This is a genomic window from Magnetospirillum molischianum DSM 120 (genome assembly GCF_000294655.1).
GTDB lineage: Bacteria > Pseudomonadota > Alphaproteobacteria > Rhodospirillales > Magnetospirillaceae > Phaeospirillum > Phaeospirillum molischianum.
Genome location: NZ_CAHP01000001.1, coordinates 115344 through 173014 on the forward strand (window position 1 = coordinate 115344; position 57671 = coordinate 173014).

A 57671-nucleotide genomic window follows, 5' to 3' on the forward strand; every position below is an offset into this window, starting at 1 on the left:
AGAATGCATGATTGTTCATACGGTAGCGGCGTGGTTTCTGTCAACGCTGAGTCACATTTGTGACTTATTAAATCTTGGCCTGGTTGTTGTGGTGTTCGTCGGGTCATTATCCGCTGGGATAAGCTTCAGCTTGCCATGGCAGGCTGTCGTTTCCGCCAGGGGCCTATTGGCACGAAACCGAGTCGGCGCATCTTGATCAAGTGATTCGGTCAATCTTTTCATCCATACTATCTTTATACCCTTAAATGCATGGATCAATACTATCAATAATAGTGCGTATTATCCGGCTCTTTTTTTATACTAACGGGATTGTAGTGTTCGGTCCCATACGGTTCCGCGCGGCGAAGGTCGCGGCGGAGTAACGCGTATCGGAAAGGTGGCCGAAATGCCGAGACTCTCAACCCAGGAAAACCGACGCTATAAACGGTACGACTCCCAGCAGAAGGGAATCATGACGACCCGGAACGGCGTCAATGCTCTGTGCATTATCCGTAATTTTGGTCGGGGCGGAACTCATCTGGCGATGATCGGGTCGAAAAACCCGGACGAGGGGGGCCGGATTGGGCTGAAAGCGCAAAACCAGACCTATGACTGCACCATCGTCGGGATGGATTCTATCGGTATTCACTGCAAATTCATCGAACCGATCAATGAGGAGAATTTGCGGGTTTTCGTCCCCGAAGCCCCGCTAATAGGGCAGGAGCAGGGCATTTGGCTGGATCGCACGATCGCGCGTGAAAGGATTGCTCCCCCGTCGCCCGCGCCGATAGTCTTGCCCCCAAGCGATCCACCGCCCGACCGGCTGGCAGCCAGTTTGCCGGCCAACCTGATCGGCTCGTCGCTTTTCGGCCGCATCTATGCGGAAGGATGGTCGGTTGGTCGCGATCAACTCGATCCCGTCATCGGGCCTCTGGAGGCGACAATGGTGGCGCTGAATCCGTATCGCCTGCCGCCGGAAAGCGATTGCTGGAATGCCGGATTTCGCGACGGCCTTCTTATCCCGCTCTGGCTCATGAGGCAGTGATTTATAGGCCTTTGGCTATAGCATCATAAGGCGAAATTGAATAATTATATTTGAATTTTGAGGCGAAGATCGTCTCATCAGGCCAGGACTCCTATGCTATCGTATAAGCATTCTTGGATCCGGTGTCGGTCGCGAAAATGGAAGCCGTTCCAATGTTTTCGACAGAATTCGTTACAAACTATATTCATCGATATGGAGCGCGTTTGGGGCTTGCCGTGTTGGCATGGATTGGGTTGTGGGCCTTGTCCTATGTGCTTGGTTATGATCGTCATGCCAGCCTGTGGTTTCCTCCTTCCGCGCTTGACGTCGCCCTGTTCCTTGCCTTCGGCTGGGCGGCGATTCCCATGGTGTGGATTGGCGCGGGTGCTCCCGCGATTCTGAGCAGCCTGATGTTGGACAATTCCATCGGCTGGAATCCAATCTGTCTGGCGGTCGTCTATGGGGCGATTCATGTCGTTAGCTATGGCGGGTTCGCCTGGGTTCTGAACCGCAGCCGCTTGCCTCGGGATAAAATCGATCATGTCGGTGTCGGCTTCCTTTGGGCACCGCTCTTTTGTGGCATCGCGGCGATTGGCGGTGTGCTGAATCTCGCGGCCTTTACCAACGTCACTTTGGCGCAGGCGCTGGAACTGGCGCCGGGATGGTGGATTGGCGACTTGATCGCCGTCAGCACGCTGACCCTTCCCTTTCTCTGCATTATTCATCGCGGACGCTTTGGAACTCCGTTCCAGGCCGAAACGCTGAATTGGCTCGTTCTGACGACAGTTCTTTTCTGTACGTCGTCCTACTTGGTCTATCTCTCCGCCGGGCGCATTCCCGTGTCGCTGGAAGCCTATCTTCAATTGCTTCCGTTGCTGTGGGCGACGCACCGGCTCTCTCCGATCTCGATCTCGATCCTGGTGTCCTGGTCGGAACTTCTGTTCGTCGTGCGGGCGATGCTCTTTGGCGTCGGAGAAGGGGCCTTCGAATATCAGGGGGCGATGCTCGCTATCGGCGCGATTACGTATGTCGGCACGGCTATCCCGACCTTGCTGGCCGAGCGGTCTCATTTTCAGCGTCTGGCCTCCACGGATGGCTTGACCGGCTTAATGAACCGGACAAGCTTTTGTGCGTTGGCGGAGTCGGAATTGGCGAGAACGCGCCGTCGCGGCGGGATTTTATCCGTTGCCATGATCGATCTCGATCATTTCAAGCGGATCAACGACACGATGGGGCATTCAATCGGCGATCAGGCGCTCAAGAAGGTCTCCGATTGCCTGTCAACCGTGGTGCGAACCGGCGATCTGGTCGCCCGCTGGGGTGGCGAGGAATTCGTCGTCTGCTTCCCCGATACCGCTCTGGGGAGCGCAATGGAGATTTCAGAACGGTTGGGTGGGGCGATCACGACCCTTTCTGTTGGCAACGGTACCGTCCGCGCGATGCTGTCGGCCAGCATCGGCGTTGCCGAAATCGGTGACGGCGAAAGCCTGTCGGATGCGATCAATCGGGCCGACAGCGCCCTTTATATGGCCAAGAACGCCGGGCGTAACCGAGTGTTGAGCGCCGATTTACCGTCCTTGAGCACGGTCGTGGCATAACCGAATCTCGGTGGTATTATCGGGTCCGGGTATCGACGGGAGGACGGTCGTGACGCGGATTGCATCGGTTGTGCTGTTTGCCATTCTGGCCGCCTGCGCCCCCCGGCCCGAGGCCGAGCCGGTCGTCGTCGAACTAGTCTTCGGGCTTTCGACCGGACGCGGCGGCGATGTTGCCGCCGGGAATTGGGAATCGTTCCTCAACGACGTGCTGGTGCGCAAAAGTCCGGGTTTCACCGTGATGGACTGTCAGGGCGGCTGGATGAGCGACGGCGCGGTGGTTCGTGAGCGTTGCAAATACGTGATCGTGATGACGGATCGGGCCGGGCTGCCAGCCCTGGCCGAAGCCGTGAACGCGTATCGCCGCCGTTTCGATCAGGATAGCGTCCTGTGGATGGAGCGGCCGTGTCCTCCCGATCAATGCCGCTTCGAGACTGGTCCCGTCCTGCCGTGAGCGTCGATCCGGCCCGCGCCGACCTTGATGCGATCTTCCGGGCGGCGCTGACGCGGGTCGATCCCTATCGAATGATCGTCGATCATCTTCGGTTGGACGGGAGCCGTCTGGTGGCATCGTTCGAAGGTGCGTGCCACGAAGAGGATCTGGACGGCTACGACCGCGTGCTGGTTCTGGGGGCGGGTAAGGCTGCGGCCCGGATGGCTCGGGCGGTCGAACAGGTGCTGTGCGACCGCATCGTGGGTGGGTTGGTGGTGGTCAAATACGGCCACGCCGAGAGGTTGGACCGGATCGAGATCGTCGAGGCCGGGCATCCGACTCCCGATGCCAACGGCGTTGCCGCGTCCCGGCGGATCGCCGCCTTGGCCGAAGCCGCCGACGCTCGCACTCTGGTTTTGATCCTGATTTCGGGCGGAGGTTCGGCGCTGCTGTGTTCCCCTGCGACAGGCAGTGGAATTCCGGTGACCTTGGCCGACAAGCAGGCCGTTACAGCGGCTCTGTTGGCCTCAGGGGCCGATATCGGGGCGATCAATTGTGTGCGCAAGCATCTCTCGGCGCTGAAAGGCGGGCGGTTGTTGCGTCTGCTGGCTCCGGCGCGCAGTCTCGCCCTGATCCTGTCGGATGTCGTCGGCGACCGGCTCGACGTTATCGCCTCGGGTCTGACCTCTCCCGATCCCACCACGTTCGCCGAGGCCCTGGAGACCCTTGTATCCTATAAATTGCGCGACAAGGTTCCCGCCCCGGTGCTGCGCTTTCTGGAACAGGGGGCGGATGGCCATCTCGCCGAGACGGTGAAGCCGCACGATCCGATCCTGCCCCTGACGACCAATTGCCTGATCGGCACCAATCTTGCCGCGCTCCGTGCCGCGTGCACCCAGGCTGAAGCATTGGGGTACCGTCCGGTTCCGCTGACCAGTACCCTGACCGGCGAGGCGCGTGAAGTGGCGAAGGCTCTGTATGCGATTGCCCGTGACGTGCGCGATCACGGTCTTCTCGCCGCCCGACCGGCCTTTCTTGTCGCCGGTGGGGAAACCACCGTGACCGTGACCGGCTCTGGCAAAGGTGGCCGCAACCAGGAACTGGCGCTGGCGTTTCTGGTTGAAATGGCCCGTGATCCGCTTCGGGGACAGGGACTCCATCTTCTATCGGCGGCGACCGATGGTGGCGATGGTCCCACCGATGCCGCCGGAGCCTTTGCCTCGACCGCGAGTCTCGACCGTGCCCGCGCGGCGGGACTGTCGCTCGACGCCGCTCTGTGCGACAACGATTCTTACGCTTTTTTCAATGCCATCGACGGTCTGTTGCGGACGGGGCCGACCCTGACCAATGTCTGCGATTTGCAGATGGTCCTGATCAGGTGATCCAGGGCACGGCGTCGCTGGTATCGCCCGGAGCCGTTCTCCATTGCAGTTCGGTGAGGACGACCACGCGTTGGCCGTTCAGTTCCTCATAAATATCGACGATGCCGAGCGACTGCATTCGCGCTAACAGCCCCAGGGCGCGGCGCGGCGAGTGAGTGCCACACGCCTGAGCGATCATCGAGTCGGTCGGGCAGGGTAGATCCTGGATCGCGGCGCTGGCCAAGTGCAGGAACAACCCCTGGAACGCTTCGTCCAGGCGGTTGGCGATCGTGACCGCCTGCGGCCAATCCGGCAGTTCGGCGACGGCCGGGGTGATTCCGGCCTGGGCCAGCACCAGCCGTCGCCGGAAATGAACGATGTCGAGCACCCGCCCGGACAAGCGGCGCTTGCGGCAGCGTGACAGGAAATCCTCGTACAACTTGGCGACGGATCGTCCGGTCGCGCCGGGTTCGCTGAACAGAGCGTTGAGAACGGCATCAATCCCGTCCTTCGCACTGACCTCGGGACGGTCGTTCTCCGCTGCCGCGCGGGGGGGAGGAGAAGAAAGCGGGGGAGACACCGCTTCCACCTCAGGCATCGCGTCGGTTTCTGACTCGGGTTCCGTGTCCGACATCGGTTGGGGTGCTGGCCGCTCGGTCATCGTCGCCAACAATGCCTCGATCCCCATCGTTTTCTCGGGGACATAACGAGGAATCTGGGGGGCGTTGGCCTGGAACAGCAATCCCCGCGCCTCTTCCTGCGACCGTTCAGGCAACGGCAGCAACTTGGCCCCGCTGGCGTTGCTGTGCGTCCGCACCTCGCCGATGCTGATCGAGATCGGCCGTCGCGACAAAGCCGGGCCAAGGCCGACAAAGCGGCCGCATTCGAGGTCGCGGAACATCTCGGCCTGACGGCGGTCGATCCCCAGAAGATCGGCGGCGCGCTGCATGTCGATGTCGAGGAAGGTTCGGCCCATCAGAAAGTTGCTGGCTTCGGCGGCAACATTCTTCGCCAGTTTGGCGAGGCGCTGGGTGGCGATGATTCCGGCCAGTCCGCGCTTGCGTCCCCGGCACATCAGGTTGGTCATCGCTTCCAGGGAACTTTTGCGTGATTCGTCCGAGACTTCGCCCGCCACAGCCGGGGCGAACAATTGCGCTTCGTCAACCACGACCAGGGCCGGGGTCCAAAATTGTCGGTCGATATCGAAGAGGCCGTTCAGGAATGCTCCGGCATAGCGCATCTGCCGTTCCGTATCGAGATGTTCGAGCGTGACCACCACCGAGACCCGTGATTGCCGGGTGCGACGGGCGATCTGGCGCATCCCGTTTTCGCTTTGGGCTGCGGCGTCGATGACGATGTGATTGAAGGCATGGGCCAGACTGGCGAAATCGCCTTCGGGATCGACGACGACCTGTTGGACCGCCTGGGCGCTCTGCTCGATCAGACGGCGCAGCAGGTGAGACTTACCCGAGCCGGAATTGCCCTGCACCAGCAGACGGGTCGACAACAGCTCTTCGATCGACATGAAGGCCGGAGCGCCGGAAGTCGTTGTGCCAAGGACAATATTCACGTCAAAAGGCTCTGCTGTGGTTTGGGGGGAGGGGGCGATCGACATATGGACACGAAACGCGGCAGTCTGGATCTCAGGCTGCCGCACGATGGGGAACCCTGTCGAAGCGCGGGGAAGGAGTCTTACGCTAACCCCGTCCCTTTCTTCAATCGGGTTTCGTCGGGGCGATAGCCTCGTCATGAGCAGGGCGTTGATCCGACTGCGGGTGACGATGGAAACCCTTATCCTGCATCGGGCATGCTCTGGGCAGAGCGGGAGGCGAAAGTCGCTCGCGATTGAAAACCGCTCCTTGACGTGCGATGTGTGGACCCGGATGGGACGATCGAGAGTGCCTGGACGCGCAGGATAACTTGGCCTTAGCTGGCGTTCTCCCGAAGTGAACCAATCGGAGCGGGACCGTGTCTCTTTTCGGCCATCTCGACGATACGGCCTTTTTGATTTTCAGTCGCGGTAACCGGCACCTTTATGCTGAGGCCGTGCTGGTGGTCTATCGCCAGTTTTTCAGTGGAAGCCGCATCATCGTTCCCTTGCGTGACGATGTGGTCGAGACGCTGGCGCGTTTGGTGCGGCAGCGGCCCGAGCTGTGGCAAGACCCGGAAGAGATCGAGGACGTTCCGGTCGGGCGTGGACGCAAGCCCTTGCCGTTGCCGACCGACGAGATCGGACGCAAGGCCCAGCACGTCTACGGCCGTTTGCTCCGCTGTGGCTGGATCGAGGAAGAACCCCACGGTTTCAACGCGGTGGTGGAAATGCCATCGGCGGCGATGGCGCTGGCCGACCAGTTCGATGCCATCGAACGCGGGCTGCCCCAATTGTTCGGCGGCGTGGTGGTCGATGTGAAATCCAGCATCGAAGCCATCGCGTTGAACCCATCCGCCAACGCGCTGGGCCTGCCCGAAGCCGCCGCTAACGCTGTCCGCTTCACCCGTCGGCTGCGTGCGATCCTTTCGTCGCTGCGGGCGGTGCAGCGGGCGATCATGGCCAGCCCGGATATCAAATCGCGTCTGGATACTTTTTTCGAAGATTTTATCGGTCGTATCCTGATCGCCGATTACAAAGCGACTTTTTCCTATGCCCAACATCCGCTGCGGTTCCGCGCCGACGTGGCGCGAATGGCGCGTGCCTACGCCACCAATGTCGCGCTGGTCGAGGATATTGCCCAGGCTTATGTGAAGAACGGCGTCAGTCCTGATGTGGCCTCGGCGCGGCGCGAGGTGTTCGGTCAGCTCGACACGATCGCCGAGATTTTCGAGGGGATGACCAGCTTCGTCAGCCGGATCGAGGATTTTCGGACCCGTCTGGAGCGACGGTTGCGCAACACTATCCGCTACATGGACCGCAGCGACGACAGCATCACCACCAGGCTGGCGACGACGATGCGCCGTGTCGATGGATTGCGGACGAGGGGAGAGCCGCATGGTCTTGAGCTTGAAATCCCGACGCTTCTTGCCGTCCGTCCCCGGCTGTTCTCGCCCGATGGCTTCGCCGAGCCGAGGGAGTCGAAAGCGCCGATCAAACCGCGCCCGGTCCAGCGCGGCGAGGCCGATCCGGTCGAGGATTTTCGCGATTTGCTGGTCGAGGCGTTTGAAGGGATGCTGGAGCCGGACGAAGCGACGGTCGCCGCTTTCCTCGATCGCAGCATCGCGTCTGACCGGCCCAATGAGGGGCGGTGGCTGTGTCCCGACGATCTGGCCGGTTTTGCCGCATTCGACGCTCTGGTCGAGCGGCTGAACGAGCCGGGCGGCGGCGAGATCGATGGGCGTTATCGTATCGCGCCGGCCGAAGGCCGCCATGCCAGCGCGTGGATCGACGCCCCCAACTTCACCATTACCCCCGCCGAGGAGTCGTAAATGCCGGCAATTCTGGCAGAACTGACCACGTTCGAGGAGAAGGTCGCAGCCTCGAAAGGTCAGGCCGCCGCCGAACGCGCGGTGGGCACGCTGCGCCGGGCGTTGAACGTCCTGCTCGACCGCCAGTTTATTTATAACGGCGACCGTGGCATGGCCCCCCTGTACGAGGCGTTGTTGCGCCCCGATGTCCGTCAGATCGTCGAAGGCGTACTCGACGCTCTTGGCTATGCGCTGGTGGTCGAGACCACCGACCAGTGGATCGGGGTGGTGCCCAGCGAAGGCGGCGAACTGCACGGTGCCCGGCTGCGCATCGACGAGACGATCATCCTGCTGCTGCTGGGGCTGGTCTGGCAGGAGGGCATGAATACCGGCCTGTCCGAGGACCGCGCCACCGTGCCGACGACCTCGGAAGAGGTGTTCGCCCGGCACGCCGCCATTCTTGGGCGGGAGCGGATTCCCAGGGCGCGGTTCCAGGATATCCTGCTGGATCTGCGCCGCCGCGCTCTGATCGAGATTGGCGAGGAAGACCCGGAAACCCGCGACATGATTTTGCGGATCCGCTCGACCATCCGCCTCGTCTCAGGCGAGGCGCAGGTGCAGATGATCGAGCGTTTCGCCCAGGAGACCGACCGCAGGCTGGACGGGCTGGATCGTGAGGCGGCCCGCCGGGAGGCTGGGCTGGAGGAGATGCCCGAGGACGAGGCCCTCGACGAAGACGGGGAAGTCTGACCGATGTACGAACTGGTAAATGTCGCTCTGATCGACTGGTTTTTGCTCGGGCGGCAGGATATTCCGCTACGCGGCGCCGTCGGGGTCTATGGCGAGAACCGTTCGGGTAAATCGACTCTGCTGGATGCGATCCAGACCGCGATGTTGTCGAACGACAAGAACGCGCTGCAACTGAACGCCGCCGCCAATCCCGAGAAGAAGCGCAAGAACCGGCGTAGCGTCCACGGCTATTGCCTTGGCCGTCTGGGCGGTGCGGGCGAGCCGCCGCTGCGTGACGCCGCCCGTTCGCATATCGCCCTGGCCTATCGCGATTCGATCGACGGCCGTTACGTCTCGACCGGGCTGATTTTCGAGGCGCGCCAGTCCGAGACCAGGGAGGAAACCACCGCCCGCTGGCTTGTCACCGGGATCAAGGTGGACAGCGCCGATCTTGTCCTGTCCGGCCCGGATGGCGACGTCGCCCGTACTTGGCCCGAGCTTGAGGCGCATCTGGAGGCGCGCTGTGCCGCCGAGGGTGGCGAGGTGCGGGTCTATATGAGTCCCAGCGAGCATATCGGCGATATGCTGCACTGGTGTTCACAATCCGGCCAGCATGGCGGCATCGATCAGTTCCGCCGCGCCTTTGCCAATGCGGTCAGCTTCGAGACGATCGACGACGAAAGCCAGTTCGTCCGCACCTATGTTCTTGACCGCGACGCCATTTCGATCCGCGGCCTGCGCGAATCGATGCGGAACTACCGTGAAATCGCCGAGACGATCCGCCGTCTGCTGCAACAGGTCGAGGATCTCGACGCGATTCTTGCCGCCGCCCACCGCCATACCGCCCTGGTGGAAGAGAAATACCATCGGGCCTGGATGATGCGGCGAGCCAAGGTTCTGCTTGCCCTGCGTGACGTGCGCAAGCATCGAAAAGCGCTGCGGAGCGCCCAGAATGACGTCGCCCGCCTGAAGCGGATCATTGAGGATTGCGAGCGGCAGAGCATCGAGCTGCGCGACGAAAAGCAGGGGCTGGAGCGGTCGGTGCGCTCCAGCGAAGTTGCCGGGGAACTGGCCCGCGTCGAACTCGATCTCGAACAGAAAAAGGGTCAATTGGCCGAGGTCATGGCTCCGGTCCGGCACTGGGAACTGGCGGTGACTCGCGCCGCCTCGATCCCCGGCCAGACCGGACCCGCCCTCGACATTCTGCGCGAGCGTGCGCCTGCGCTGCTGACCGCGCTCAACACACTGCAACGACTGTCTGGCGCGGACAAACTTCCGGTCTGGCCGGTCGATCCCGATGCCCTGGCCCGTATCATCGATCAGATGCCGGATCTGGACGGTCTCTGCCGCACCCTGGGCGATCTCGCCGACGACCGGCTTCGTGGGCTGGGAACTCAGGAAATTGAGGATCTGCACCGCCGCCTTGAGGCGATCGAAAAGACCGGATCAGCGATCTCTTCTGAAACCGGCGCGTTTCTATTCGACCTGGAGGCCGAGGGGTTCTCGCCGAAGCTCGTTTGCGCCGAGATCGAAATGCTTGATCCCGACTGGCGCGATGCCGCCGAAACGATCCTGGGTCGCGACCGCGAGGCGGTAGTCCTGCCGCCCGATCAGGCTCGCCGCGCCATCGCTCTGTTGCGGGAGAGGCGCCACACCGGGCGCTATCACGGGTGCCGGGTCGTCAATACCACCCGGATCGAGACCGGACGGTCGCCTCCGGGCAGCCTCGCCTCGGTCCTGCGCGCCAGGAATCCCCTGGTTGCCGCGTTCATCGTCCATCGCCTCGGGAATGTCCGTCTGGTCGAGACCGAAGCGGAGTTGCAGGAGGGTGGTCGGGCCGTCACCAAGGATTGCGCCTATTGCGATGGGCTGGTGACCGAAATCCGTCAGGTGGGCGAGCGTAAAATCGGTGCCGACGCCACCGGCGCGCTGCGGCGCGATCTTGAAAGCCGTCTGCGGGTGCTGCTGTCGGAGCAGAGCGAAACCAAGGATCTGGTTCACGGCCTGCGGTCGCTGGCGGAACGTCTGACGCCGCTGGCGGCGGCGCGTACCCATGGGGTGGGGCTGGTCGATGCGGTTTTCGCCTATCGCGACAAGTTGCGGCAGATCGAGGGGCTGCGGGGGCAGATCAAGCGGTTGCAGGACTATGTTCATCCTGAAATCAGCCGCCGTGTCGCCGAGATCGACAGCGACCTTGCGGCGCTGGCGCTTGAATTGTCCGGCGATCCCGACGGAGCCGATCCCGATTCCCGCAAAGGCGCGAAGCGTCTGCTCGACGACGCGCTTCGGGCCGAAGGGACGGCGACGACCGGCTGCAATTCCGGTCTGCCCGATCTGATCGTCGCGCTGAATTTCTATCGCGAGGAAAGAGCCAGGGGGATTTTTGCCCAGGCAATGCCGCTTTGGATCGCGGAACGCGCTCGTTCCCGTGGTGCGCTTCCCCCGATTGTCCGGTCCTGCGATGAGCGCCTGACCGTTCTGGCGGAGGAGATTCCCCGCGCCAACAAGGCGGTGTTCGCCCAGATTTTCGAATTCCGGCGGACCAGTCAGCGCGATCTCGGTTTCACCATCGATTCATCGATTGGTGAGGAGATCGTGCCCTGGGCATCCCGGTTGCGCAACGATATCGCGGACAAGGATCTCGCCCAGCACCGCCGCCGTGCCGACGAGGCGGTCGATGAGGCACAGAAGCTGCTGAAGGGCAATTTCGTCAATATGCTGCGCGATCGCTTCGAGCGGGTGACGAACGCGATTTCAATGCTGAATAACGTGTTGCGCCAGCATGCTTTCCATAACGAGCGCTACCGCTTCGAGGTCGAGCCGGATGCCGATTTTGTCGGGCTGATCGATCTTGTCGTCGCGGCGACGCAAGACGAGATGATTCTGCTGCCGCTATTCGGTGGGGCCGAAATCGAGAAATCTCTGCACGCCGAAAGCCTGAAGATGGTCGAGGCGATCCTGATGGAAGACGATCTCGACTATTCCCGCTACGAGGATTACCGCAACTACTTCCGCTTTAATCTGGTGATGACCGACATCGAAACCGGCAAGGCGACCACCTTCGCCCATCGGCTGGGTGTCGGCTCCGGGGCCGAGAAGCAAGTTCCATTCTATGTCGCCATCGGGGCCGCGCTGGCCAGCGCCTATCACAACGGCCTCTATGCCGCGTCGAAGCCGGGCGGTCTGGGGCTGGCGCTGTTCGACGAGGCTTTCATGAAGATGGACCCTAAGAACCAGCGCGAAGTGCTGCATTTCTATCGCGAGATCGGGCTTCAGCCGGTGCTCGCCGGACCGAAGGGGGGCAAGCTGTTCATGCAGAAATTCATGGATACGCTGGTTAAGGTCGCCCGGCCCAGCTATCGGCGGATGGCGATTACCGTTACCCACCCCGGCACTGCCCTGAAAGAGGCGCTGATGACCGAAGATCCCAGCGAGTGGTCGCGTGAGACGCTTGAGCGGCTCTATTCGACGCTCCGGCCCTGACGATGGCCAAGGTCTATGTCGTCACCGCCGATCAGGCGTTTGATCACTTCTTGTCTGCGTATGAGAGGAAGCCAGATCGTACCAGAGACGTTCATGTCTATCCCGATTACCATGGGATGGGGGTGGATCGCGCTGGCGAAAGATTTAATGTTCGCATGGTCGAAGCCTCCAATTTTAATAGAATAACCGAGACTGGCGAGAAAGTTCCCGCAGTCGAACTGACGTGGGAGCCATTCCCGGCAAAACGCTATATCGCCAGGGTGACGTTGCGGGATGCTAAAGCCCTCTACGACCATCTCAAGCGTCAGCCGCCGGAACAGCCCGCTCTCTCGCCCGCCGTGCAAGCCGTCCTCGCCGAGGCCGCCCCCGTCAGCGACGGGGAACGGGCGGGATGGATCGAGATCGCGCGGGCGATCGAGGGCGACTGGCCTCCATCGAAGCTTCCAGCCCTGGTGGCCGAACTGAAGCGTATCCGGTCCGAACCGACCGACCGGCCCGCCTTCATTGCTTCAGCCGCCGGTCCCCTGGCCTCGTCGAAATTGCTGGATCGGTTGCCTCGGGCGGCTCTGCGGCGGATCGGCCTTTCGCTCGAGGACTATCCCGCGTCGCCGGTCGTGCTGCTGACGGCGGGGGTAGCCGTGCCGGAGGCGGTTGTGTTGGTCGAGAACCCGCGCGCGTTCGAGCGTGCGTTCGTGGCCACTCGCGATCTTCCGGTGGCTTGGATATCGACACACGGTCTCGTCGCCATGTCCGTCGTTCGCGCCCTTCAGGGCGTCTGGTATGGCGCGCCGGTCGATGGGACGCCGCCCCCTCTCGATGCCTTGCTTGGCGCTGAGCGACTGTTCTATTGGGGCGACCTTGACGCGGCCGGGCTGATGATCTTTGCCGAGGCGCGCAAGCGTCTGCCGCAGATGAGCCTCAGTGCGCTCTATCGGCCGATGCTGGCCCTGCTGTCCGAGGGGGGAGGGCCCCCCTACGCGGCAGTGACGGACAAGGCCGGTCAGCGCCCTTGGACCTCCGACGATCCCGAGCTTCAGGCATTGCTCGACGCCTGCGCCTCCTCCTGCATCGATCAGGAATGGGTGTCGCCTCAGTCGATTCGGGATCTCTGCACGCAAGGGTTTTGCTAGGCCCTAAGCAAAAGGCCCGGTCATGCAACCGGGCCTTTGTCGTCATCGGATGCGGCGAAGGCTCAGGCGATCTTGCGGACCCAAATGTTTTCGTCGGCGATCTCGCCGCGCTGGATGCCGACCAGCTTTGCCTTGAGGGCTTCCGTCACGGGGCCGCTGCTACCGTCGCCGATGGTGAAGTCGCCACCAGTGCTCTTGATTTCGCCAATCGGCGAAATCACCGCCGCCGTACCGCAGGCGAACGCTTCGCGCAGTTTTCCGCTTGCCGCGTCGGCCCGCCACTGATCGATGCCATAGCGCTCTTCGCGCACTTCGCGGCCTTCGCTGCGGGCGAGGGAGATCAGCGACGCCCGCGTGATACCGGGCAGGATGGTGCCGCTCAGGGGCGGGGTGACCAGCGACCCGTCTTCGAAGACGAAGAAGATATTCATGCCGCCCAGTTCCTCGACCCAGCGATGGTCTTTGGAATCGAGGAAGACAACCTGATCGCAGCCATTCCGGCTTGCCTCGGCCTGGGCAATCAGGCTGGCGGCGTAATTGCCACCGCACTTCACTGCGCCGGTGCCGCCCGCCGCCGAGCGGGTGTAGTGCTCGGACAGCCAAACGCTGATCGCCTTCTTGCCGCCCTTGAAATAAGCGCCGACGGCGCTGGCGATGACGACGAAGAGATATTCGGAAGAGGGGCGGACGCCAAGAAAAGCTTCATTCGCGAACATGAAGGGGCGTAGGTACAGGCTGCCTTCACCGCCCGGAATCCAATCGGCGTCCACCTTCACCAACTGCTCGATCGCCTGAAGGAATGTCGAAACGGGTAGGACCGGCATCGCCAGACGCTCGGCCGATGCTTGGAATCGAAACGCGTTCTGCTCCGGTCGGAAGAGGGAGATGCCGCCATCCTTGGTGCGGTAGGCCTTGAGTCCCTCGAAAATCTCCTGAGCGTAATGCAGGACGGCGTTGGCCGGGTCGAGCGTCAGCGCCTCGCGAGGGCGCACCTGGGCATCGTGCCACCCGCGCCCCTCGGTCCACCGGATGGTCACCATGTGATCGGTAAATACACGGCCAAAACCGGGATTTTTGAGCATGGCGGTTCGCACGTCGACGGCAACCGGCTCAGGATGGGGGTGATGGAGAAAGGGAAGATCCTGTTCAGCGTTCATCGATACCGTTCCTTGTCTTCTCGCCGGCCTCATGTCGGGTCAACGCATACAGATTGCAGGGATTCGCGACATCTTCAGTGATCGCGGTGGTTCCCGTGTGTAATTTTATGACCGCCCAAGCGCTATTTTCCGAAAGAGTGTTCCGGGGACGCGTTGGAAAAGGTGGGCAGGGTCACACTGGTTGTGCAGGCTACGCGGCCCTGGCTCGCGGTTCAAGGTCTGGCGTGTGTTCTGGCCTCCGAAGGCGAAAAACCGCGTCTGGCGCAGGCTGTCTTGGCCGCATATCGTTCTCAACACAAGCTTGGCTCCATGCTATATGAGTATGCTGCCGCTATCTGGGAGAGCCATCCGATAATGGAAATTCCTGCCCGCTATTGCGCCGAGCGAGTCGATCCCGCTGATTTTCCCGGCTGGCTCGGCTGGTCTCTGGAGTTCTTCAGCGGCCCAGCCCTGCAAAATCCACATGTCGATGTGACGTTCCAGTTGGATGTCACTCAGGCTTGGGCGCGTTACCAGAGGTTGTCGCGGCAAGACCCGCCCCCACCGTCGTTTTTTTCGTTTCTCGTGTGGAATTTGGCGCAGACTCTGGCGCGTCACCCGTCGTTCAACCTGCGTCGGATTGATGACGATTGGTATTTGCTGCGCAATCCCCCGATCTTCATTCCTGTCGCGGTTGGTGGCGATGCCCGGTTCCAGTCGCTGGTGCTGGATGACGCCTATCGGCAGGACCTCGCAACCTTTTCCGCCTGTTATCGCGACCGTCTCGCGCAGGCCCGTTCACCTGGGGGTGGGCCTTCCGCTGCCAGCGACACTTTCGTCTATGCGCATTTCATGGGGAATCTGCCCAATCTGCGCTTTACTGGTTTGACCCTCCATTGGCGGCCGGACCAAATGGTCGGGCAGAGCTTTTTTTATTTTGGGCAACGCTACACCGACGGAGATCGGATGTTGATCCCGATGTCGGTTCGCCTCCACCATTCCTGTACCGATGCGGTTGTCTTGGACCAGTTAATTGAAGATTTCAAACGGCAGTTCGCCGAAGACGGTTCGGCATCTTATTGATTTAATCCAGGCGCTATCCTTGCAGCCTAGCCGCGATAACCGAAAATCGCCGAGCCGACCCGGACATGGGTGGCACCACAGGCGACGGCGACAGGGAAATCCTCGCTCATCCCCATGCTGCGAACCGGCAGGCCGTTACGGGCGGCCAATTCAGCCAGCCGCAGGAAATGCGGGGTCGGGTCTTCGCCTGCCGGTGGGATGCACATCAGTCCGCACGGCTCCAGCCGGTATTCGTCACGACACAACGCAATCAGGGTATCGGCCTGATCGGGATCGACTCCGGCTTTTTGCTGCTCGCGGCCGATATTGACCTGAATCAGGATGTCGGGGCGGCGTCCGGCCCGGTCGATCTCGTCGGCGAGGACGCGGGCCAGCTTGGGGCGGTCGAGGGTTTCGATGACATCGAACAGGGCGATCGCCTCGCGAACCTTGTTGGTTTGGAGCGGTCCGATCAGATGCAGGCGCAGATCGGGGTGGCGCTCTTTCAATTCGGGATATTTGGCTCTGGCCTCCTGGACCCTGTTTTCGCCGAATAGTCTTTGACCGGCGGCCAGGGCGGCGACGACGGCTTCGGTGGGGTGGGTCTTGGCGACGGCGACCAGGGCGACCGAACCGGAAGCGCGCTGGGCGGCGGCTTCGGCGGCGGCGATGCGGGAACGGATGGCGGCAAGGCCGGCGGCGATTTCGGACAAGGTAGGGGAACCCTTTTCAAGTCGGTCGGGCGCGGATAGCCCAACCGGATTATAATCAGCGGATGACCCTAGCAAACCCCTCCCGTCGTCTCAATTCAACCGTCTGCGGTCTTTCGGCCTGGGCCGGGCCGCCGCTTATCCTGGTTACGGACGATGTGCGGCTGCCCGATCCGCTGGCCGCCGCCGCAGCCCTGCCGTCCGGCAGTGGAGTGTTATTGCGCCATTACGGTGATCCGGCCCGCGCCGCTCGTGCCGCCGCCCTGGCGGCCCTGTGCCGACGGCGGCGATTGGTGCTGCTGGTCGCTGGAGATTGGCGGCTGGCCGCCCGGCTGGGAGCCGCCGGGCTGCATCTCCCCGAAGGGATTGCCCGTCATGGCGTGCTGGCTCCGGCGCTGGGGTGGCTCCGTCGCCGCCATGCTTTGCTGACCGTCGCGGCTCATTCGCCGCTGGCGCTGGGGCGGGCGGCTGCGCTGGGGGCCGATGCCGCCTTGGTCTCGCCTGTTTTTCCCAGTCGCAGTCATCCCGGAGCGCCGGTGGTGGGGCCGCTGCGCCTGGGGGGGTGGCGTCGTCGCGCCCGGTTGCCTCTGATCGCTCTGGGTGGGGTGTCGGCGGCGACAGCGCGGCGTCTGCCTCGTGGCTCTGTGTGCGGGCTGGCGGCGATTGAGGGTTTATCAGGAGTTTCACGAAGCGGACAGGGTGAGCGGGATGTGTTAACATTAGGAATTGATTGATTAAGGAGGTCGTCATGTATCTTGATCGACTCGCCGTCGCCGCCTCTGTGTCCGCTCTGGCTGTTCTGCTCTGTCTTCCCACCGCCGTCTCGGCTCAGGGCATGGGGCAGGGGAGCGGCGGGCCAGGAATGGGCATGGGAATGGGAATGGGGCCGGGGCGGATGTTGCCCGATCCGGCCATGCTGCCGGGTCTTAAAGCCAAGCTGGGCATCACGGCAGCTCAGGAACCGCAATGGACCGTCTATGCCGATGGCGTTTCCAGCGCTGACGAAATGCGCCGTCAGATGCAGAAGGGCGCTCGTGAGATGGCTCCCGCAGAGCGGATGGAGACCCGTCCCGACCGTCAGGCCGCCGGAGCCCAGGTGCATGAAGGCCTGAATCAGCGGCGGGACGATTTGGCTCGGGTGCTGACGCCCGAACAGCGGGCGATCCTCGACCGCGAAGCTCCGCCACTGCCGCCGCCGCCGAAGCGGTAATGGCTTGGCCTCATTTCTATGTTGACGTGGGGCCAACCCGCACATATAAACGCGCCTTCGAATTTGCAACCGAGCTGCAAGGTTTTCATCCATGGCCCATCATCCTTCGGCTAAGAAGCGCATCCGTCAGACCGCCCGTCGTACCGAGGTCAATGGCGCTCGCGTCAGCCGTATCCGCAGCTTCGTCAAGAAGGTGGAACTCGCCATCTCGGCGGGCGATTCCGACGCGGCCCTGGCCGCTCTGCGTGCCGCCGAACCCCAGTTGATGAAGGGCGTCCAGGCCGGCGTGGTTCAGAAGAACACCGCGTCGCGCAAGGTCTCGCGCCTTTCCGCCCGTGTCCGCGACATGAAGCCGCAGGCTTAAGTCGTTTTTACGGGTTGATTTTTTCTGACGTTAAGGGCCGCGCCCATCGGGCGCGGCCCTTGGTTTTGGGTGAGCGGATGGGGCGATTTAGCCTTTATTAAACCGCAGATCACCCAACCCCTTGGCCTGTCAGCGAGTCCTGGAATGCAAGCGAAAAATTTTCGTCGTTCGTGTTCCGATCTTGTTGCGAGTCTTCGGTCGTATGGATAGTCTGGCAAAGCTCGTCGGGCGATCCAAAGAGTTCCTCGAGTCTTCAAGCTAAATCACATCGATAGTCATCTTCATTGCGTCGGTTCTGTGCGTTGCAGAACATAGATCGCATTTTAGATATTTTATGATAACCATCGGTGGCACCGTTTACTGACTTGGTAAATTGGGAGCAAGATTCTGAGGCGTGTCAGTATTGTCGAGATCTCTGCCCTAGGGTGGACGACAGCCCGGCGTGAAGCTGCGGTCGCAACGATCCGGTTAGTGACAAAAAGGTATCCCGCACCATGAATCCGGATTTCCGGAAGGACGGCACCAATGGTGCCGAAGGCGCGGAAGCTGTCGGGCGGACGGCAGGGATTCGGGGATCGGCAATGGCGAAGTCTGAGTGGGATCGGGTGAAGACCAGGTTGCGGGACGAGGTGGGTGATTCCGCCTATCGGTCCTGGCTGCGGCCCATCACCGTGCATGGAATCAGCGACGGAGCCGTTCGGTTGGCGCTGCCGACGCGGTTTTTGCGCGATTGGGTTTCGACCCATTACGGCGAGCGTATCCGTGCCGTGTGGGGGGCCGAAAATCCGGCGATCCGCAATGTCGAGATCGTGGTCGAGACCGCCCGTGCCGCCGCCGTGCCGAGCCAGCCTGTCGCTCCGGCGGTCGAGGCCGATCCCGAACCCCCGTCCGAGGCTCCCGCCCTGGTGGCGCAGACCGTCGCCGCGGCACAGCCCGCGCCGGTGCCAACGGCCGCCCAGATGGCTGAGTCCGGTGCCGCCAATGCCGAACTGGACGAACTGGGGGCGCTGCTCGATCCCCGCTTCACCTTCAAGAATCTCGTCGTCGGCAAGCCGAACGAATTCGCCTGGGCCGCGGCCCGCCGTGTGGCCGAGGCCGATAGCGTCTCGTTCAATCCGCTGTTCCTGTATGGTGGCGTCGGGTTGGGTAAGACCCACTTGATGCATGCGATCGCCCATCATATCCGTGAGCGCAATCCGCACCGTTCCGTGCTGTACCTCTCTGCCGAGAAGTTCATGTACCGCTTCATCCGGGCGCTGCGGCACCAGGACACGATGTCGTTCAAGGAACAGTTCCGCTCGGTTGACGTGCTGATGATCGACGACGTTCAGTTCATTGCCGGCAAGGACACGACCCAGGAAGAATTCTTCCATACCTTCAACGCCCTGGTCGATCAGGGGCGCCAGATCGTGATTTCGGCCGATAAGTCGCCGTCCGACCTGGAAGGGATCGAGGAACGGCTGCGCTCGCGCATGGCCTGCGGTTTGGTCGCCGACATCCATGCCACCACTTACGAGCTGCGCCTGGGCATCCTTCAGTCGAAGGCCGAGCAGATGGGTGTGCTGGTCCCGCAAAAAGTGATGGAATTCCTGGCGCATAAGATTTGCTCCAACGTCCGCGAATTGGAAGGCGCGCTGAACCGCGTCGTCGCCCATTCGCAGTTGGTTGGCCGCGCCATCACCCTGGAATCGACCCAGGAAGTTCTGCACGATTTGCTGCGCGCCTCGGACCGACGGATCACTATTGAAGAGATCCAGAAGAAGGTCGCCGAGCATTTCAACATCAAGCTGGCCGAAATGTCCTCGGCGCGGCGCTCGCGTCAGGTTGCCCGTCCCCGTCAGGTGGCAATGTATCTGGCCAAGCAGTTGACCAGCCGCTCGCTACCCGAGATCGGACGCAAGTTCGGCGGTCGCGACCATACCACCGTGATGCACGCCGTGAAGAAGGTCGAGGAGCTGAAGGAAGCCGATCACAGTTTCGCCGAGGATGTCGAACTGCTGCGTCGGATGCTCCAGGGCTGATTTGGGTGACATCCGGCTTGTTCAGCCGCCTCGTTTCGGGTCACACTGGCGGAGACGAAGCCAAATGCCGGGTCCGATCCGATGAATGCCTGTCCCCTTGAATTCATTTCTCTTGCGCAGCGACTGGCCGATGCCGCTCGTCCGGTGGTGCGGACCTACTTCCGCACCCCGATCGCCGTTGACACCAAGGCCGATGACAGCCCCGTCACCATCGCCGACCGCGAGGTCGAGGCGGCGATGCGGGCTATTCTCGATGTTGAGTATCCCGGTCATGGCATCCTGGGTGAGGAACAAGGGCAGCGCGATTGTGACGCCGAATGGGTGTGGGTGCTTGATCCCATCGATGGCACGGCTGCTTTCATCACCGGCAAGCCCAGTTTCGGCACCCTGATCGCGCTGGCCCACCGTGGCCGCCCGGTGCTGGGGATCATCGATCAGGCTTTCACCGACGAGCGCTGGCTCGGTGTGGCTGGGCAGCCGACCACTCTTAACGGTCAGCCGGTCTCGGTGCGGGCCTGTCCCGATCTGGCTCATGCCCGCGCCTTTACCACCGCGCCCGAACTGTTCGATGACGCTACTCGACCGGGCTGGGACCGCATCGCGGCACGGGTGCGCGGCGTCCGGTATGGTTGCGATTGTTACGCCTACGCCTTGGTGGCGACTGGTTTTGTCGATCTGGTGGTCGAAGCCGGGTTGAAGCCCTATGACTATTCGGCCCTGGTTCCGGTGGTCGAAGGAGCGGGTGGTCTGATGACCGATTGGCAGGGCCAGCCGCTGACGATCTGGTCCGAAGGGCGGGTCGTTGCCGCTGGCGATGCCCGTTCCCATGCCGAGGCGCTGGCGGTTCTGGCCGGATGAGTCCCGAAGAGGTCGAGTCCCTGTATGCTCGGCTCGCGGCGGCCAATCCCGAGCCGCGCAGTGAGTTGGAATATCGCGATCCCTTTACCTTGCTGGTGGCGGTCGTGTTGTCGGCTCAGGCCACGGACGCCGGTGTCAATAAGGCAACCGGACCGTTGTTCGCTGTGGCGGCGACACCACAGGCGATGCTCGACCTGGGGGAGGAGTGTCTGGCCGAGCGGATTCGCACTATCGGCCTGTACCGCACTAAGGCCCGCAATGTCATTGCCCTGTCGCGCCTGCTGATCGAGCATCATGACGGTCAGGTTCCGTCCGAGCGCGAGGCACTGGAAGCTCTGCCTGGGGTGGGGCGCAAAACCGCCAACGTCGTGCTTAACATCGCCTTTGGTCAGCCGACCATCGCCGTCGATACCCATGTCTTTCGCCTTGCCAATCGCACCGGCCTCGCGCCGGGCAAAACTGTCGAAGATGTCGAGCGGAAATTGCTGGCGGTCACGCCATCGCATTGGATGCAGCATGCTCATCACTGGCTGATCCTGCACGGTCGCCACGTTTGCAAGGCGCGCAAGCCGGACTGCCTGTCCTGTTGCCTGGATGACTTGTGCGCCTTCGCTTCCGGCCCGAGCTAAGTCCGATGACGGTGCGTCCCCCGGCGCTGATGCTTCAAGGCACTGGCTCTGATGTCGGCAAATCGCTGCTGGTCGCTGGCCTGTGCCGGTTGTTCACCGCTCGGGGGGTGTCGGTTCGCCCCTTCAAGCCGCAGAACATGAGCAACAATGCCGCTGTTACCGTCGATGGCGGCGAGATCGGTCGTGCCCAAGCCTTGCAGGCCCGTGCCTGCAAGGTTGCGCCGCTGGCCGACATGAATCCGGTGCTGATCAAGCCGCATTCCGAGACCGGTGCTCAGGTGGTGGTGCAGGGTCAGGTGTTGGCCAAGGCCGGGGCCGGGGATTACCAGCGGCTGAAGCCGACTCTGATGCCCCGTGTGCTCGACAGCTTTCACCGTCTCGCCGCCGGGGCTGGATTGGTGGTGGTCGAGGGCGCGGGCAGTGCTGCCGAGGTCAATCTGCGCGCGGGAGACATCGCCAATATGGGCTTTGCCACCGCTGCCGACCTGCCGGTGATCCTGGTCGTCGATATCGATCGCGGCGGGGCAATCGCCGCGATTGTCGGCACTGTCGCCGTGCTGCCCGAACACGAACGTGCACGGCTTAAAGGCTATGTCATTAACCGCTTTCGCGGCGATCCGGCATTGTTCGCTCCTGCCCTCGACGTTATCGCCGCCCATACCGGGCTGCCCTGTCTGGGGATCGTGCCGTGGTTTGCCGAGGCGGCTTTGTTGCCCGCCGAGGATTCCGCCTCGCTGGGGCGCGGTCCTTCCGCGACGGGGCGGCCGCTGCGGATCGTCGTGCCGCGTCTGCCCTGTATCGCCAATTTCGACGATTTCGACCCGCTGGTCGCCGAACCCGATGTTTCCCTCGACATGATCGTTCCCGGTCGCGCTTTGCCCGGCGATGCCGATCTGGTGATCTTACCCGGTTCGAAGGCAACCATCGCCGATCTCACGTTTCTACGCGCTCAGGGCTGGGATATCGATCTTACCGCCCATCTGCGCCGGGGAGGGCGGGTGCTGGGGATCTGCGCCGGTTTCCAGATGCTGGGGCGCTCAATCGCCGATCCGCTTGGAGTCGAGGGGCCGCCTGGATCGGTTGCGCCCGGTCTCGGCCTGCTCGATGTCGAGACGGTGATGGCGGGCGACAAAGTGCTGCGTGAAAGTGTCGGCTATGATGGCTCCGGTCGTCCGGTTCGTGGCTACGAGATGCATATGGGCCGCACCACCGGCCCGGATTCCAAACGCCCCTTGCTAACCATGGAGGGCCGCCCAGAGGGTGCGCTTTCCGCGGATGGTTTGGTCGCCGGATGCTATTTGCACGGCCTGTTCGCGTCCGATCCGTTCCGTTCCGCTTTTCTCGATGTGCTCCGCCCTGGCCGTGCTCCCGGTGCCGCGTGGGAGCCGCAGATCGAGGCGATTCTCGACCGCCTCGCCAGTCATCTGAAACAATCGCTCGACATCGACGCAATCGGGCGGATCGCCGGTCTGTAAGGGGTAGGGCGCGGCCTTTATCCCCAGATCAGGGAACTGCTTTTCAGCCAGAGCACCAGAACCACCAGTCCGGCATTCAACACACAGGCGACGGTAAATAAGTGGAGGGCGCGATGGATGTCGGCCAGATCGGCCTTGGTGCGGCCGCGGCCCATCCATTTTTCCTCGACGGAGAAGCCGGGATAGCGGCGTGGGCCTCCCAGCGCGAGGTCGAGCGCGCCGGCGCAGGCGGATTCCGGCCAGCCGGAATTGGGCGAGCGGTGGTGGCGGGCATCGCGGAGCATGGTGACCAGCGCGTTGATCGGGCGACCGCGCGGAACGAACGGGGCCGCCAGGACGAGCAGCAGGCCGGACAGGCGGGCGGGGATCAGGTTCATCACATCGTCGAGTCGGGCCGAGACCATCCCGAAGTCGCGATAGCGCTCGTTGCGATAGCCGACCATTGAGTCCAGCGTATTGACGGTCTTATAGGCGATCAGTCCGGGTAGACCGAGCAGCATGTACCAGAACACTGGCGCCACCACTGCGTCGGAGAAATTTTCGGCCAAGGATTCAATCGAGGCGCGGGCAATTCCGTGGCCGTCGAGCGAACTGGGATCGCGTCCGACTAATCGAGACACCGCATAGCGCCCCGCTTCGATTCCATTTTTCTGGAGGGCGATGGCGACATCGTGGACATGATCGAACAGGGATCGTTGGGCGAGAAGAATCGCGACAAGGAACAGTTCGACCAGCCACCCGTGCGGCACTGCGTTGGCCAGGAACGAGATCAATGCGCCCGCTGCTATTCCGATCAGAATGAGCCCGACCGCCATCACTCCGCCGCGCCACTTCCGCGCCCGACCGGATCGTTCGGGGCGGTTCAGTCGTCGTTCCAGGATCTCGATGGCTTTGCCAATCGCCGCCACCGGGTGGGGGACCAGTCGGAACAGCCAGGGCATATCGCCAAGCAGAGCGTCCAGGCCGATGGCCAGGAACAGGATCAGCAGCGGGTCGGGGGCAAGGGGAAGGGGAGTCACGGGGAGGGCCAGCGGTCGTCACAGAGGGAGGAGGGAGAAGAGGCACGCCAAACCCCGGCCCCGATGCCTCTTTCGGCCCAGGGTCCGGGGCGGCTGAAGGAAAGCGTCCTAATTGTTCTTGGCGCCTTGCTTGATCCACAGACGGAAGGCATCACGGTCGCACTGCGACAGTTTTTTCTTGCCATGAGGCATTCGGATCGACGGATCGACCTTGTGATCGATCAATCGTAACAGGCTGCTGGTTTCGGGTTCGCCGGGGGTGATCATCGGGCCGAACTTGGTTCCCTTCATCAGTCCTTCGTAGGAACTGAGGTCGAGACCGCTGGCTTCGGTTCCCATCCCTCCCTTTTGATGACACTCGATACAGCGGCCCTGGATGATCGGGCGGATATCTTCAGAGTAACTGACGCTATCTTCCTTGGCAGATGCGGCCCCGGCGGTTCCAAGAAGGATTGTTGTTGCAACTAAGGCGAGTATACGTCTCATTCTGCCCTCCCTCCCTCCCTGGGAGAATATGAACCTCATACCCAGTTTGGCATAAGTTAGGCCGAATGCAATGACGATGCGGACGGGGCGGATATCTCCGCCCCGTGGATCCTACAGGCTGGATTCAACCCATTCGAACAGCTTGCTCTTTTGCAGAGCACCGACCTTGGTCGCGGCGGCGGCACCGTTCTTAAAGATCATCAGGGTGGGAATACCGCGCACGCCGAACTTGCCGGGGGTCGCGGGATTCTCGTCGATGTTCAGCTTGGCAACGGTGATCTTGCCCTCAAGCTGGGTGGCGAGTTCTTCGAGAGCCGGGGCGATCTGGCGGCAGGGGCCGCACCATTCGGCCCAGAAATCAACCAGAACCGGGCCGGAGGCATTCAGAACCTCGGCTTCGAACGAGGCATCCGTCACGTTCTTCATGGGCACGTTCCTTTGTATCTGTCGAACCGCCGGGCGGTTCCTGGGGGGACGCAGGAAGAAATCTTGGGCGACCGGACGAGACCGGGCGCGGAAGGCACTCTAGCCGCAAATACCGGGGCTGTCACGATCAGGGGAAGACGCATTCAACCATGCGATCCCGGTCCTGTGGACAGGTTCAGGACTATAGTTCCGGCAAGAATTAGTCCGATACCGGCCAGGGCGGTGGGCGACAAGGTTTGACCGTACCACAACCAACCCACCAGCGAGACCAGGACGATTCCTACCCCCGACCACACCGCATAAGCGATGCCGACGGGGAGAACCTGCAAAACAAGCGAAAGAAAATAGAATGCCAGACCATAGCCGAGCAAAACGACAACCGACGGCCCCAGACGGGAGAAGCTGTCGGTTGCCTTTAGCGCCGAGGTCGCGATGACTTCGGCCAGGATGGCGAGCCCTAACCAGACCCAAGCCATCGGCAGCGGTCAGACCGCTGCGCCGTGGCAATGCTTGAACTTACGGCCGGAACCGCAAGGGCAGGGGGCATTGCGGGAGATGGAACCCCAACTGGCCGGGTTATTGGCATCAAACGCAAGCGGGGTGGCACCGGCAAGAATCTCGGCGGGATCCTGGCGGCTTTCCTGGGCGAGAGCAGGGCCGCGTGGTTCCAGCGCCTGATCCAAATCAGGGTCGCCGACGCGCAGTTCGACATGCGCCAGCACAGAGGTGACTTTTTCGCGCAGATCGTCCAGGGCGGCTTCGAAGAGATTGAACGCCTCGCGCTTGTACTCGTTCAGCGGATCGCGCTGGGCATAGGCGCGCAGCGAGATACCCTGGCGCAGGTGGTCGAGCTGAAGCAGGTGATCTTTCCACACCTGATCGAGCAACTGGAGCAGCAGGCTCTTTTCGACCATCCGCATTGTATCGGCACCACAGCTTTCGGCCTTCTGCGCCATCTTGGCGTCGGACGCTTCGGTGATGCGGTGGCGGATTTCCTGATCGGCGATACCTTCTTCCTTGGCCCATTCGATGACCGGCAGGTCGAGGTTGAGGACGCGGCGGACCTCTTCATGCAGCGCGGCGACATCCCACTGGTCGGCATAGGCGCGTTCGGGAATGCAGCGGCCAACCATTTCGGCGATGACATCGGCGCGGAAGGATTCGATCTCTTCCGTAACGCTCTCGGCGGCCATCAGCTCCTTACGCTGCTCATAGATCACCTTGCGCTGATCGTTCATCACGTCGTCGAACTTCAGCAGGTTCTTACGGACGTCGAAGTTGCGGGCCTCGACCTTCTGCTGGGCCTTTTCCAGCGCCTTGTTGATCCAGGGGTGGACGATCGCCTCGCCGCTTTTCATGCCGAGCTTTTGCAGCATCCCGTCCATCCGGTCGGAGCCGAAGATCCGCATCAGATCGTCTTCGAGCGACAAGAAGAACTTCGAGGCGCCGGGATCGCCCTGACGGCCGGAACGGCCGCGCAGCTGGTTGTCGATACGGCGCGATTCGTGGCGTTCGGTGCCGACGACGTAAAGACCGCCCGCGGCCAGCGCCGCCTGCTTGTTGGTTTCGACCTCGGCACGAATCTGAGCGATACGACGCTGGCGTTCGGCCTCGTCGGTGATCTCGGAGAGTTCGAGGCGGATACGCATCTCGATATTGCCGCCCAACTGAATGTCGGTGCCGCGACCGGCCATGTTGGTGGCGATGGTCACCGCACCCGGCACCCCGGCCTGGGCGATGATATAGGCTTCCTGCTCGTGATAGCGCGCGTTCAGCACCTGATGCTTGACCTTGCGCTCGCGCAGCAGGGTGGCGAGCTGCTCGGACTTTTCGATCGAGGTGGTGCCGACCAGAGCCGGCTGGCCGCGCTTGCGGCAATCTTCGATCAGGGTAACGATCGCTTCCAGCTTCTCGTTTTGGGTGCGATACACTTCGTCGTCATGATCCTGGCGCGAGACCGGGACGTTGGTCGGAATATCGACGACTTCCAGTCCGTAGATCTCGGCGAATTCGCCCGCTTCGGTCATCGCGGTGCCGGTCATGCCACCCATCTTTGGGTAGAGACGGAACAGGTTCTGGAACGTGATCGAGGCCAGAGTCTGATACTCGTTCTGGATGGTGACGTTTTCCTTCGCCTCCAGCCCCTGGTGCAGTCCTTCGGAGAAACGCCGCCCGTCCATCATCCGGCCGGTGAATTCGTCGATCAGGATAACCTTGTCGTCCTTGACGATATAATCGACGTCGCGCGAGAACAGGAAGTGGGCGCGCAGAGCCTGATTGACGTGGTGGACCAGGCTGACATTGCCGACATCGTAGAGGCCACCCTTCAGCAGACCGGCTTCGCGCAAAAGCTGCTCGATCCGCTCGGTGCCGCGTTCGGTCAGGGTTACCGCCTTGACCTTCTCGTCCTTCTCGTAATCCTCGGCCACCAGATGCGGCATCACCTGATCGACCTGACGGTACAGATCGGAATTGTCCTCGGTCGGCCCCGAGATCACCAGCGGCGTGCGCGCTTCGTCGATCAGGATCGAATCAACTTCGTCGATGATCGCGTAGTGGAAGGGCCGGTGGACCATTTCCTCCAGCCGGAACTTCATGTTGTCGCGCAGGTAATCGAAGCCGATCTCGTTGTTGGTGGCGTAGGTGACGTCGCAGGCATATTGCTGCTGGCGCTCGGCATCGTCGAGACCGTGGACGATCACGCCCACGGTCAGGCCAAGGAATTTATAGACCTGCCCCATCCATTCGGAATCGCGCGCGGCCAGATAGTCGTTGACGGTAACGACGTGGACGCCCTTGCCCGTCAGTGCGTTGAGATAGACCGGCAGCGTTGCCACCAGGGTCTTGCCTTCGCCGGTTCGCATTTCGGCGATGCGGCCCTGGTGGAGGACCATGCCGCCCAGCAGCTGCACATCGAAATGGCGCTGGCCCAGGGTGCGTTTGGCCGCCTCGCGCACGGTGGCAAAGGCTTCGACCATCAGGTCGTTCACGGTCTCGCCCGCAGCCAGGCGCTGGCGGAAAAGTTCTGTTCGTCCGCGTAATTCGTCGTCGGAGAGGCGCGCCATCTCCGGTTCCAGGGCGTTGACGGCGGCGACCTCTTTGTAGAGGGGCTTCAGAATACGATCGTTGGCGGAACCGAAAATCCGCCGGGCAATGGCGCCGAACATAGTGATTCCCCGAAACCAGTGGCCCCTGCCCCCAACACTTGAAGGCCGGTTGCGACCGGCAAGAGATAGAGGCCGCTCTGGCTCCTGTCAACGCTGACGCCCGGTTCCCGAGGGGTAATCGGTCCGCCGAAAAGCGGGCGTCGCTTGACTTCCGCCGATCAGGGGGAATATGACCCGCAGGATGTGTCGGAGTCGCTCACAGTCGGGAGAGGTCAAAACCATGAGGCCAGGGCAAGTCCGCGGCAACGTCAAACCGGTCCAGCCGCCGTTTTCTCCGGTGTTGCTGCTGGGGATGGCGTTAAAGCCGGTTCGTCCCGCGCTGTTGCAGCCGGTGTTCGATGGTGTGTTGAAAATGCTGCGCCGCCGCCATCCGGATATCCTCGACCGCATGGCGGATTATGCGTCCAAGCCGGTCTGCATCAATCCGGTCGATCTGCCGTTTGTGATTCTGCTGGACCCGAATCCCGACGATCCCCGCCTGACGGTGCGGCGCGAGATTGACCCGCAGGAAGTCGCCGCCACGATCCACGGCCCGCTCGATGTGCTGCTAGCCCTGGCGGAAGGCAAGGTCGATGGCGATGCGCTGTTCTTTACCCGGCGGTTGGTGATCGAAGGCGATACCGAGGTGGTGGTTGCGCTCCGCAACGCCATCGACGGTGCCGGAATCGATCTGATTAACGACATCAGCGCCGAACTTGGACCGCTGGCCCGCCCGTTCCGGACCTGCGCCTCGGCCGCCGTCGATCTGCTGGGTCGGATTCAAGACGATATCGAAACCCTACGGACCGCCTTGATCGCCCCCGCGGTCAAGGATTCCAATGCTCATAACGCACGGATTACCCAACTCGAAGCCGAGTTGAAGGTCCTGCGCAAAGCAGCCCGTCGTGGAGGAGTCGCCTAAATATGACAACCGCACAGCCCGCCCCCGCGCCGCTGACACGTCCCGAATTGGTTTGTCCCGCCGGAACTCCGGCGGCGCTGAAAAGCGCGATCGATGCTGGTGCCGATTGCGTCTATATCGGCTTCCGGGACGAAACCAACGCCCGCAATTTTCCCGGCCTTAATTTTAGTCGCCGTGAGATGGCCGAGGGGATCGACTATGCCCACGGCCGGGGTGCCAAGGTTCTGGTCGCGGTCAATACCTTCCCCCGCGCCGGTCGGCCCGAAGTCTGGCATCAGGCGGTGGCCGACTGTGACTCGCTGAAGGCCGATGGGGTGATTTTGGCCGATATCGGCCTGATCGACCATGCCGCCCGTCATCATCCTAATTTGCGGCTGCATCTGTCGGTGCAGGCGGCAGCGTCGAATCCCGATGCGATCCGCTTCTACGTCGAACGCTATGGCATCAAGCGGGTTGTTCTGCCTCGTGTGCTGACGGTCCAGGAAATCGCCGAGGTCAACAGCCGGATCGCTCCGATCGAGACCGAAGTGTTTGTGTTCGGCGGTCTGTGCGTGATGGCCGAAGGTCGCTGCGCTCTGTCGTCCTATGCCACCGGACAATCGCCCAACATCAACGGTGCCTGCTCTCCGGCTTGCGATGTCCGCTATACCGAGACCAGCGAGGGGATCACCTCGGAACTGGGCGGCTTCACCATCAACAAGTTCGCTCATACCGAACCGGCCGGGTATCCTACCCTGTGCAAGGGCCGCTTCATCGCGAATGACAAGGCGAGCTATCTGTTCGAAGAGCCGACTTCGCTCAACACCCTGGCGATTCTGCCCGACCTGATCCGTGCGGGCGTCACCGCCTTCAAGATCGAAGGGCGCCAGCGTGGCCGTGCCTATGTCTCGGCTGTGGTTCAGGCGTTCCGGGATGGTGTCGATGCGGTGATGGCGGGTAAGAGCCTGCCCGATATCGATCTCGATCGTATTACTGAGGGTGGCAAGCAGACCACCGGAGCCTATGAAAAGGCGTGGCGCTGATTATGACGGCAAAACTGACCATGGGGCCAGTCCTGTTCAACTGGAAGCCCGAAACCCTGCGCGATTTCTACTTTCGGATCGCTGACGAAGCACCAGTCGATACGGTGCATGTCGGCGAAGTCGTCTGTTCCAAGCGCACTCCCTTCTTTGAACCTTATATCGCCCCTGTTGTGGAGCGGCTTCAGGCCGCCGGTAAGGAAGTGGTTCTGTCGTCGCTGGCTCTGATCATGAGCGAGCGCGAGATGGCCGCCGCCCGTAGCCTCGCCAGCGATGCCGAGGTTCTGGTCGAGGCGAACGACATTTCGGTCGCGGCGATCACCGCCGGGCGTCCGTTCGTCGCCGGAGCTTTGCTCAACATCTATAACGAAGGCACCCTGGCGGCTCTCGAATCGATGGGTGCAATCCGCGTCTGTTTGCCCGCCGAATTGTCGGGCGACGCCATCGCCGCTTTGGCCTCTGCCGCCAAGTCCGAGATCGAGATCCAGGCGTTTGGGCGTCTGCCGCTGGCGATTTCCGCCCGTTGCTATGCCGCCCGCGCCCGTCAGTTGACGAAGGATGCCTGCCAGTACGTCTGTGCCGACGATCCCGACGGCATGGAGGTCGAGACCCTGGACGAAATCCCGTTCCTGGCGGTCAACGGGACTCAAACGATGTCGTCCCATTATATGGATCTGCTGCCCGATCTGGTCTCGTTGCGAGCTCGGGGCGTGTCGCGCTTCCGCTTGTGGCCGCAGAACGTCGATATGGTTGCGGTCTCTGGCTTGTTCCGCGCCGTGCTGGATGGGCGGATGGCGGTTGCCGAGGCCGAGGACCAACTGGCCGGTCTCTGTCCCGGCGTCCAGTTCGCGAACGGCTACGTTCACGGCCGTGCCGGTCACCTGTTTGTCGAGGACGACGAATAGGCTTCGTTACGGCCGATCATCGGACGAAAAGAAGGGGGGAGGCGGTTTCGTCTCCCCCTTTTTCGTGGACGCGTTCTTCGTGATGCCGGTGTGGTCCGGCCAAACAAAAACCGGGGAGGCGATTGCCTCCCCGGTTTGCGTTGGGGCGAAGTCCGATATTAGCCGAGTGTGGCCTTCATCTGCTTCATGTCCAGTTCCTTTTCCCACTTCGACACCACCACGGTGGCGACGCCGTTGCCAATGAAGTTGGTCAGGGCGCGGGCCTCGGACATGAAGCGGTCGATGCCGAGGATCAGGGCAAGACCGGCTACCGGCACCGAGGGAACCACCGCCAGGGTGGCGGCCAGGGTGATGAAGCCCGCTCCGGTGACGCCGGAAGCGCCCTTGGAGGTCAGGATGGCAACGCCCAGCAGGGTCAGCTCTTGTCCCAGCGTCAGCTCGATGTCGAGCGCCTGGGCGACGAATAGGGCGGCCATGGTCAGGTAGATATTGGTGCCGTCCAGATTGAACGAATAGCCCGAGGGAACGACCAGACCGACCACCGGCTTCGAGCAGCCCATCTTTTCCAGCTTGGCCATCAGTGGCACCAGCGCGGATTCCGAGGACGAGGTGCCGAGAACGGTCAGCAGCTCTTCCTTGATGTAGGCGATGAACTTGAAGATGCTGAACCCAGTCACCCGTGCGATCAATCCGAGCACGATCACTACGAACAGGAAGCAGGTCAGGTAGAAGCTGCCCATCAGCGCGGCCAGCGGCTTCAGGGCGGCGACGCCGTACTTGCCGATGGTGAAGGCCATCGCGCCGCCAGCGCCGATCGGAGCCAGCTTCATGATGCTGTTCATCATCGCGAAGAAGATGTGCGAGCATTCTTCGATGAAGCGATGAACGCCCTGGCCCGCCGAACCCATCTTGCTCATCGCATAGCCGAACAGAATCGCCACCAGCAGGACCTGAAGCAGATCGCCCCCGGCGGTGAAGGCGTCGAACATCGTCTTCGGGATGATGTGGAGAATGAAATCGACCGTGGTCTGCTCTTCGGCCAGCTTGGCGTATTTCGCCACTGCCTTGGCGTCGAGCTGGCTGGGGTCGGCGTGGAAGCCGTCGCCCGGACGAATGAGGTTCATCACCACCAGGCCGATGATCAGCGCCAGGGTAGAGACCACCTCGAAGTACAGAAGCGCCTTGCCGCCGACTCGGCCGACCTTCTTCATGTCGCCGGCACCAGCGATACCGAGAACCACCGTACAGAAGATCACCGGGCTGATCAGCATCTTGATAAGCGCGATGAAGCCGTCACCCAGCGGCTTCAAACTGACGCCTATCGACGGTTCAAAATAGCCAAGAGTACCGCCACATATAATAGCAACGAGAACCCAGAAATAAAGATAACTCATCATTCGTTTCATTCGAATGCCCTTCCTGCCCGATGGCATTTTGAACCCAACCGACGATGCAATACGGAATTGTCGTGTTCGCTGTCGATTGCGGTTTTCCGACATGATTCGGACATAATTCCCCTTATTTAACAAAGTAGTATTTTTGATGACTTTATTGATGATGAATTTTCTTTTTAAATCAAATGTTTAAAGGCTTAACAATAATTAATATAATTTTATTCCCAACCAAGAGGGTAGTTTTCGGGTAGGGAAAAAACTTATCCAAGATTGCGAAAAAAGAGAGGCCGGGCACTTCGGCCCGGCCTCTTACTGTAATAATCTGTCGTGGTGTTGGGGTGACGAACGCGCGGCTCCGGTCGAGCGGGGAGTGTCAGGGCGCGGTGTTGGTGCGGGCCCAGATTCCATCTTCGAAGGCGATATAAGACTCGATCATCGCCCGGTAAATCCGTTCGATCAGGGCCGGGTCGGCACCGCGTTCTTCTGCCAGGGCGCGGACCTTGGTGATGATGCGTTCGATGCGGGGCACATCGACGACCTCGCTTCGGGTCTGTTTGAACTTCGTCGCTTGGGCGACATAGGCCGCCCGTTCAGCCAGCAACGGCACGATCATCCGGTCGATCCGGTCGATATTGGTGCGTACTTCGTCGAGCGAGTCGCACGAAACGGCTGCGGGTGGGCTGTTGCTCTGCGGCTGTCCCTCGGCGCTTGATGCCGCTTCGGAAGAGATCAGGATGCCGCCGCCGATAATGGCGACAAGACCCCAGGAAAAAGCACGTCTCATCATCCGCTTCATTCGAAAGTCTTTCCCGCCTAGTCTGACGCTGTGAATGTGCCTGCGCACCGTCTTTTGATCCGTTCCCGCTTGAACAGGACCAGCTAGGGAGCGGAATGGGTGTGGGCCCAGATTCCATCCTCGAACGCGATATAAGATTCGATCAACGCCCGATAGATCCGTTCGATCAGCGCCGGATCGGTGTTTGCCTCCACGGCCAGGGCGCGGACTTTGACGATGATGTCTTCAATGCGGGGGACATCGACCACGGCACCGCGAGTCGGCTTGAACCCGGCGGCCTGGGAGACATAACCCGCCCGTTCGGCCAACAGCGGCACGATGATGCGGTCAAGGCGGTCGATGTTGGCGCGCACCTCGTCGAGCGAGCCGCAGGAAACGGTCATGAAGCTGTCCTTATTTAGTAGGCATATTCGGAAAAGAGAGGATCGACGCAGCCACCCCACCGATCGGTGAAGGCCTCAAGCATCTCCTCGGCGGCAGTACAGCCAGTTCGAGCGATGGTTTCAAGCGGCGCAAGATAAATACTTTCGTCCCGACCGGATTCTGTGCGGCGGTCGCGGCGGTGCAGCCCATCGGCGGCCAGTACCAGCATGTCGATGGCGATGTCGCGGGCCGTCCGTCCAGCAATCGGGGTGTCCAGGCCCTGGCGGGCGATGTCCACGCGCAGGGCCTCGCGATCCTGGGCGGTCCAGGTCTTGACCAATTCCCAAGCCCCGTCTAACGCGATGGAATCATACAGCAACCCGGTCCACAGCGCGGGCAGCGCCACCAGACGCCGCCACGGTCCGCCATCGGCACCGCGCATCTCCAGGAACTTCTTCAGCCGCACATCGGGGAAGGCGGTGGTGAGATGGTCGGCCCAATCGCCCTGGGTCGGCAACTCGCCCGGCAGCGCCGGGAGTCGGCCTTCCATGAAATCGCGGAAGCTTTGCCCGGCGGCATCGATGTAGCGGCCGTTGCGGTAGACAAAGTACATCGGTACGTCGAGCATCCAATCGACGTAGCGTTCGAATCCCATCCCTTCGTCGAAGGCGAACGGCAACCCGCCGGTGCGGGCCGGATCGGTGTCGGTCCAGACGTCGGCGCGGGCTGACAGCAATCCGCAGGGGCGGCCCTCGATAAAGGGCGAACTGGCGAACAGGGCGGTAGCAATCGGCTGTAGCGCCAATGACACGCGCAGCTTGCGCACCATGTCGGATTCGGAGGCGAAGTCGAGATTGACCTGCACGGTACAGGTCCGCAACATCATGTCGATCCCCTTGGACCCGACCCGAGGCATGTGGCGGCCCATGATGTCATAGCGGCCCTTTGGCATCCATGGGATGTCCTCGCGCCGCCATTTGGGCTGGAACCCGACGCCAAGGAAGCCGATCCCCAGCGGCTCGGCCACGGACTTGACCTGTTCCAGGTGGGCGGTGACCTCATCGGCGGTCTGGTGCAGGGTCTCCATCAGCCCGCCGGACAGTTCAAGTTGTCCGCCCGGCTCCAGCGTTACCGATGCGCCCTGCGAGTCGGTCAGGGCGATGACGTTGCCGTCCTCGGCGATCGGTTGCCAGCCCAGGGCGGTCAGACCGTTCAGCATTGTCTTGATGCCGCGCGGCCCCTCATAGGGAAGCGGCTTCAGATCTTCGAGGGTAAAGCCGAATTTTTCGTGTTCGGTTCCGATACGCCAAGCCTCTTTCGGCTTGCATCCGGCCTCCAAAGCCTCAACCAATTGGCGCGTTCCGGTGACCGGCTCCGCGCTGGGCACGGCTGGTGCGGACATAAGGCGGGCTCCTGCCAGGAAAAGATAGGGTTAGCAAACGACAGCCATGGCAGGGGCGTCAAGCGGCGAATCGATCCGCCCCCCGACCGCAATTAAGATGTTGCGGAACCGAGGGATGTGCGTTTACGTCTGCTGCTTGTCATTCCCCGTTATTTCCGGTGCCCCATGATGAAGGTCATCCGCGCGAAGCTGCACGGCATTCGCGTTACTAATGCCGATTTGAACTACCACGGTTCGATCACCCTGGACCCCGAACAGTGTGAGCAGGCCGGCCTTTATCCGATGGAATTCGTCGAAATCTGGAACAAGAATTCGGCCGCCCGCATCTCCACCTATGTCATTTTCGGCGAACCGGGGTCGCGCTGCTGCGTGCTGAACGGCGCGGCCGCCCGCACCTGTCAGAAGGGCGACGAACTGATCATCGCCGGAGCCGAGCTGATCGACAGCCCCGAACGGCTGTACGAAATCAAGCCGCGTATCCTCACCTTCCTGCCCGATAACCAGATCGATCAGGTGTTGGCCTACGACGTGTTCCAGAGCGAGCGGCGTCCCTATGATTTTCGGATCGTCGATGTCGGGCGGCAGACCGTCGAAAGCTGCCACACATGGCCCAACGTCGATATCGCCGGGGTGCGCACGGCACTGAAGGCCAAGGGCTGGCCCGAGAGCGAGATCGATGCCTTCCTTTCCCAGCACTTCACGTTGTAAGGAGGCCGCGATGAGCGACCGTCCCGCCATTGTCTTGCTCTCTGGTGGCCTCGATTCCTCCACGGTGCTGGCGATCGCCCGCGCCCAGGGGTTCCGTCCGGCCGCGCTGACCTTCCGCTACGGTCAGCGCCACGCCGTCGAGATCGACGCGGCCCGCCGTGTCGCCGCATCCCAGGGTGTCGCCGACCATCGTATCGCCGACATCGATCTGCGGGTGTTCGGCGGATCGGCCCTGACCGCCGATATCGACGTTCCCAAGGGACGCGACGAGGACGAGATGTCCGACGGCCAGATCCCGGTCACCTATGTTCCGGCGCGGAACACCATCATGTTGTCGTTCGCCCTGGCTTTCGCCGAAGTGATCGATGCCGCCGATATCTTTCTGGGTGTCAACGCCGTCGATTACTCCGGCTATCCCGATTGCCGCCCGGATTACATCCAGGCATTCGAGACGATGGCCAATCTCGCGACGCGGGCGGCGGTCGAGGGGCGGCGGTTGACCCTGCACACGCCGCTGATCGATCTGAGCAAGGCCGACATCATTCGCCAGGGTCTTGCCCTGGGGGTCGATTATTCGATCACCTCGACCTGCTACGACCCCGATCCTCAAGGCCGTGCTTGCGGTCAGTGCGATTCCTGCCGCCTTCGGCTGAAGGGCTTTGCCGACGCCGGTTTGTCCGATCCCGCACCCTATATGTAAAACAGGGGATACCGGCTTCCGCCCGTATCCCCTGTTCATTCGTCGTTCAATCCGAGTCCGGGGTGGAAGAGGTCTTCCGCCCCGGTTTCGGTTTTATGCTCCTCGCCGAAGCAATGTGCGACGGATCATCTAGGCTCCCAGACCCTTTTCCATCACCCCGACCAGACGGCGGGCAAAGGCGGCCGGGTCCGCCGGGGGCTCGCCCTCGACGATGCGCGCCTGATCGAACAGCAGGGCGGCAATGTCCTCGATCAGAGGTCCGGTGCCGCCGGTCTTGACCCGATGGGCCAGCCCCTTGATCAAGGCATGGCGAGGGTTGAGTTCGAGGATGCGGGGCCGTTCGGCTTCGACCTGCCGATGGGCGCGCAGCAGCTTTTCCAGATGCATGCTCATCTCGCCCTCGGCGGCGACGAGGCAGACGGCGGATTCGGTCAGGCGTTCCGAGGCACGGACGTCCTTCACCTTGTCGCCCAGTGCCAGCTTGACCGCTTCGATCAGGGTCGCGATCTCGTCGGTGGGGGCTTCATCGGCCTTGGGTTCATCGGAATTTTCGTCAGTCTTGACCTTCGACAGGTCGCCCCCGGCGGCCGCGACCGAACGGAATTGCTTGTCCTTATAATCGCCGACTGAAGAGACCCAGAACTCATCGATCGGATCGGTCAGCAACAGAACCTCGACGCCCTTGGCGGCAAAGCCTTCCAACTGCGGGCTTTTCTTGAGGGCGGCGAGGTCGTCGCCGGCGATGGTGTAGATCGCTTCCTGTCCCTCTTTCATCCGGCCCAGATACTCGGCCAGCGACACCCAGCCGTCCGAGGCGGTGGTGCGGAAGCGGCACAGGTCGAGGATATCCTCACGGCGCTCGAAATCCTCGTACAGACCTTCCTTCAGCACCGCGCCGAAGGTGTCCCAGAAGGTGAGGTAATCGCCGTCCTCGGCCTCGGCCTTGCGCTTCAGTTCGCCCAGGATGCGCTTGACCAGTCCGGTGCGGATCTTGGCCAGAATCGGGTTGTGCTGGAGCATCTCGCGGCTGACATTCAGCGGCAGATCCTGGCTATCGACGATGCCCCGTACAAAACGCAGATAAGGCGGCAGCAACTCTTCGCAATCGTCGGTGATGAACACCCGGCGGACATACAGCTTCACATGCTGCTTGCGATCGGGGTTGAAGATGTCGAACGGCTTGGTCGAGGGCAGGAACAGAAGGCCGGTATATTCGATCGCGCCTTCGGCTTTGTAATGCAGGGTTGCCCACGGCTCGTCGAAAGCGTGAGCGACGTGATGATAGAATTCCTTGTACTGCTCCGGGGTGATCTCGGATTTCGGCCGGGTCCAGAGGGCGCTGGCGGAATTGATCGCTTCTTCGTCCTTGTCGCCGTCCTTCAGCAGAACCGGGATGGCGATATGGTCGGAATAGCGCTTCACCACTGTCTTCAGTCGGAAGGCTTCGAGGAATTCGCGGCTGTCCTCGCGCAGATGCAGGGTGATGGCGGCACCCCGTTCGGCGTCCGGTGCGGGGGCGACGGTGAATTCACCCTTGCCGTCAGAGCTCCAGCACCAGCCCGCGTCTTCGCCCGCCTTGCGTGAGGCGACGGTAACCCGGTCGGCGACCATGAAGGCGGAATAGAAGCCGACGCCGAACTGACCAATCAGGCTGACGTCGTTGCGGGAATCGCCGGTCAGTCGGCTCAGGAATTCGGACGTGCCGGACTTCGCGATGGTGCCAAGATTGGCGACCAGTTCGTCGTGATCCATCCCCAGGCCGTTATCGGCAATGGTCAGGGTGCCCGCCTCGGCATCGGGGATCAGTCGGATGCGGAATCCGGTGCCGTCATCGGCCAGCAACTCAGGACGGGTCAGCGCGGCATAACGCAGCCGGTCGCAGGAATCCGAGGCGTTGGAGATCAGTTCGCGCAGAAAGATCTCTTTATTCGAATAAAGCGAGTGAACGACGATGTCGAGCAGCTTGCCGACTTCCGCCTGGAATTGCCGCTTTTCTTCGGCCATGGGGGAACGTCTCCGTAAAAGTGATAAAACTCGAGGCGACCTGATATGCGGCGAGCGGGCGAAGGTTGCAAGTGTGTCGATTCTCCGAAACAATGGTTCATCCCAAAAGGACGTCTCGGCGTTCCTTGCGGGGGCTCCCGCTCCCGCTCACGGGTGCCGCGAGCCAAGTGCGGTAGGACGGGTACGTTACCGATTACAATGGAGACGTTAATGCAGATTCCCCTCCAGATCACTTTCCACGGTATTGATCATTCCGACGCCGTTGAGACCCGTATCCGCGAGAAGATAACCAAGCTCCAGGTCATTTCCGATCGGATCACCTCGTGTCGGGTGGTGATCGAGGTCCATCATCGCAATACGTCGAACCTCCACCGCAAGGGCGAACCTTTCCATATTCGTGTCAGCCTTGCCGTGCCGGGCGCCGATCTGGTGGTGAAGCGCGATCCCAAGGACATCCACGAGAACGAGGACATCTTCGTCGCTCTGCGTGAAGCGTTCGACTCTATTGAACGCCAGTTGAAGGATTACGCGGCTCGCCAGCGTGGCGACGTCAAGACGCGCGCCAACTCAGGTGCCGCCGCCGAAGTCTGATCGATCAGACCGATGTTCCGCCCCCTTTCCGTCCCGGCGGGGAGGGGGGCGGAAATGGGGCATCCTATCCATCAAGATAATTGATGTGATCCGGTCGAGCGGTTGATGCTGCTCTCCGCTTCAGGTAGAACTCAGGCGATTTTGCAGCGCGGCACCCGTCAGCGCGCACCGGAACCGCCATGAATATCGAACTCGCCCGTACTTTTCTTGAAATCGTCGATACCGGCAACTTCAACAAGGCTGCCGAACGCCTGTCTGTGACTCAATCGACCGTCAGCATGCGGATCAAGGCGCTGGAGGACGAACTGGGACGGCCTTTGTTCGTCCGTTCGAAATCAGGAACTCAGCTTACCGCCGCCGGAATGCACTTCCGCCGCTATGCCACCACGATGGTCCGGGTGTGGGAGCAGGCTCGGCAGGAACTGGCGTTGCCGCCCGGTTTCCGCACCGTGCTGACGGTGGGTGGTGAAGTGTCGCTGTGGGATCGGCTGTTGGTGCAGTGGATTCCCTGGATGCGGACCGCGATGCCCGATGTCGCGCTCAGAGTCGAGGTCGGTCTGTCCGATGGTCTGATGCGCAAGCTGATCGAGGGATTGCTGGATGTTTGCGTGATGTACTCGCCGACCAGCCGTCCCGGTCTTCACATCGAAAAGCTGGTCGATGAGCGGCTGGTCCTGGTTTCGACTCGTCGCCGCACTGCCCAGGAATGGGACGACGATTATGTTCTGGTCGATTGGGGGCCGGATTTCCGTGCCGCCCACAGCCAGGCATTTCCCGACCTCAAGACTCCCGCCGTGTCGGTGGGGTTGGGGGCCATGGGGTTGCAGCACATCCTTGCCCATGGCGGCACCGGCTATTTTCCGATGCGGGTGGCCCGGCCGCATCTGGCCGCCGGACGATTGTTCGAGGTAAGCGGCGTTCCAGAATTCCGCCGCCCGGCCTATCTGGTCTGCGCCGAGGATGAAACCCGCGAGGATTGGTTTTCGACCGCGCTGGACGGGTTGCGTTACGTCACGTCGCTCGAACAGGAAGATTAGGTTCGGTTGTATCGACCGGTTGTTCCGCGAGCCTGACCCGTTTTGACGGCAGGCGAATGACGGCTTGGGTGCCGTGACCCGGTTCGCTGTGCAGCGTCAGGGTTCCGTCATGCAGTTCGACGATGCCGATCGAGAGCGGCAGGCCGAGGCCGGTGCCCTCGTTCGAGCGTTCCGCGTTGGTGGCGGTGTGGTGTTCAACCCGGCCATACGGGGCCAGGGCGAGGCGCAGATCTTCGGGGCTGATCCCCTCGCCGTCATCGGCAATCGTCAGGAGACAGTCTCCCGTTGGCTCGATTTCGGCGCTGATTTCAACCCGCCCTCCCTGACGGCCATATTTGACCGCGTTGACGGACAGGTTGAGTACGGCTTGCAGCAGGCGGCGGCGGTCGCCATGCAGAGTTAAGTCGGGTGGATCGATCCGGGTCGTTACGGTGATGTTGCGCAATTGTGCGGATTGCGAGATCAGCCGTATCGTTTCTTCGATAATGTCGCTGGCGGCGAAGGTGCTTTCATCGAGCCGCAGGCTGCCCGCGTCAATCGCCGCGCTATCGAGCAGATCGTTAACCAGGGCCAGCAGATGCTGGCCCGAACGATGAATGTCGCGCAGATAGTCAGCCTGTTCCGTTGGGATCGGGCCGCGGATACCCATCAGCAGGGCTTCGGAAAAGCCGAGGATTGCGTTCAGCGGGGAGCGCAGTTCATGCGACACGCCGGCCAGGAACTGCTCGCGCCGATTCAGCAGGAGCTTCAGGGCGCGGGTGCGGTCGTGGACCCGGTTTTCCAGGGTTAAGGCTTCTGCCTGGAGCGAGGTTAGCAGACGCAGAATCAGGCAGGTGCCGACAGCGATCGCCAGCGAGACCAGGACAGATCCCGCCAGCACCAGCCGGACCCGGCGCCACCACGGTTCCAGCGCCGCGTCGCGAGCCAGCGAGACCACGACACCGATATTAAATGGCTCGATCCGTTTATAGGCACCCAGTCGCCAGATTCCGTCGAAGGGGGAGGGGCCTTCGAAATGGCCATCTCTTTCCCCGCGCCAGTTTACAGTATTGAAGAGAGGGGCTCCGGTTAGGGTTTGGACCCGCTCTTCGTCCGAGGGGGACGGGGAGCGGGCCAGAACGGTGCCGTCATCGCGCAACAGAGTGATCGCGCCGCCGACGCTATGGCGGATCGTGTCGTAATGACGTTCCAGGGCGGGGATATCGACCCCGGCCATCAGAAGAGAGATCGAACTTACGGACCCGTCGATGCCGTGGACCAGCGGTAACAGCCAGCGGTTGGAGAGTCGGCTTTTGACCGGGGGCGATGCGACCATCCTGCCGACTTGCGCTTCCGCAACAAAGGGGCGGTCGCCGACATAGACAGGAGGCTGTGAGGGTGCACCATTGATGACGTGCAGCATATGTTGCTTATCGACCGTCGCGAGGCCGGTTAGCGAGGCGTCTTGACGCAGCAGACTGGTGAGTCGGGCGATAAGAGCGAGATCGTTTGGAGTGGGCTGGGGGTCAATCGCGATCGGCTTGACCGATTCAAGAAACAGATCGGACAGCGAGAGCAGGCGGTGGGCATGTTCGGCCACACTAATGCTCATCCGCCCCAGTTCGTTGCGCGCTTCTTGTAACGTCGCGACCCGATCGTTCCACAGCCAGAGAGCGCCGCCGACCCAGATCAGGGCTGCAATGGCGATGGCGGTGGTTGTAACCGCGTGCCGAGACGACCGATACGCACGCACAAACAAACGCCCCAAGGAAATTAACGGAGTCTGAAGGATACCCCCCTGGCCCGAGTGGCTTCAACTGGTCTGGAAGCAGAGCGGGCATACAAACAGCAAAAAGGGCGCTAACGCAGCGCCCTTCTGGAATCGTCCGTTTCGAAAGCCACTACTTAATCTTGGCTTCCTTGAACTGGACATGCTTGCGCACGACCGGGTCGTACTTGCGGAATTCAAGCTTCTCGGTCGTCTTACGCGGGTTCTTCTTCGCCACATAGAAGAAGCCCGTCCCGGCGGTGCTCAACAGCTTGATGAGGATGGTGGCAGGCTTAGCCATGGCGATAATCCCGAACGAAGTTACCGATTTGGACGTCAGGGGGCGCACAATACTGATGATCGGCGGAGAGTCAAGGATAAACCGCTTTGACCGGGCCGTTGGCCCCCGGCGGTGCCGGGGGCGGCGCGGATTTAGCCCTTTTTGACCTCGGTGACGAACTCGCCGACATTGTGGCGCAAACGGGCGCTTTCCCCGTTCAGTCGATCGGCCAGGGCCGTCAGTTCGCTTGCGGCGTTGACGGTGGCCCGTTCGGCTTCCAACACCCGTGCGATCGAGTTCGATACTTCCGAGGTGCCCTGGGCCGCCTGCTGGACGTTGCGGGCGATTTCCTGGGTTGCGGCTCCCTGTTCCTCGACCGCCGAAGCGATGCCGATCGTATATTGGTTGACGGTGGCGATGGTATTGCTGATGCCGATGATGGCGTTGACCGCCCGGTCGGTTTCGGCCTGAATCTCGGCGACCTGGGCCTGGATGTCGTCGGTGGCTCGCGCGGTCTGATTGGCCAGTGTCTTGACCTCTCCGGCGACGACGGCAAAACCCTTGCCCGCCTCGCCCGCGCGGGCGGCCTCGATTGTCGCGTTCAGCGCCAGCAGGTTGGTCTGTGACGCGATGTCGGTAATCAGGCTTACAACGTCGCCGATCCGCCGTGCCGCGTCGGCCAGGCCGCGGACTGTGGCGCTGGTGCTTTCTGCCTCTTGAACGGCGCTGTTCATCGCCGCCGCCGTTTCGGTCACCCGGCGCGAGATTTCCTGAATGCTGTTCGAGAGTTCCTCGGCGGCGGCGGCAACGGTCTGGACGTTGCTGCTGGCATTGTCGGCGGCGGTGGCGACGACGCTTGATTGCTCGGTGGTGGTGGCCGAGGTCGCCGACAGCGTTTCGGTCGCGGTGCGCAGGCCATTGATGGCGTTCGAGACCCCGCCGACCACCGTGTCGATCGATTCGACAAAGCCGGAGGTAACCGTCTCGACCCGCTGGCGGCGCTCGTCACGGGTGCGGGCGGCGGCGGCTTCCTGCTGGGCGAGTTTGTCCGTCTCGCGGGCCTTGTCACGGAGAATCTCGATAGCCTTTGCCATCCGTCCGGTCTCGTCGTTGCGGTCGGCATAGGGAACGACAAAATCGCGCGAACCCGAGGCGAATTCGTCGATAACGCTGGTCAGGCGAGCCAGTGGGACGATGACGCGGCGATTGATGCCAAGCACAGCTATCGTCAGGGTCACTGCCGCTGCGCTGAGGAGCAGACCGACGAAGAACAGGTTGCGTCCGGCGTGGGCATGATTCTCTGTTGCGGTGCGTGCGGCTTCCTCAATGGCGGCATCGCGCATCAGCATGATCGATTGCAGCATCGGGGAGCTGAGTCGTCGCCACTCGGCCTGATCCAGGTCATAGGCGCCATCGCTCATCGCAGCCTTCGCCACGCGGTCGCGCAGCGGCTTGAACTGGGCAAAGAATCCAGCATCGACCTTTTCTACGCCCCCGCGCAGGATGGCGGGGCTTTCGGGGGAACCGGCCTGCTCACTTATATGTTCCCACAATTGGCGCATACGGCCCTGGGTTGTATCGACCTCTTGCATGGTCTCGGGCGAGAACGGTTTGCCTGAGGTGATGGCGACGGTATATATCGTCGAGAGACGCCCGGCCTGATCGCGGAGGTTCCAGGTGGCCGTCGCCAGCGCGGCCGGATAGGCAACCTCGGCATCCAGGACGCTTAATCTGCGTTCGATTCTGGCATTACTCCGGCCGACCGTGTGCAGCATGGTGTACATCGCCTCAAGGTAGTCCTTGCGGAAGGCGTCGGTTTTTTCATGGTCGCCTCCCATGAGGGCGTCGGCCTTGCTCCGCCAGACGTTCACCTCGGCCCGGATCTTCATCAGTTTGTCGATGGCATCGTGAAATTCGGGTGCCGAGGAGTCTTTGGAAATCCGTGTGATGCGCTCGAACGCCGCATCGACTCTGGCACGGGTTTCAGTCAGAACCTTGCGAGAGGCCGCATCGCCGTCCAGTGCAACATTGGTCGCGCCACGTTCGGGTGCCAAGGCTTCAGAAACCTGGGTTGCCGCCCCCAGCAGGTCAACCAGATCTCCCGCTTCTCTAGATGCGTGAAAATCATGCCAATTTTCAGCAAGTAAAAGTATTGCGGTAATGACCAGAAAGGCGCTGACAGCGGCCAGACAGGTCGATACAAAACTTTTGATTGACATCCCATCCCCCCCAAGACCGTATCATCCATACCAGCGGGAGATCTCTATCTTAAGAAGATCTCTCCTATACATCGGGTATGGTATCGCTCTATGCCCAGACCCGAAAATGCGCATAAAGATAATGCCTCATCGGGTATGGATAAGGATGTGGTGTCCGTCTCACTCTAAAGGGTGGTCGTTGCTATCCCGGACGAGGCCGATTTCCCGCAACGCATGCTGTTTTGCTTTTCCAACGATACGGATGCGGTTATAGATCCTAAGCGTTATCAAAATAGACCATTGTCGTGTCTAGACTAAGGGCATGTTCTGGCGCGCGGAGAAGCGGAGCAGGGGGCGGTCCGCTTTGATTTACGCGGTGGCTGGCGAATCGTTCTTTCGGTGCCCATCACGGACGGGGAGAGTCAAGGTGAGAGCACGTAGTGTGATGTTGGCCGTGCCGGTGGCCGTGATGGCCCTGGTATCATCTTCCGCATGGGCGCAGCCTGCCAGTTCTGAACGCGCTTTGGACGACCAGCGCCGCCTGTCCGAGGGCGTGCGCGAAACCGATGCAGCGTCACGTGCCGCGATGGAGCGGGGATTGACCGGTGGTCCCGAAGTCACCTGGGAACAGGTCCGGCGCAATCCCGACGATCCCGGACTGAATGCCGCTTGGGCGCGAACCCAGATCATGCGTGGCGATCTTCTGGGGGCGTCGGCGACGCTGGAACGAATTCTGATGCGTTACCCCGCCGCAACCGAAGCGCGGCTGGTGCACGGTCTGGTGCTGTTCCGTCTCGACGATACCACGACAGCCAAAAGCGAGTTGGAGTCGATCGATCCCGCCCAGTTGACCCCGGCCCAGCGGGCCGAGCGCGATCAGGTGTTGGCTCAGATCGAGCAGCGGACCAAGCGGTTGCGTCAGGCCGTTACGATCGCCCTGGGCAGCCATTTCGATTCCAACCGCAATTCCTCGCCCAGTTCAGGGGAAATCCTGATCAACAATCTGCCTTTTACCCTGGAGGGCAGCGCCGAGAAGCGGGCGGATTGGGGACGGGTCGGAGTGGCGTCCTATGAATTCGACTACGACCTCGGCACCGATCCGCGTCTGTCGCTGTTTGGCGCGCTGAATTTGCTGGGCGACCGTCAATCGACTCTCAAGACCTATGATACCGTTGCCGGTGGGGCGACAACCGGGGTGCGTTATGTCGATGGGCCGATCGGAGCCCAGTTCGGCGCGTTCTGGAACAGCATGGCGATGAACGACGATTACTATCTCAGCGATTACGGACTCGACGGACGGTTCACCTATCGGCTGGCCCCGGCCTGGGAGGCATTCACCACCCTGCGGCTCGATCGTCAGGTTTTCCATAATATCTCGTCCGATCAGGTCGCTACCGACAGCAGCGGCGTTGTCCTGACGTCCTGGTTTGGTGGCGTTTGGCATCCCGACGAGGCGCACAACGTGTCGTTGTCGGCGGGCTTCGCACGCCGGAATGCCGCCGCCGGTTATATGTCGAACGACCGCTGGGCCGGCCGGTTGGGCGACACATGGTTGCTGGGCAAAGGGCAATTCATCTCGGCTGTCGCCGAATTGGGGGTCGCGCTCTATGATAAGAGCAATCCGACCTTCAGTTCCCAGATCCGGCGCGACAGTGACGGGCGTTTCGACCTGACCTATGGTGTTCCGGTGGGAACGGTCGCCGAAACGGTTGGGCTTGATGCGCCGGATCAGTTGCGCGAAGTGATTCTGTCGGTCACCGGCGAGTATTACCGTTCGTTGTCGAACCTGCCCAACTATACTTATGCCAATCTCCGGACCCAGGCGCTGGTGTCCAGACGGTGGGAGTTCTGACCATGCGCCAAGCCTCTTACGGTGTCTCGGCGGCGCTGGCTTCGGCGCTGGCCCTGTCCGGCCCGGCCCTGGCTGCCGATGGTATTCCTGTCGGCACGGCGGGCGGGCTGCATGGGTCGGTGCAACTTGCCGCCGCAGGTTTCGATGCCGAGCGTCGGCCGGTTGGGCGCCAGATCGGCAGCGGCGATCCGATCTATCAGGGTGACCTGATTGTCACTGGTCCCGGCGGCGGGCTCCAGGTGATGTTGCTCGATCAGACCATCGTTACATTGGGCGAGAATGCCCGGATGACGATTGACGACATCGCCTTTAACCCGGCCAACGGAGATGGAAAGATCGAGTTCGGTGTCGAGCAGGGCACATTCCGCTTCATCAGCGGTCAGGTCGCCCAGGCTCGGCCGGATAACGTCAACATCCGGGTGCCGATGGGGAACATTGGGATTCGCGGCACCATCGTCGGCGGTGTCGTCAGCCCGACGGAGACCTTGGTCGCCCTGTTGGGGCCGGGTGGCGAGACCGACAGCTCGGCTCGCCATGGGGCCATCGTCGTGACCACCCCCGGCGGATCGGTCGATATCTCCCGAACCGGCTTCGCCAGCCAGATGTTTTTCGGCCAGCCGCCGCTTCCACCGGCTCCGTTGACGCCAGCTCAATTGCAGTCATTGAATCGAGCGGCCGCCGCGCCGCCGCAATCGTCCAGCCCGCCGCCTGCTGCGGGAGCGGGGGTTTCTGCTTCAGCGGTGAGCGGGGAGTCGGGTGCGGTTGGGGGGCGATTTGTCAACGTCGTTACCACTGGCACAACGTTCCAGGGCGCGGCCGACAAGCGCAACGAGGCCAGCAACGGTGCATTCGTCACCATCTCGTTGGCTTATGTTCCGACTCTGGCCGATTCGATCGGAACGGCGTTGACGGTCAGACCCGACATCAACATTCGGGGGCTTGAAGAAACCTGCGATATGACGTGCCAGAGTCCCAGCGCCCAGCATGACTATGCTGAGATCGAATATGATGGTTTCAATAAGTCCCTCACATATACCAAGGCTGGTGTCACCCTCAGAAGTGTTGGATCGAGTCCTGTGCGGCTTAATACCCTGACCCAGGATGCACTCACTAAAATCGATGTCTATTCCGGTAGTGGTGGAACCGTTTTTTACGATTATCATCACGTTGATGGATTGCTCTATTCGACCTATGGGTATTTCGTCGAAACGTGGAGCAACGATGAGACGCGCCACCTTGTCGCGCTTGGAACGGGTATCCCCACGCCCCGAGCACAGATGCCGAATTCGGGATCGGCGACTTATTCCGGTGGTACTGTCGGCTATCTCACCATCGGACATGGCCAAGAATCGTCGGCGACGTTTACCGGGACCGCCACACTGACCGCCAATTTCTCCGCCGGTTCGATCGGAGGGAGCCTCCGCAGCCTCTCGACGACGATGCCGGACGTCACGATGGGCAATATCGCTCTGAGCAACGGTGTCATCGGCGGCAACATGTTCGGCAACGGTGTTGCGACCGGGACGGTTACCCATATGCAATCCCCGACCGATATTCACGGTAGTTTCAGTGGTGGCTTCAACGGTCCCAGCGCCAAGGAAATCGCGGGAACCTATCAGATGAACAACTCCACCGCGCCGAACTTTTCCGATGTCCCGATGAGCGTCGTGGGATCGTTTGGGGCGAAGAAATAGGGCGCGCTTATCTCGCCTCCGATCCGCCACCGCCCCAGCGCGCCAGGGTGGCGGCCAGGATCGGCCGGCGGATTGGCTTGGACAGGTAATCGTCCATACCGGCGGCCAGACAGCGGTCGCGGTCGCCTTCCATGGCGTTGGCGGTCATCGCGATCACCGGCACCCGTGCTTGCGGGCCGTCGAGCGATCGAATCAGCTGGGTGGCCCGATACCCATCCATGTCGGGCAATTGCACGTCCATCAGGACCAGATCGAAAGTGTTGCGCACCACCATCGCAACGCCTTCGACGGCGTTCGAGGCGATTTCGACGTCGTGCCCCAGAGACGAGAGGAACCCCCGCGCGACCTCTTGATTGATCCGGTTGTCTTCGACCAGCAAGATATGCAGCGACGGGCCGGTCGCGGGGCGTTCCGATGCCGACGGTTGGGGTTCTTCGGGGGCGGAGGTCGCTGTCAGGTCGCGGGCCAGACGCAGGGCGTGGATCGGCTTGGTCGTTACCACCACATTTTCCAATGTTTCCGCAATCGCTCGGGCCGATGCGTCATTGACCGTCAGTACGCAGCGCGTGGCGGCGAAGAACGGTTCGGCTTTCAGCATCACCAAAAGATCGGTCCCGGTGACGAACGGCATGTCGTGATCGACAACCAATGCGTCGAACGGGGTTCCGCCACTTTGGGCGGCCCGCGCTGTTGCCAATGCCTCGGGAGCCGAGGCTGCCTGTATGACGTCCGCGCCCAGCGCTGTTAGGTCGGCGGTCAGGAGGGTGGCGGCCTGAATTCCGTTTTCGACGAGCAGCAGCGACAGGCCAGCCAAAGGCCGTTCGAGCGGGCGGGGGGGAGACGAGCGAACGAGGGGAAGGCGGATGAGGAAGGTGCTGCCCTGGCCTTCGGCGCTGGAGAAGTTGATCTTGCCGCCCATCACTTTCGCCAGCTTGAGCGAGATCGCCAGTCCTAAGCCAGTGCCGCCGAACCGGCGCGAGGTCGAGGAATCCGCCTGAATGAATTTGTCGAACAGCCGTTCCTGCGCCGCCGCCGGAATGCCGATGCCGGTATCTTCGATCGTAATCGTCAAAAATCCATCGACATAATCGGCACTCAACCGAACCGTGCCGAATTCCGTGAATTTGACGGCATTGCCGAGTAGGTTCAGCATGATCTGGCGGATACGAACCTCGTCACCGATAAAGGTGGCGTCGGCCTCGGGCGCGATCGAGAACAGCAGATCGACGGATTTTCCTTTCAAGCGCGGGCTGACGATATCGATGCCGCCTTCAATCAAGGTGCGCAGGCAAAACGGCTGTTCGTCGATGTCGAAATGGCCGGCTTCGATTTTCGAATAATCCAGGATATCGTTGATGATGGTCAGCAGCGATTCCGCCGAGGCGTGGATGGTGTCGGCCATCCTCCGCTGATCCTCGGTCAGTGGCGTGTCGAGCAGAAGGTCGGTCATCCCGACGATACCGTTCATCGGGGTGCGGATTTCGTGGCTCATTGTCGCCAGGAATTCCGATTTGATCCGGGTCGCCGATTCCGCCTCTTCCTTGGCGGCGATCAGGGCGTCGCGGGTGCGGCGCAGATCGGTGACATCGTTGATGCCGAGGAGCAGCGCCTCGTCCCCGCCGATCTCCAGCGTGCGGCCCGACACCATTCCCCAGAAGGTTGAGCCGTCGTGGCGGCGGAACAGAATCTCGCGGTCGGTTGAATGGTCCAGCGCGGCGGCCTCGACTTCGGTCCAGGAAGCGGCGTCGAGAAAGGCGGTGGCAGGGATGCCTTGGGGATCGGTGCCGTCGCCCAGTACCGCATCGCGCATCAGGGGGTTGGCATAGATCACCGTTCCATTCGCCCGCGACAACAAAACGATCATGACCGGCATCGATTCAATGATCAGGCGCAGGTGCTGCTCGCCTTCGCGGACGATCTGTTCGGCGGCTTTTTCCTCCTGGAGGCGGAGGAGTTTGCGGGCATGGCAACGGAACACGTCAAGCGAGCGGGCGATATCGCCGATCTCGTCCTTGCGGTACAGGGCTGGGATCTCGGCGACGTCCTCGCCCCGCGCCAGTCGCAGCATCACCGAACTGATGTTGCAGATCGGGTAGGTCAGACTGCGGAAGGTAATGATGATGAAGCTGGCCAGGAACAGAAACGCGCCGATCAGCGCCGACGCTCCTTCCATCGTCGCCTGACGAACGGCGGAATCGAGTGCGTCACGCGAGTAATAGATCCTCAGGCGCCCGACTTTTACCGGCCCTTCGTTGGACGAGTGAATCACCGGCAGGTCGATCAGAAGGGAGGAATCAATCGGACGGTCGTTCCCGATGAAACCGATCTGAACCCCTTCGACATCGTTGACGAAGACGGCGACGATCTCGGGGTCCGAGCGCAGCGCGTCGAGTTGGGTCGTTACCAGCTCGTAATCGTAATCGTAGATCGGTCGTGACAGCGACCGTGCGGTGAAAAGAGCGGTTCGGTTCATCTCGGTCGCCAGGGCTGACAATCCGGCTTCCCGCATCTCCCACAGCCCGATCAGGCCGATGATTGTGATGGCCAGGAACGACCCGCCAAGGACGGCAAGCAACGCTGTGCTTCCCAAAGGAAGAAGGCGCATTTCGGCTTTGTCTGGCGGATCGGGAGACGGTGATGTCGTCATATGTCACGCCTGGCGAATATCGCGGTTTATTTAGGATAGAATGCCACCGTCTCGGACCCGGAGGAACCGCCATGAAGGGTTTGTTGCTCGCCGTCCTGATCCTGGTGACTTTACCGTTCCAGGCCGCGGCCGTTTCTCCGACGGTCGTGTTGGCTGCCGATCCCTGGTGCCCTCACATCTGCCCGGCGGATTTGTCCCATCCCGGCTATATGGTCGAGGTCGCCCGTCGGGCCTTTGCCGTGTCGGGCGTCACCGTGATCTATCGCGCGATGTCCTGGAGCCGGGCGATAGCCGATGCCCGTGAAGGCCGCATCGACGGGGTTATGGGGACTTTGGCCAGCCGGGCCGAGGCGTTGGACCTGCCACAGGAGGGATTTGGCCGTAATTTCTATGCGTTTGCGGTGCGTGCCGACGAGTCCTGGACGTTTACCGATCTCGCCTCGTTGGAGGAGCGGACCATCGGCGTGGTTCAGGGCTATAGCTATTCGCCCGCGCTCGATCCTTGGTTGGCCGAACATAGAGACCAGATTCAGGCGCTGGGGGGGCAGGCCGCGCTGGAACGCAACCTGCGCAAGCTGTTGGCGGGGCGCATCGATACGCTGATCGAGGATGAAGCGGTCTTGAAATATCGGCTGAAGAGCTTGCCCGAGGCCCGCTATATCCGGTTGGCCGGTCGGATCGAGAGCGGTGCTTTGTACATTGCCTTTTCCCGCCGCGACGGGCGGGGTACCGATCTTGCCCGCATGTTCGATTCCGGCGTCCGATCTCTGCGTGCGTCCGGCGAGTTGGACCTGATTCTGGCTCGGTATGGGATTCGAGATCAGCCGCGCTGACGCGATCATCCCGCGACGGAGGTCAACTCGACCGGATCGGCGAAACGCGTCTGGATGTCGAGCACCTCGTTCCAGGCCGCCAGGAACGCCTCGACGCAGTGCGGGTCGAAATGATGACCGGAATTTTCGATCAGAAACGCCTTGGCCCGTTCCATCTCCCACGCTTTTTTATAGGGACGGCGGCTGGTCAGAGCGTCGAAGACATCGGCGACGGCGACGATCCGGCCCGAGATCGGAATCGTCTCGCCTGCGATTCCATAGGGATAGCCGGTTCCATCGAATTTCTCGTGATGAGTAATGGCGATCTCGGCCCCCAGTTGAATCAGATGCGACGAACTGCCGGACAGAATGGCATGACCGATGATCGGATGGTGCCTCATCACCTCTGTCTCGTTGTCGTCGAGACGACCCGGCTTCAGCAAGATATGGTCTGGCGTCCCCAGCTTTCCGACATCGTGCATTGGCGCGGCTTTGAAGATCAGCTCGCATAAATCATCGGCCAGACCCAGCCCGCAGGCGATCAACCGGGAATAATGCGCCATGCGGAGAATGTGGCTGCCGGTTTCCGGGTCGCGGAATTCGGCGGCCTTGGCTAACCGGACGATCAGTTCTTCCTCGCGGTCGAGCATTGCCCGCGTGGCGTTGCGGACCTCCTCAGCCAGCCAGCGGTTCTGGTCACGTAGCCGCAGATGGCTGCGCCGTAGGGCCAGCAGATTGGTGACACGGACCCGCATCTCGCTGGGATCGACCGGCTTGGTCAGAAAGTCGGTCACCCCCAGCTCAAGCGCGGTCTGGCGGACAAAGCGGTCGGCGGCGGCGGTGATCATCACGATCGGCACGTCGCGTGCGCCCGGTATCGCCCGCATCCGCCGGACATATTCGTGACCGTCAATTCCGGGCATCATGTAATCGACCAGGACAAGGTCGGCCATCTGTCGCGCACAATCGACCAGCGCCGCCAGCGGATCGGGATAGCAGGCGATCGAGACTTCGCTATCGACGCGTCGGACAATCTGTTCGAACAGCATCAGGTTGGTGTCGTTGTCGTCTACGATGTGGACCAGCATGAGGAGACCTTTCGGACTCTTAAGGGGTGTGTCTGGCGGTTTCTGCCGCCGCGCGGGCCAGCATCGCTAGCGAATTTCCAGTGTCACCGGCGTCGCGGGCGGCATGCTCCAGGCGACCCGAGGCATCGGCGAGGCGGGCATAGCCCAGATTGGCCGCCGCCCCCTTGAGGGAATGGCTGGCGGCAACGATCGCCTGACGGTCGCCCGAGGTTACCGCCAGATCGATGTCGCGTATCCTCGCCGCAAGCCCGGCGCGGAAGGAGGCGAGCAGGGTGGCAAGGGATTCCGCCCCCAGAGCTTTGGCCAGATCGGTCTGGGAGTCTTTGTCGATCAGCGGCGGTTCATCGGCCTGACCCGGAAGGGAGCGGGCGACCTGAGCCGGGATCGGGTGGTTGCCGCGCTCTCCCGCCAGACGGGCCATCCAACGGTCGAGGCACTGAGCCAACCGTCGGCGGTCAATCGGCTTCGAGATGTAATCGTCCATTCCTCCCGTCAGACACAGATCGCGATCGCCGGTCATTGCGTTGGCGGTCATCGCGATGATGACGATATTAGATTTCGGAGGAGCCAGCGCTCGGATCGAGCGGGTGGCGTCCAGGCCGTCGATGCCGGGCATCTGCATGTCCATCAGAACCAGATCGTAATCGCCCCGCATAACCCGCTCGATTGCCTCGCCGCCATCATCGGCGACATCGGCACGGTGGCCCAGTTTGACCAGCAGTCCGACCGCGACCTGTTGGTTGATCGCATTATCCTCGGCCACCAGCACTTTCAGTGATAATAGCGGCGATGGCGACGAGGTTTCTGTCGCATTGATCGGGTGAGGTCCGCTCCGACCGCGCCCCAGCAGAGTCATCAGACTGTCGAGCAGCGTGCTCTGTCGGATTGGCTTTATCAAAATCTGGTCAAGCGACAATTGCGCGGCTTTGTCGTGCAGCGATCCCAGATCGGCTGATGACGCCAGTATAATCGGCAGCCCGCACGTGGTCGGGTCGGCTCGCAACACCGCCGCCAGATCCAACCCGGTCATCCCCGGCATCTGGTGATCCAGGATCACGGTCTCGAACGGCACGCCTCGCCCCTGCGCGGCACGGATATCGGCCAGCCCGGTGGCGGCGTTATCGGCCAGTGTCACCGCGGCCCCCCAGGCTCGCAACTGGTGGGTAAAGATTTCGCGGTTGGTGAAATTGTCGTCAACCACCAGGATTCGGGCATCGCGTAACGGGTTGTCGGGCAGATCCTCGGATGGCGTGTCGTCGGTGCGGTCGAGCGGTACAGAGAACCAGAAGGTGCTGCCCACTCCTTCCTCGCTGTCGAAACCGATCTGCCCGCCCATCAGGACCAGCAGACGTTTGCAGATCGCCAGCCCGAGGCCGCTGCCGCCAAAGCGGCGTGCCGTCGAGGCATCGGCCTGGGAGAACATGCCGAACAGACGGTCGCGGGCGGCGGCGGGGATGCCGATCCCGGTATCCTGAACCGAAACATGCAGGATTGCCCGCTCTGGTCCGTCCTGCTTCAGCGAGGCCTGGATCGATACGGTTCCATGTTCGGTGAATTTGATCGCGTTCCCGGCGAGGTTCAGCAAAATCTGGCGAAGACGTCCGGTGTCCCCCCGGAATACGCCCCGTGTTTCGAGCGGAACCAGATAGCTGAGTTCGATGTCTCGACCGCGAACACGCGGCGACAGGATATCGACCACGCCTTCGATCAGTGGACGGATCTCGAATGCGCTCTGTTCCAGCTCCAGCCGCCCGGCCTCCATCTTCGAGAAGTCCAGGATATCGTTGATTATATGGAGCAGAGCTTCGGCCGAGGCGCGCACGGTGTTGGCGAAATGCTGCTGTTCCAGGGTCAGGTCGGTGTCGAGCAACAGACTGGTCATCCCAATGATGCCGTTCATCGGGGTGCGGATTTCGTGGCTCATCGTCGCCAGGAATTCCGATTTGGCACGGCTGGCGGCCTCGGCCCGTTCGACGGCGACCGCCATTGCCTTTTCCATCTGTTTGCGCGGAGTGATATCGGTGCGGATGGCGACGAACTGGCGCGGATGGCCGCTTTCGTCGAGAATCGGCACGATCGTTGCCGCTACCCAACACAGCACGCCGCTTTTCGATCTGTTGCAGACTTCTCCGTGCCACACCTGGCCCGAGGTGATCGTTCGCCACAGATCGGAATAGAAATCGGGAGAATGCAGGCCGGATTTTACGATCCGGTGATTTTGGCCGAGCAACTCGTCGGGCGAGTAGCCGGTGATCTCACAGAACTTGTCGTTGGCGTAGAGGATCGTGCCTCGGGAATCGGTGATGCTGACAATGGCGTGCTGGTCGAGAGCGAATTTCTGCTGTTTCAACTCGCGCTGAACTGCCGTGCGTTCGCGCACCAAACGGGCGATCAGTGCGCTGATCTCTTCCAGTCCCAGATCTTCCGCACCAAGTCTGGGCTGTTCCAGCGATTCGAGGATTTCTCCGGCGCTTTGGCGCAATTGGGTGATAACCCGAAGCTTGGCGGCGGATTCATCGCCAAGTCTGGAGGTAACGCGACTTAGTTCCTCGGTGCAGTGTCGGACGTCATGGTCGCGCCGGATCAGGGCGCTTTCGGAATGACGATAGGATTCAGCCGCACTCGCGAGCAGCGAATCGAGGCCGTCGAGGAGGGTGGCTACCGCCGGGGGAAGGGTTACGGGATCGACGGCGCGGGCCGCCGTCATGACCGACAGAGCTTCCGCTTCAGTCTCGACCCCAAATGCGGTTTGCATTTGTTTCAGCAGAACTGGGTGCATCTTACCCCCATGGCGCCGTCTTCCCTTGCACCTTGATTTTTCCGGCGAGGATAGGACCCGTCACATTTTCAAGCTAAGAACGCGAATGGTGTAATTTCTCTTAATGCACGGCGGCGTTGGTCGCTCGATCCCCCTGGTTGCGGTTACGTCCTTTGAATTGAGGTCAGGAATCCCTCGACGGCGTGGCGCAGGGTTTCCGCCACCCGAGTCAGGCGTTCCGACGATTGGCGAACTTGGGTCGCGCCATTGCCGTTGCGGCTGGCGGCGTCCTGAATCCCGTTGATGTTCGCCGATACCTCGCCGGTGCCGAGGGCCGCCTGCTCGATGTTACGGGCGATTTCGTGGGTCGCGGCGTTTTGTTCCTCGACAGCAGCCGCGATCTGGCTGGCAACATGCTCCATGCCATGAATACTGGCGATAACCTCGTCCAGGGCGGTTACGACATCGTTGGTCTGAGCCTGGACGGCTTCGACCTGACGGGTGATGTCCTCGGTGGCCCGTCCGGTCTGGTTGGCCAGTGTCTTGACCTCACCCGCGACGACGGCAAAGCCCTTGCCCGCCTCGCCCGCACGGGCGGCCTCGATCGTCGCATTCAACGCCAACAGGTTGGTCTGTGACGCGATATCGGTGATCAATCCGACCACAGTCGAGATGTCGGCGGCGGCCTTCGACAGAATCCGCACCGAAGAGGCGGCACGATCGGCAGCCTGAACCGCTTGGGCAGAGGACTCGATCGAATGGCCGACCTGCCGCGAAATTTCCGAGATCGAGGACGATAATTCCTCGACGGCGGCGGCAACCGTGTCAACATTGACCGCGGCCTCGTTGGCGGCGGCGGCCACCGTGGTCGCCCGCGTTCCGGTGTCCTGAGCATCGCGTTCAAGTGCGGTCGAGGTCTGGCCCAATTCCCCCGACGCATTCGACACGTCCTGAAGTGTAGCCTTGGCGGTGCGGTTGAATTCGGCGACTAACTCGCCCATCAGGATGGCGCGGCGAATTTTGGCCTCGTTTTCACGGGCGGCGGCGGCTTCCAGTTCCTGGTTGTGCCGTAACTGATCGCGCAGGGTCAGCAGGGCGGTGGCGACTTCGCCCAGTTCGTCCTTGCGTTCGGTTCCGGCAATGGAGATGGAAAGATCGCCCTTGGCCAGGGAATGGACTTCTTCGACGCAGGCGCGCAGCGGACGGGAGACGCCGCGTTGAGCGATCAACGCGCCCAAACCGATCCCGACGATCAGGACAATGGCCGAAGACGACACCAGCAAAATCGAACGCAGGCGGGCCATCTCGTCTGCTTCCCGGTTGGTTTGGGCCTGACGGTCTTCTTCCCGTTTGAAAAAGACGCGAACCGCCTCGCGGGCGGCGGCGGCGGCGCTGGCGCTGGTTCTGCTCAACGTGACCAGTTCTTCGCTCCCGGCGCGTGCAGCGGCCAGGACTGCGGTGGAGGATCGTGCGAACGCCTCTTCCTTGACGGCGATGGCGTCGATGAGGACGCGGCTGTCGGCATCAGGATTAAGTTCGCGGATCTTCGCCAAACGCTGATTGAACAGTTTGCGTTCTGTCTGCAACCCCTCTTCGGCGGCTTGGAGCGCCGTCGGCGTGGTGTCGATCGCGGCCACCGCCTGGATCGCGTTCATCGCCTGGACGTTGGTGTTCAGCCGGGCGGCAAGAAGGGTGGATTGCCCGCTTTGGGCGATGAGGTCCATTTCCTCGTCAAGGACTTGAAACGACAGGATCGAGAACGTCGATAAGGCCACGATGGCGAGGCCGAGGACGCCGACGATCACGAGTATCTTGTGAAACACCCGAAGGTTATCAAGCATTTGACGTCTCCCGAAAGAATAACCGAGCGTCCACTCCCAGCCATCGGCCATCCGAGGTGAGAGGGGGGAATCTTGTCGCTTTGGGGCCGTTCTCGCTAAAATATTATACCCTTCAGTCAGTGCCTAAGGATATAATCAGCGCCGCCTTTGAGTGCAAGAGAATCGGGGGTTCATCCCTGAAAGGTTTCTTTGATCCGCTCGACTGCGTTCCTGTCGTAGAGGCTGCACGCGCCGCGCTTCGCCGTGGGGTCCAGGCCGAGCTTCGTGATGGCGTTCTTTACGCGTGCGTCTGAAATACCCAGCTCTTTTGCTATTTTTCCGGCGCTGACGAGATCGGTGTTCGCATCGGTCATGGGGGGCTTCTCCCTATTTTTTGGTCATCAGGCGATCATTCGCTCGCGTCTTTGATGGTGCGTCACCCCCTCGGCGCGATAAATTTTGATTTAATTCAACGTAATTTGTCTTAATTGATTAGATGTTTTTCATATTCGCGACGACGTTCTGACCAATAGAAACTATCAGGATAATTCCTCTCCAGCCCGAAGCTGCCTAAGTCCCCGTTCTTGACTCCACTTTAACAATACACCGATATATCGATTATTGAATGCTCACTCCGAAGCCTGCTCCGAGAGTGGCGGAGAATGGAGAACGTTATGGGCATCAGCGTGCGCCTGGCGCTTATCGTCATCGGCTCTGTAATCGGAATGGTTGTTATCGCCACTCTGGGGCTGTTCAATGCCCGCGACAACCTGATGGAAGAGCGACGGATCAAGACTCGTGAGGTGGTTGAGCTGGCCGTCAGCGTTGCCGCCGCAGCCGAAGCGCGGGTCCGTGCCGGTGAAATATCCGTTGAAGCGGCCCAAGCCCAGGCTTTGGACCTGATTCGCCAAATGCGTTATGCCGGTGATAATTACTTCTGGATCAACGATCTCGACGGCGTGTTGGTGATGCATCCGCACCGGGCCAAGGCGATTGGCACGTCGGTGTTGGGATTGAAGGACGCGGCGGGGCAGTTGATGTATGTCTCTTTCCTCGATGCCGCCCGTCGTGCTGGCGGTGGCTTTGTCGAGTATGTCGGGCGCCGTCCCGGCACAGATATCAATGCCGCCAAACTGTCCTATGTCGAAACCTTCAAGCCATGGGGCTGGGTGTTTGGCACTGGCATCTATGTTGACGATGTTGAGGCGGAATTCCGCGCTCGCTCGCTGGTGGTCGGCGGGCTGGTGGGTGGCGTTGTG

Annotated in this window: 48 protein-coding genes (1 of these 48 only partly in view); 27 read left to right on the forward strand and 21 right to left on the reverse strand. The window is 61.6% G+C overall.

The genetic code is table 11. The features are described 5' to 3' along the window. Positions 1–385 precede the first annotated feature (385 nt). The 4 genes from PHAMO_RS00520 (at position 386) to PHAMO_RS00535 (ending at position 4413) form a co-directional block, all read left to right on the forward strand. Positions 386–1024, forward strand: coding sequence for a hypothetical protein (locus PHAMO_RS00520; RefSeq protein WP_002725327.1), 639 nt, complete (start codon positions 386–388; stop codon positions 1022–1024). Between the two features lie 215 nt (positions 1025–1239). Beyond that, on the forward strand, positions 1240–2601 hold the full coding sequence (locus tag PHAMO_RS00525) for a sensor domain-containing diguanylate cyclase (RefSeq protein WP_162136934.1): 1362 nt from the start codon (positions 1240–1242) through the stop codon (positions 2599–2601). Between the two features lie 49 nt (positions 2602–2650). Then, positions 2651–3052, forward strand: coding sequence for a DUF3574 domain-containing protein (locus PHAMO_RS00530; RefSeq protein WP_002725331.1), 402 nt, complete (start codon positions 2651–2653; stop codon positions 3050–3052). Next, on the forward strand, positions 3004–4413 hold the full coding sequence (locus tag PHAMO_RS00535; RefSeq protein WP_235720759.1) for a glycerate kinase type-2 family protein: 1410 nt from the start codon (positions 3004–3006) through the stop codon (positions 4411–4413). Before PHAMO_RS00530 ends, PHAMO_RS00535 begins: the two co-directional genes overlap by 49 nt. On the opposite strand, the gene PHAMO_RS00540 is transcribed toward PHAMO_RS00535, so the two are convergent. Further along, positions 4406–5917, reverse strand: coding sequence for an AAA family ATPase (locus PHAMO_RS00540; protein ID WP_235720760.1), 1512 nt, complete (start codon positions 5915–5917; stop codon positions 4406–4408). The two genes, PHAMO_RS00535 and PHAMO_RS00540, sit on opposite strands and share 8 nt — an antisense overlap. Positions 5918–6360: 443 nt before the next feature. On the opposite strand from PHAMO_RS00540, the gene PHAMO_RS00545 reads away from it, so the two are divergent. Genes PHAMO_RS00545 through PHAMO_RS00560 form a run of 4 tightly spaced genes read left to right on the forward strand, consistent with a single transcriptional unit; the run spans position 6361 to position 13133 of the window. After that, positions 6361–7812, forward strand: coding sequence for a Wadjet anti-phage system protein JetA family protein (locus tag PHAMO_RS00545; protein ID WP_002725337.1), 1452 nt, complete (start codon positions 6361–6363; stop codon positions 7810–7812). Next, entirely contained in the window at positions 7813–8541 is a 729-nt protein-coding gene (locus tag PHAMO_RS00550) for a DUF4194 domain-containing protein (RefSeq protein ID WP_002725339.1), read from the forward strand. It begins immediately after the preceding gene. A 3-nt stretch (positions 8542–8544) separates the two neighbouring features. Beyond that, positions 8545–12003, forward strand: coding sequence for an SbcC/MukB-like Walker B domain-containing protein (locus PHAMO_RS00555; protein WP_002725340.1), 3459 nt, complete (start codon positions 8545–8547; stop codon positions 12001–12003). 2 nt (positions 12004–12005) lie between these two features. Next, complete coding sequence (locus PHAMO_RS00560; RefSeq protein WP_002725341.1) at positions 12006–13133, forward strand: Wadjet anti-phage system protein JetD domain-containing protein; 1128 nt, start codon at positions 12006–12008, stop codon at positions 13131–13133. A 62-nt stretch (positions 13134–13195) separates the two neighbouring features. Here the strand turns inward: PHAMO_RS00560 and PHAMO_RS00565 are convergent, their stop codons facing one another. Continuing rightward, entirely contained in the window at positions 13196–14290 is a 1095-nt protein-coding gene (locus PHAMO_RS00565; protein ID WP_002725342.1) for a branched-chain amino acid aminotransferase, read from the reverse strand. Positions 14291–14644: 354 nt separating this feature from the next. On the opposite strand from PHAMO_RS00565, the gene PHAMO_RS00570 reads away from it, so the two are divergent. Continuing rightward, the gene (locus PHAMO_RS00570; protein WP_040566015.1) at positions 14645–15352 is read left to right on the forward strand and encodes a CatA-like O-acetyltransferase; all 708 of its coding nucleotides are present in this window, start codon (positions 14645–14647) and stop codon (positions 15350–15352) included. 26 nt (positions 15353–15378) lie between these two features. Here the strand turns inward: PHAMO_RS00570 and PHAMO_RS00575 are convergent, their stop codons facing one another. Next, positions 15379–16044, reverse strand: a complete 666-nt coding sequence (locus PHAMO_RS00575) for a YggS family pyridoxal phosphate-dependent enzyme (RefSeq protein WP_002725344.1) — start codon at positions 16042–16044, stop codon at positions 15379–15381. 62 nt (positions 16045–16106) lie between these two features. Between PHAMO_RS00575 and PHAMO_RS00580 the strand changes: the two genes are divergently transcribed. From PHAMO_RS00580 to PHAMO_RS00610, 7 genes are all read left to right on the forward strand, one after another. Beyond that, entirely contained in the window at positions 16107–16775 is a 669-nt protein-coding gene (locus PHAMO_RS00580; RefSeq protein ID WP_002725345.1) for a thiamine phosphate synthase, read from the forward strand. A gap of 14 nt (positions 16776–16789) precedes the next feature. After that, positions 16790–17251: a Spy/CpxP family protein refolding chaperone gene (locus PHAMO_RS00585; RefSeq protein WP_051002334.1), complete on the forward strand. Its 462-nt coding sequence runs from the start codon at positions 16790–16792 to the stop codon at positions 17249–17251. Positions 17252–17342: 91 nt separating this feature from the next. Further along, complete coding sequence (gene rpsT, locus PHAMO_RS00590) at positions 17343–17615, forward strand: 30S ribosomal protein S20 (RefSeq protein WP_002725347.1); 273 nt, start codon at positions 17343–17345, stop codon at positions 17613–17615. Positions 17616–18109: 494 nt separating this feature from the next. Further along, positions 18110–19636 carry a chromosomal replication initiator protein DnaA gene (gene dnaA / locus PHAMO_RS00595; RefSeq protein WP_002725348.1) on the forward strand — a complete coding sequence of 509 codons (1527 nt, stop codon included), beginning with the start codon at positions 18110–18112 and terminating at the stop codon, positions 19634–19636. A gap of 81 nt (positions 19637–19717) precedes the next feature. Then, positions 19718–20494, forward strand: a complete 777-nt coding sequence (gene hisN / locus PHAMO_RS00600; protein WP_002725349.1) for a histidinol-phosphatase — start codon at positions 19718–19720, stop codon at positions 20492–20494. Then, the gene (nth, locus tag PHAMO_RS00605; protein WP_002725350.1) at positions 20491–21123 is read left to right on the forward strand and encodes an endonuclease III; all 633 of its coding nucleotides are present in this window, start codon (positions 20491–20493) and stop codon (positions 21121–21123) included. Before hisN ends, nth begins: the two co-directional genes overlap by 4 nt. 5 nt (positions 21124–21128) lie before the next feature. After that, positions 21129–22598, forward strand: a complete 1470-nt coding sequence (locus PHAMO_RS00610; protein WP_002725351.1) for a cobyric acid synthase — start codon at positions 21129–21131, stop codon at positions 22596–22598. A gap of 17 nt (positions 22599–22615) precedes the next feature. On the opposite strand, the gene cbiB is transcribed toward PHAMO_RS00610, so the two are convergent. The 5 genes from cbiB to secA form a co-directional block, all read right to left on the reverse strand. Beyond that, a complete protein-coding gene (gene cbiB / locus PHAMO_RS00615) occupies positions 22616–23617 on the reverse strand; it encodes an adenosylcobinamide-phosphate synthase CbiB (protein ID WP_002725352.1) in 1002 nt (333 codons plus the stop codon). Positions 23618–23725: 108 nt separating this feature from the next. After that, positions 23726–24103, reverse strand: a complete 378-nt coding sequence (locus tag PHAMO_RS00620; RefSeq protein ID WP_002725355.1) for a c-type cytochrome domain-containing protein — start codon at positions 24101–24103, stop codon at positions 23726–23728. Between the two features lie 111 nt (positions 24104–24214). Next, a complete protein-coding gene (trxA, locus tag PHAMO_RS00625; RefSeq protein WP_002725357.1) occupies positions 24215–24529 on the reverse strand; it encodes a thioredoxin TrxA in 315 nt (104 codons plus the stop codon). A 143-nt stretch (positions 24530–24672) separates the two neighbouring features. Further along, positions 24673–25005, reverse strand: coding sequence for a DMT family transporter (locus PHAMO_RS00630; protein WP_002725359.1), 333 nt, complete (start codon positions 25003–25005; stop codon positions 24673–24675). A 9-nt stretch (positions 25006–25014) separates the two neighbouring features. Further along, positions 25015–27696, reverse strand: coding sequence for a preprotein translocase subunit SecA (gene secA, locus PHAMO_RS00635; RefSeq protein WP_002725360.1), 2682 nt, complete (start codon positions 27694–27696; stop codon positions 25015–25017). A gap of 220 nt (positions 27697–27916) precedes the next feature. Here secA and ubiT point away from each other — a divergent pair, with 220 nt between their 5' ends. Genes ubiT through ubiV form a run of 3 tightly spaced genes read left to right on the forward strand, consistent with a single transcriptional unit; the run spans position 27917 to position 30521 of the window. After that, complete coding sequence (gene ubiT / locus PHAMO_RS00640; RefSeq protein WP_002725363.1) at positions 27917–28597, forward strand: ubiquinone anaerobic biosynthesis accessory factor UbiT; 681 nt, start codon at positions 27917–27919, stop codon at positions 28595–28597. 2 nt (positions 28598–28599) lie between these two features. Then, on the forward strand, positions 28600–29619 hold the full coding sequence (ubiU, locus tag PHAMO_RS00645; RefSeq protein WP_002725365.1) for a ubiquinone anaerobic biosynthesis protein UbiU: 1020 nt from the start codon (positions 28600–28602) through the stop codon (positions 29617–29619). A 2-nt stretch (positions 29620–29621) separates the two neighbouring features. Then, complete coding sequence (gene ubiV, locus PHAMO_RS00650) at positions 29622–30521, forward strand: ubiquinone anaerobic biosynthesis protein UbiV (protein ID WP_002725367.1); 900 nt, start codon at positions 29622–29624, stop codon at positions 30519–30521. Between the two features lie 158 nt (positions 30522–30679). On the opposite strand, the gene PHAMO_RS00655 is transcribed toward ubiV, so the two are convergent. The 4 genes from PHAMO_RS00655 to PHAMO_RS00670 form a co-directional block, all read right to left on the reverse strand. Next, a complete protein-coding gene (locus tag PHAMO_RS00655) occupies positions 30680–31927 on the reverse strand; it encodes a dicarboxylate/amino acid:cation symporter (RefSeq protein WP_002725369.1) in 1248 nt (415 codons plus the stop codon). Between the two features lie 361 nt (positions 31928–32288). Then, positions 32289–32702, reverse strand: a complete 414-nt coding sequence (locus PHAMO_RS00660) for a chorismate mutase (protein WP_235720761.1) — start codon at positions 32700–32702, stop codon at positions 32289–32291. Between the two features lie 92 nt (positions 32703–32794). Then, entirely contained in the window at positions 32795–33094 is a 300-nt protein-coding gene (locus PHAMO_RS00665) for a chorismate mutase (protein WP_002725373.1), read from the reverse strand. 14 nt (positions 33095–33108) lie between these two features. Further along, positions 33109–34476, reverse strand: coding sequence for a glutamate--cysteine ligase (locus PHAMO_RS00670; protein ID WP_002725375.1), 1368 nt, complete (start codon positions 34474–34476; stop codon positions 33109–33111). A gap of 165 nt (positions 34477–34641) precedes the next feature. On the opposite strand from PHAMO_RS00670, the gene PHAMO_RS00675 reads away from it, so the two are divergent. Together PHAMO_RS00675 and queC are read left to right on the forward strand one after the other, a co-directional pair. Beyond that, the gene (locus PHAMO_RS00675) at positions 34642–35184 is read left to right on the forward strand and encodes an aspartate 1-decarboxylase (protein ID WP_002725376.1); all 543 of its coding nucleotides are present in this window, start codon (positions 34642–34644) and stop codon (positions 35182–35184) included. Between the two features lie 10 nt (positions 35185–35194). Beyond that, the gene (queC, locus tag PHAMO_RS00680; protein ID WP_002725378.1) at positions 35195–35884 is read left to right on the forward strand and encodes a 7-cyano-7-deazaguanine synthase QueC; all 690 of its coding nucleotides are present in this window, start codon (positions 35195–35197) and stop codon (positions 35882–35884) included. Between the two features lie 129 nt (positions 35885–36013). Here the strand turns inward: queC and htpG are convergent, their stop codons facing one another. Next, positions 36014–37888, reverse strand: coding sequence for a molecular chaperone HtpG (htpG, locus tag PHAMO_RS00685; RefSeq protein WP_002725380.1), 1875 nt, complete (start codon positions 37886–37888; stop codon positions 36014–36016). A 210-nt stretch (positions 37889–38098) separates the two neighbouring features. Between htpG and PHAMO_RS00690 the strand changes: the two genes are divergently transcribed. Both PHAMO_RS00690 and PHAMO_RS00695 read left to right on the forward strand, forming a co-directional pair. Beyond that, positions 38099–38479 (forward strand): HPF/RaiA family ribosome-associated protein, encoded by a 381-nt coding sequence (locus PHAMO_RS00690; protein WP_002725382.1) that lies wholly within the window; start codon positions 38099–38101, stop codon positions 38477–38479. A 179-nt stretch (positions 38480–38658) separates the two neighbouring features. Continuing rightward, entirely contained in the window at positions 38659–39516 is an 858-nt protein-coding gene (locus PHAMO_RS00695) for a LysR family transcriptional regulator (protein ID WP_002725384.1), read from the forward strand. On the opposite strand, the gene PHAMO_RS18220 is transcribed toward PHAMO_RS00695, so the two are convergent. From PHAMO_RS18220 to PHAMO_RS00710, 3 genes are all read right to left on the reverse strand, one after another. Further along, entirely contained in the window at positions 39491–41248 is a 1758-nt protein-coding gene (locus tag PHAMO_RS18220; RefSeq protein ID WP_002725386.1) for an ATP-binding protein, read from the reverse strand. The genes PHAMO_RS00695 and PHAMO_RS18220 overlap by 26 nt on opposite strands. Positions 41249–41396: 148 nt before the next feature. Then, positions 41397–41564 (reverse strand): 50S ribosomal protein L33, encoded by a 168-nt coding sequence (gene rpmG, locus PHAMO_RS00705; RefSeq protein ID WP_002725389.1) that lies wholly within the window; start codon positions 41562–41564, stop codon positions 41397–41399. A gap of 131 nt (positions 41565–41695) precedes the next feature. Continuing rightward, positions 41696–43762 (reverse strand): methyl-accepting chemotaxis protein, encoded by a 2067-nt coding sequence (locus tag PHAMO_RS00710; protein ID WP_002725391.1) that lies wholly within the window; start codon positions 43760–43762, stop codon positions 41696–41698. 406 nt (positions 43763–44168) lie between these two features. On the opposite strand from PHAMO_RS00710, the gene PHAMO_RS00715 reads away from it, so the two are divergent. Further along, complete coding sequence (locus tag PHAMO_RS00715) at positions 44169–45593, forward strand: tetratricopeptide repeat protein (protein WP_002725393.1); 1425 nt, start codon at positions 44169–44171, stop codon at positions 45591–45593. A gap of 2 nt (positions 45594–45595) precedes the next feature. Further along, positions 45596–47287 carry a transferrin-binding protein-like solute binding protein gene (locus tag PHAMO_RS00720; RefSeq protein WP_002725394.1) on the forward strand — a complete coding sequence of 564 codons (1692 nt, stop codon included), beginning with the start codon at positions 45596–45598 and terminating at the stop codon, positions 47285–47287. Positions 47288–47294: 7 nt separating this feature from the next. On the opposite strand, the gene PHAMO_RS18225 is transcribed toward PHAMO_RS00720, so the two are convergent. Beyond that, the gene (locus PHAMO_RS18225; RefSeq protein ID WP_051002336.1) at positions 47295–49934 is read right to left on the reverse strand and encodes a hybrid sensor histidine kinase/response regulator; all 2640 of its coding nucleotides are present in this window, start codon (positions 49932–49934) and stop codon (positions 47295–47297) included. Between the two features lie 71 nt (positions 49935–50005). Between PHAMO_RS18225 and PHAMO_RS00730 the strand changes: the two genes are divergently transcribed. Beyond that, positions 50006–50767, forward strand: a complete 762-nt coding sequence (locus PHAMO_RS00730) for a substrate-binding periplasmic protein (protein ID WP_002725396.1) — start codon at positions 50006–50008, stop codon at positions 50765–50767. A 5-nt stretch (positions 50768–50772) separates the two neighbouring features. Here PHAMO_RS00730 and PHAMO_RS00735 read toward each other — a convergent pair whose 3' ends face one another. The 4 genes from PHAMO_RS00735 to PHAMO_RS00750 all read right to left on the reverse strand — a co-directional run bounded on the left by PHAMO_RS00735 (position 50773) and on the right by PHAMO_RS00750 (position 56786). Continuing rightward, the gene (locus PHAMO_RS00735) at positions 50773–51834 is read right to left on the reverse strand and encodes an HD domain-containing phosphohydrolase (protein ID WP_002725397.1); all 1062 of its coding nucleotides are present in this window, start codon (positions 51832–51834) and stop codon (positions 50773–50775) included. A 19-nt stretch (positions 51835–51853) separates the two neighbouring features. Further along, on the reverse strand, positions 51854–54613 hold the full coding sequence (locus PHAMO_RS00740) for a hybrid sensor histidine kinase/response regulator (RefSeq protein WP_002725398.1): 2760 nt from the start codon (positions 54611–54613) through the stop codon (positions 51854–51856). 143 nt (positions 54614–54756) lie between these two features. After that, positions 54757–56433: a methyl-accepting chemotaxis protein gene (locus PHAMO_RS00745; RefSeq protein WP_002725399.1), complete on the reverse strand. Its 1677-nt coding sequence runs from the start codon at positions 56431–56433 to the stop codon at positions 54757–54759. Between the two features lie 170 nt (positions 56434–56603). Beyond that, entirely contained in the window at positions 56604–56786 is a 183-nt protein-coding gene (locus PHAMO_RS00750; RefSeq protein ID WP_040565997.1) for a hypothetical protein, read from the reverse strand. Between the two features lie 300 nt (positions 56787–57086). On the opposite strand from PHAMO_RS00750, the gene PHAMO_RS00755 reads away from it, so the two are divergent. Next, positions 57087–57671: the beginning of a methyl-accepting chemotaxis protein gene (locus PHAMO_RS00755; RefSeq protein WP_002725401.1), read on the forward strand. It continues 1086 nt past the right edge of the window; only the first 585 of its 1671 coding nucleotides appear in the window; it begins with the start codon at positions 57087–57089; the stop codon falls past the right edge of the window.

What these genes read in the sequence shown, in the direction of transcription:
- hisN (WP_002725349.1), top strand. Translation starts at nt 19,718, where the DNA reads ATGAATGCCTGTCCCCTTGAATTCATTTCTCTTGCGCAGCGACTGGCC.
- PHAMO_RS00745 (WP_002725399.1), bottom strand. Translation starts at nt 56,433, where the DNA reads ATGCTTGATAACCTTCGGGTGTTTCACAAGATACTCGTGATCGTCGGC.
- trxA (WP_002725357.1), bottom strand. Translation starts at nt 24,529, where the DNA reads ATGAAGAACGTGACGGATGCCTCGTTCGAAGCCGAGGTTCTGAATGCC.
- PHAMO_RS00630 (WP_002725359.1), bottom strand. Translation starts at nt 25,005, where the DNA reads ATGGCTTGGGTCTGGTTAGGGCTCGCCATCCTGGCCGAAGTCATCGCG.
- PHAMO_RS00620 (WP_002725355.1), bottom strand. Translation starts at nt 24,103, where the DNA reads ATGAGACGTATACTCGCCTTAGTTGCAACAACAATCCTTCTTGGAACC.
- PHAMO_RS00570 (WP_040566015.1), top strand. Translation starts at nt 14,645, where the DNA reads ATGGAAATTCCTGCCCGCTATTGCGCCGAGCGAGTCGATCCCGCTGAT.
- ubiT (WP_002725363.1), top strand. Translation starts at nt 27,917, where the DNA reads ATGAGGCCAGGGCAAGTCCGCGGCAACGTCAAACCGGTCCAGCCGCCG.
- PHAMO_RS00720 (WP_002725394.1), top strand. Translation starts at nt 45,596, where the DNA reads ATGCGCCAAGCCTCTTACGGTGTCTCGGCGGCGCTGGCTTCGGCGCTG.
- PHAMO_RS00740 (WP_002725398.1), bottom strand. Translation starts at nt 54,613, where the DNA reads ATGCACCCAGTTCTGCTGAAACAAATGCAAACCGCATTTGGGGTCGAG.
- PHAMO_RS00690 (WP_002725382.1), top strand. Translation starts at nt 38,099, where the DNA reads ATGCAGATTCCCCTCCAGATCACTTTCCACGGTATTGATCATTCCGAC.
- rpsT (WP_002725347.1), top strand. Translation starts at nt 17,343, where the DNA reads ATGGCCCATCATCCTTCGGCTAAGAAGCGCATCCGTCAGACCGCCCGT.
- htpG (WP_002725380.1), bottom strand. Translation starts at nt 37,888, where the DNA reads ATGGCCGAAGAAAAGCGGCAATTCCAGGCGGAAGTCGGCAAGCTGCTC.
- PHAMO_RS00565 (WP_002725342.1), bottom strand. Translation starts at nt 14,290, where the DNA reads ATGAACGCTGAACAGGATCTTCCCTTTCTCCATCACCCCCATCCTGAG.
- PHAMO_RS00520 (WP_002725327.1), top strand. Translation starts at nt 386, where the DNA reads ATGCCGAGACTCTCAACCCAGGAAAACCGACGCTATAAACGGTACGAC.
- PHAMO_RS00750 (WP_040565997.1), bottom strand. Translation starts at nt 56,786, where the DNA reads ATGACCGATGCGAACACCGATCTCGTCAGCGCCGGAAAAATAGCAAAA.
- queC (WP_002725378.1), top strand. Translation starts at nt 35,195, where the DNA reads ATGAGCGACCGTCCCGCCATTGTCTTGCTCTCTGGTGGCCTCGATTCC.
- nth (WP_002725350.1), top strand. Translation starts at nt 20,491, where the DNA reads ATGAGTCCCGAAGAGGTCGAGTCCCTGTATGCTCGGCTCGCGGCGGCC.
- PHAMO_RS00555 (WP_002725340.1), top strand. Translation starts at nt 8,545, where the DNA reads ATGTACGAACTGGTAAATGTCGCTCTGATCGACTGGTTTTTGCTCGGG.
- rpmG (WP_002725389.1), bottom strand. Translation starts at nt 41,564, where the DNA reads ATGGCTAAGCCTGCCACCATCCTCATCAAGCTGTTGAGCACCGCCGGG.
- PHAMO_RS00735 (WP_002725397.1), bottom strand. Translation starts at nt 51,834, where the DNA reads ATGCTGGTCCACATCGTAGACGACAACGACACCAACCTGATGCTGTTC.
- PHAMO_RS00550 (WP_002725339.1), top strand. Translation starts at nt 7,813, where the DNA reads ATGCCGGCAATTCTGGCAGAACTGACCACGTTCGAGGAGAAGGTCGCA.
- PHAMO_RS18225 (WP_051002336.1), bottom strand. Translation starts at nt 49,934, where the DNA reads ATGACGACATCACCGTCTCCCGATCCGCCAGACAAAGCCGAAATGCGC.
- PHAMO_RS00695 (WP_002725384.1), top strand. Translation starts at nt 38,659, where the DNA reads ATGAATATCGAACTCGCCCGTACTTTTCTTGAAATCGTCGATACCGGC.
- ubiU (WP_002725365.1), top strand. Translation starts at nt 28,600, where the DNA reads ATGACAACCGCACAGCCCGCCCCCGCGCCGCTGACACGTCCCGAATTG.
- secA (WP_002725360.1), bottom strand. Translation starts at nt 27,696, where the DNA reads ATGTTCGGCGCCATTGCCCGGCGGATTTTCGGTTCCGCCAACGATCGT.
- PHAMO_RS00675 (WP_002725376.1), top strand. Translation starts at nt 34,642, where the DNA reads ATGATGAAGGTCATCCGCGCGAAGCTGCACGGCATTCGCGTTACTAAT.
- PHAMO_RS00655 (WP_002725369.1), bottom strand. Translation starts at nt 31,927, where the DNA reads ATGAAACGAATGATGAGTTATCTTTATTTCTGGGTTCTCGTTGCTATT.
- PHAMO_RS00580 (WP_002725345.1), top strand. Translation starts at nt 16,107, where the DNA reads ATGACCCTAGCAAACCCCTCCCGTCGTCTCAATTCAACCGTCTGCGGT.
- PHAMO_RS00660 (WP_235720761.1), bottom strand. Translation starts at nt 32,702, where the DNA reads ATGATGAGACGTGCTTTTTCCTGGGGTCTTGTCGCCATTATCGGCGGC.
- PHAMO_RS00560 (WP_002725341.1), top strand. Translation starts at nt 12,006, where the DNA reads ATGGCCAAGGTCTATGTCGTCACCGCCGATCAGGCGTTTGATCACTTC.
- ubiV (WP_002725367.1), top strand. Translation starts at nt 29,622, where the DNA reads ATGACGGCAAAACTGACCATGGGGCCAGTCCTGTTCAACTGGAAGCCC.
- PHAMO_RS00585 (WP_051002334.1), top strand. Translation starts at nt 16,790, where the DNA reads ATGTATCTTGATCGACTCGCCGTCGCCGCCTCTGTGTCCGCTCTGGCT.
- dnaA (WP_002725348.1), top strand. Translation starts at nt 18,110, where the DNA reads ATGAATCCGGATTTCCGGAAGGACGGCACCAATGGTGCCGAAGGCGCG.
- PHAMO_RS00710 (WP_002725391.1), bottom strand. Translation starts at nt 43,762, where the DNA reads ATGTCAATCAAAAGTTTTGTATCGACCTGTCTGGCCGCTGTCAGCGCC.
- PHAMO_RS00610 (WP_002725351.1), top strand. Translation starts at nt 21,129, where the DNA reads ATGACGGTGCGTCCCCCGGCGCTGATGCTTCAAGGCACTGGCTCTGAT.
- PHAMO_RS00665 (WP_002725373.1), bottom strand. Translation starts at nt 33,094, where the DNA reads ATGACCGTTTCCTGCGGCTCGCTCGACGAGGTGCGCGCCAACATCGAC.
- PHAMO_RS00730 (WP_002725396.1), top strand. Translation starts at nt 50,006, where the DNA reads ATGAAGGGTTTGTTGCTCGCCGTCCTGATCCTGGTGACTTTACCGTTC.
- PHAMO_RS00540 (WP_235720760.1), bottom strand. Translation starts at nt 5,917, where the DNA reads ATGTCGATCGAAGAGCTGTTGTCGACCCGTCTGCTGGTGCAGGGCAAT.
- PHAMO_RS00670 (WP_002725375.1), bottom strand. Translation starts at nt 34,476, where the DNA reads ATGTCCGCACCAGCCGTGCCCAGCGCGGAGCCGGTCACCGGAACGCGC.